Origin of the sequence: Pseudomonas sp. KK18, from assembly GCF_037094675.1 — a bacterium.
In the GTDB taxonomy this organism is placed as follows: domain Bacteria; phylum Pseudomonadota; class Gammaproteobacteria; order Pseudomonadales; family Pseudomonadaceae; genus Aquipseudomonas.
Window position 1 is genome coordinate 5,536,402 of record NZ_CP146605.1, and the last position, 57,671, is coordinate 5,594,072.

General features: G+C 58.1%; 53 protein-coding genes, 3 tRNA genes and 1 riboswitch (1 of these 57 running past the window's edge). Of the genes, 24 read left to right on the forward strand and 32 right to left on the reverse strand.

Annotated features, from left to right (window positions below; genetic code table 11):
- Positions 1-31 precede the first annotated feature (31 nt).
- The 8 genes from mgtE to ltaE form a co-directional block, all read right to left on the reverse strand.
- Positions 32-1,474, reverse strand: coding sequence for a magnesium transporter (gene mgtE, locus V6607_RS24920; RefSeq protein ID WP_003214265.1), 1,443 nt, complete (start codon positions 1,472-1,474; stop codon positions 32-34).
- Positions 1,475-1,813: 339 nt separating this feature from the next.
- A tRNA-Arg gene (locus V6607_RS24925) sits at positions 1,814-1,890 on the reverse strand.
- 72 nt (positions 1,891-1,962) lie between these two features.
- Positions 1,963-2,039: transfer RNA gene (locus tag V6607_RS24930), tRNA-Arg, on the reverse strand.
- Positions 2,040-2,148: 109 nt separating this feature from the next.
- Positions 2,149-2,239: transfer RNA gene (locus V6607_RS24935), tRNA-Ser, on the reverse strand.
- 62 nt (positions 2,240-2,301) lie between these two features.
- Complete coding sequence (gene csrA / locus V6607_RS24940) at positions 2,302-2,490, reverse strand: carbon storage regulator CsrA (protein ID WP_002554426.1); 189 nt, start codon at positions 2,488-2,490, stop codon at positions 2,302-2,304.
- Positions 2,491-2,676: 186 nt separating this feature from the next.
- Positions 2,677-3,918, reverse strand: coding sequence for an aspartate kinase (locus V6607_RS24945; RefSeq protein WP_003214308.1), 1,242 nt, complete (start codon positions 3,916-3,918; stop codon positions 2,677-2,679).
- 95 nt (positions 3,919-4,013) lie between these two features.
- A complete protein-coding gene (gene alaS, locus V6607_RS24950) occupies positions 4,014-6,632 on the reverse strand; it encodes an alanine--tRNA ligase (RefSeq protein ID WP_102369717.1) in 2,619 nt (872 codons plus the stop codon).
- Between the two features lie 146 nt (positions 6,633-6,778).
- Complete coding sequence (gene ltaE / locus V6607_RS24955) at positions 6,779-7,783, reverse strand: low-specificity L-threonine aldolase (RefSeq protein ID WP_102606409.1); 1,005 nt, start codon at positions 7,781-7,783, stop codon at positions 6,779-6,781.
- Between the two features lie 190 nt (positions 7,784-7,973).
- Positions 7,974-8,143, forward strand: a riboswitch (FMN riboswitch).
- Between the two features lie 111 nt (positions 8,144-8,254).
- Between ltaE and V6607_RS24960 the strand changes: the two genes are divergently transcribed.
- Positions 8,255-8,764: a 6,7-dimethyl-8-ribityllumazine synthase gene (locus V6607_RS24960; RefSeq protein WP_003214313.1), complete on the forward strand. Its 510-nt coding sequence runs from the start codon at positions 8,255-8,257 to the stop codon at positions 8,762-8,764.
- A gap of 130 nt (positions 8,765-8,894) precedes the next feature.
- Here the strand turns inward: V6607_RS24960 and astE are convergent, their stop codons facing one another.
- The 14 genes from astE to acs all read right to left on the reverse strand — a co-directional run bounded on the left by astE (position 8,895) and on the right by acs (position 25,102).
- Complete coding sequence (astE, locus tag V6607_RS24965; protein ID WP_003214315.1) at positions 8,895-9,899, reverse strand: succinylglutamate desuccinylase; 1,005 nt, start codon at positions 9,897-9,899, stop codon at positions 8,895-8,897.
- An 11-nt stretch (positions 9,900-9,910) separates the two neighbouring features.
- Positions 9,911-10,201: a hypothetical protein gene (locus V6607_RS24970; RefSeq protein WP_003214319.1), complete on the reverse strand. Its 291-nt coding sequence runs from the start codon at positions 10,199-10,201 to the stop codon at positions 9,911-9,913.
- Between the two features lie 23 nt (positions 10,202-10,224).
- Positions 10,225-11,571, reverse strand: coding sequence for an N-succinylarginine dihydrolase (gene astB / locus V6607_RS24975; RefSeq protein ID WP_102369720.1), 1,347 nt, complete (start codon positions 11,569-11,571; stop codon positions 10,225-10,227).
- 158 nt (positions 11,572-11,729) lie between these two features.
- Positions 11,730-13,199, reverse strand: a complete 1,470-nt coding sequence (astD, locus tag V6607_RS24980) for a succinylglutamate-semialdehyde dehydrogenase (protein WP_166742201.1) — start codon at positions 13,197-13,199, stop codon at positions 11,730-11,732.
- A complete protein-coding gene (gene astA, locus V6607_RS24985) occupies positions 13,196-14,221 on the reverse strand; it encodes an arginine N-succinyltransferase (protein WP_003214325.1) in 1,026 nt (341 codons plus the stop codon). The genes astD and astA overlap by 4 nt, the downstream gene beginning before the upstream one ends.
- A gap of 49 nt (positions 14,222-14,270) precedes the next feature.
- Complete coding sequence (gene aruF, locus V6607_RS24990) at positions 14,271-15,290, reverse strand: arginine/ornithine succinyltransferase subunit alpha (RefSeq protein WP_003214328.1); 1,020 nt, start codon at positions 15,288-15,290, stop codon at positions 14,271-14,273.
- A gap of 245 nt (positions 15,291-15,535) precedes the next feature.
- Complete coding sequence (locus V6607_RS24995; RefSeq protein WP_003214332.1) at positions 15,536-16,756, reverse strand: aspartate aminotransferase family protein; 1,221 nt, start codon at positions 16,754-16,756, stop codon at positions 15,536-15,538.
- Between the two features lie 310 nt (positions 16,757-17,066).
- A complete protein-coding gene (locus V6607_RS25000; RefSeq protein ID WP_003214334.1) occupies positions 17,067-18,047 on the reverse strand; it encodes a GlxA family transcriptional regulator in 981 nt (326 codons plus the stop codon).
- A 247-nt stretch (positions 18,048-18,294) separates the two neighbouring features.
- The gene (locus tag V6607_RS25005) at positions 18,295-19,059 is read right to left on the reverse strand and encodes an ATP-binding cassette domain-containing protein (protein WP_003214336.1); all 765 of its coding nucleotides are present in this window, start codon (positions 19,057-19,059) and stop codon (positions 18,295-18,297) included.
- Between the two features lie 27 nt (positions 19,060-19,086).
- Positions 19,087-20,199, reverse strand: coding sequence for a succinylglutamate desuccinylase/aspartoacylase family protein (locus V6607_RS25010; protein ID WP_134327170.1), 1,113 nt, complete (start codon positions 20,197-20,199; stop codon positions 19,087-19,089).
- Between the two features lies 1 nt (position 20,200).
- Complete coding sequence (locus V6607_RS25015; RefSeq protein WP_003214339.1) at positions 20,201-20,899, reverse strand: ABC transporter permease; 699 nt, start codon at positions 20,897-20,899, stop codon at positions 20,201-20,203.
- Positions 20,896-21,585, reverse strand: coding sequence for an ABC transporter permease (locus tag V6607_RS25020; RefSeq protein WP_003214341.1), 690 nt, complete (start codon positions 21,583-21,585; stop codon positions 20,896-20,898). Before V6607_RS25020 ends, V6607_RS25015 begins: the two co-directional genes overlap by 4 nt.
- Positions 21,586-21,676: 91 nt before the next feature.
- Positions 21,677-22,462 carry an ABC transporter substrate-binding protein gene (locus tag V6607_RS25025; protein ID WP_003214343.1) on the reverse strand — a complete coding sequence of 262 codons (786 nt, stop codon included), beginning with the start codon at positions 22,460-22,462 and terminating at the stop codon, positions 21,677-21,679.
- Positions 22,463-23,146: 684 nt separating this feature from the next.
- Entirely contained in the window at positions 23,147-25,102 is a 1,956-nt protein-coding gene (gene acs, locus V6607_RS25030; RefSeq protein WP_003214346.1) for an acetate--CoA ligase, read from the reverse strand.
- Positions 25,103-25,496: 394 nt separating this feature from the next.
- On the opposite strand from acs, the gene V6607_RS25035 reads away from it, so the two are divergent.
- From V6607_RS25035 to V6607_RS25080, 10 genes are all read left to right on the forward strand, one after another.
- The gene (locus tag V6607_RS25035) at positions 25,497-25,766 is read left to right on the forward strand and encodes a DUF2790 domain-containing protein (RefSeq protein ID WP_008435250.1); all 270 of its coding nucleotides are present in this window, start codon (positions 25,497-25,499) and stop codon (positions 25,764-25,766) included.
- Positions 25,767-25,900: 134 nt separating this feature from the next.
- Positions 25,901-26,764: an AraC family transcriptional regulator gene (locus tag V6607_RS25040; protein WP_008435249.1), complete on the forward strand. Its 864-nt coding sequence runs from the start codon at positions 25,901-25,903 to the stop codon at positions 26,762-26,764.
- Between the two features lie 128 nt (positions 26,765-26,892).
- Entirely contained in the window at positions 26,893-28,149 is a 1,257-nt protein-coding gene (locus V6607_RS25045) for a DUF1479 domain-containing protein (protein WP_134327171.1), read from the forward strand.
- A gap of 37 nt (positions 28,150-28,186) precedes the next feature.
- Entirely contained in the window at positions 28,187-29,470 is a 1,284-nt protein-coding gene (locus V6607_RS25050; RefSeq protein WP_134327172.1) for an ABC transporter substrate-binding protein, read from the forward strand.
- Between the two features lie 470 nt (positions 29,471-29,940).
- On the forward strand, positions 29,941-31,191 hold the full coding sequence (locus V6607_RS25055; protein ID WP_023659243.1) for a ribonucleotide-diphosphate reductase subunit beta: 1,251 nt from the start codon (positions 29,941-29,943) through the stop codon (positions 31,189-31,191).
- Between the two features lie 201 nt (positions 31,192-31,392).
- Positions 31,393-32,376 (forward strand): DNA cytosine methyltransferase, encoded by a 984-nt coding sequence (locus V6607_RS25060; RefSeq protein ID WP_134327173.1) that lies wholly within the window; start codon positions 31,393-31,395, stop codon positions 32,374-32,376.
- A gap of 103 nt (positions 32,377-32,479) precedes the next feature.
- On the forward strand, positions 32,480-34,591 hold the full coding sequence (locus V6607_RS25065) for an ATP-binding protein (protein ID WP_256662370.1): 2,112 nt from the start codon (positions 32,480-32,482) through the stop codon (positions 34,589-34,591).
- Positions 34,592-34,593: 2 nt separating this feature from the next.
- Complete coding sequence (locus V6607_RS25070) at positions 34,594-35,910, forward strand: hypothetical protein (protein WP_134327175.1); 1,317 nt, start codon at positions 34,594-34,596, stop codon at positions 35,908-35,910.
- A 907-nt stretch (positions 35,911-36,817) separates the two neighbouring features.
- Entirely contained in the window at positions 36,818-37,351 is a 534-nt protein-coding gene (locus tag V6607_RS25075; protein WP_338741353.1) for a Bro-N domain-containing protein, read from the forward strand.
- A gap of 275 nt (positions 37,352-37,626) precedes the next feature.
- Positions 37,627-38,268, forward strand: a complete 642-nt coding sequence (locus V6607_RS25080) for an HAD-IB family hydrolase (protein WP_087693117.1) — start codon at positions 37,627-37,629, stop codon at positions 38,266-38,268.
- 41 nt (positions 38,269-38,309) lie between these two features.
- Here V6607_RS25080 and V6607_RS25085 read toward each other — a convergent pair whose 3' ends face one another.
- From V6607_RS25085 to V6607_RS25095, 3 genes are all read right to left on the reverse strand, one after another.
- On the reverse strand, positions 38,310-38,714 hold the full coding sequence (locus V6607_RS25085) for a type II toxin-antitoxin system VapC family toxin (RefSeq protein ID WP_008432929.1): 405 nt from the start codon (positions 38,712-38,714) through the stop codon (positions 38,310-38,312).
- Complete coding sequence (locus V6607_RS25090; RefSeq protein WP_008432930.1) at positions 38,707-38,946, reverse strand: AbrB/MazE/SpoVT family DNA-binding domain-containing protein; 240 nt, start codon at positions 38,944-38,946, stop codon at positions 38,707-38,709. Before V6607_RS25090 ends, V6607_RS25085 begins: the two co-directional genes overlap by 8 nt.
- A 284-nt stretch (positions 38,947-39,230) precedes the next feature.
- Positions 39,231-40,190, reverse strand: a complete 960-nt coding sequence (locus V6607_RS25095) for a LysR family transcriptional regulator (RefSeq protein ID WP_102369727.1) — start codon at positions 40,188-40,190, stop codon at positions 39,231-39,233.
- Between the two features lie 262 nt (positions 40,191-40,452).
- On the opposite strand from V6607_RS25095, the gene argH reads away from it, so the two are divergent.
- From argH to V6607_RS25125, 6 genes are all read left to right on the forward strand, one after another.
- A complete protein-coding gene (argH, locus tag V6607_RS25100; RefSeq protein ID WP_134327176.1) occupies positions 40,453-41,880 on the forward strand; it encodes an argininosuccinate lyase in 1,428 nt (475 codons plus the stop codon).
- 138 nt (positions 41,881-42,018) lie between these two features.
- Positions 42,019-42,897: an amino acid ABC transporter permease gene (locus tag V6607_RS25105; RefSeq protein ID WP_003211504.1), complete on the forward strand. Its 879-nt coding sequence runs from the start codon at positions 42,019-42,021 to the stop codon at positions 42,895-42,897.
- A gap of 23 nt (positions 42,898-42,920) precedes the next feature.
- The gene (locus V6607_RS25110) at positions 42,921-43,685 is read left to right on the forward strand and encodes an amino acid ABC transporter ATP-binding protein (protein ID WP_003211502.1); all 765 of its coding nucleotides are present in this window, start codon (positions 42,921-42,923) and stop codon (positions 43,683-43,685) included.
- 25 nt (positions 43,686-43,710) lie between these two features.
- On the forward strand, positions 43,711-44,532 hold the full coding sequence (locus tag V6607_RS25115) for an ABC transporter substrate-binding protein (RefSeq protein ID WP_008432932.1): 822 nt from the start codon (positions 43,711-43,713) through the stop codon (positions 44,530-44,532).
- A 147-nt stretch (positions 44,533-44,679) separates the two neighbouring features.
- Entirely contained in the window at positions 44,680-45,849 is a 1,170-nt protein-coding gene (locus V6607_RS25120; protein ID WP_003211499.1) for an MFS transporter, read from the forward strand.
- A 64-nt stretch (positions 45,850-45,913) separates the two neighbouring features.
- Positions 45,914-46,864, forward strand: coding sequence for a hypothetical protein (locus tag V6607_RS25125; RefSeq protein ID WP_134327177.1), 951 nt, complete (start codon positions 45,914-45,916; stop codon positions 46,862-46,864).
- A 12-nt stretch (positions 46,865-46,876) separates the two neighbouring features.
- Here the strand turns inward: V6607_RS25125 and V6607_RS25130 are convergent, their stop codons facing one another.
- The 3 genes from V6607_RS25130 to V6607_RS25140 form a co-directional block, all read right to left on the reverse strand.
- Positions 46,877-47,533, reverse strand: a complete 657-nt coding sequence (locus tag V6607_RS25130; protein WP_134327178.1) for a hypothetical protein — start codon at positions 47,531-47,533, stop codon at positions 46,877-46,879.
- A 43-nt stretch (positions 47,534-47,576) separates the two neighbouring features.
- The gene (locus tag V6607_RS25135) at positions 47,577-47,939 is read right to left on the reverse strand and encodes a hypothetical protein (RefSeq protein WP_134327179.1); all 363 of its coding nucleotides are present in this window, start codon (positions 47,937-47,939) and stop codon (positions 47,577-47,579) included.
- Positions 47,940-48,017: 78 nt separating this feature from the next.
- Entirely contained in the window at positions 48,018-48,824 is an 807-nt protein-coding gene (locus V6607_RS25140; protein ID WP_134327180.1) for a sulfite exporter TauE/SafE family protein, read from the reverse strand.
- A 115-nt stretch (positions 48,825-48,939) separates the two neighbouring features.
- On the opposite strand from V6607_RS25140, the gene V6607_RS25145 reads away from it, so the two are divergent.
- The 4 genes from V6607_RS25145 (at position 48,940) to V6607_RS25160 (ending at position 50,857) form a co-directional block, all read left to right on the forward strand.
- Positions 48,940-49,710 carry a helix-turn-helix transcriptional regulator gene (locus V6607_RS25145; protein ID WP_134327181.1) on the forward strand — a complete coding sequence of 257 codons (771 nt, stop codon included), beginning with the start codon at positions 48,940-48,942 and terminating at the stop codon, positions 49,708-49,710.
- Positions 49,711-49,813: 103 nt separating this feature from the next.
- Complete coding sequence (locus V6607_RS25150) at positions 49,814-50,134, forward strand: helix-turn-helix transcriptional regulator (RefSeq protein ID WP_134327182.1); 321 nt, start codon at positions 49,814-49,816, stop codon at positions 50,132-50,134.
- A gap of 47 nt (positions 50,135-50,181) precedes the next feature.
- On the forward strand, positions 50,182-50,544 hold the full coding sequence (locus tag V6607_RS25155; protein WP_003211487.1) for a type II toxin-antitoxin system RelE/ParE family toxin: 363 nt from the start codon (positions 50,182-50,184) through the stop codon (positions 50,542-50,544).
- On the forward strand, positions 50,519-50,857 hold the full coding sequence (locus tag V6607_RS25160; RefSeq protein ID WP_134327183.1) for a helix-turn-helix transcriptional regulator: 339 nt from the start codon (positions 50,519-50,521) through the stop codon (positions 50,855-50,857). The genes V6607_RS25155 and V6607_RS25160 overlap by 26 nt, the downstream gene beginning before the upstream one ends.
- Before the next feature lie 28 nt (positions 50,858-50,885).
- Here the strand turns inward: V6607_RS25160 and V6607_RS25165 are convergent, their stop codons facing one another.
- Positions 50,886-51,824, reverse strand: coding sequence for a GlxA family transcriptional regulator (locus V6607_RS25165; RefSeq protein WP_008432938.1), 939 nt, complete (start codon positions 51,822-51,824; stop codon positions 50,886-50,888).
- 116 nt (positions 51,825-51,940) lie between these two features.
- Here V6607_RS25165 and V6607_RS25170 point away from each other — a divergent pair, with 116 nt between their 5' ends.
- The gene (locus V6607_RS25170; RefSeq protein WP_008432939.1) at positions 51,941-52,735 is read left to right on the forward strand and encodes an SDR family oxidoreductase; all 795 of its coding nucleotides are present in this window, start codon (positions 51,941-51,943) and stop codon (positions 52,733-52,735) included.
- 6 nt (positions 52,736-52,741) lie between these two features.
- On the opposite strand, the gene V6607_RS25175 is transcribed toward V6607_RS25170, so the two are convergent.
- The 3 genes from V6607_RS25175 to V6607_RS25185 form a co-directional block, all read right to left on the reverse strand.
- Positions 52,742-54,124: an amidase family protein gene (locus V6607_RS25175; protein WP_256351031.1), complete on the reverse strand. Its 1,383-nt coding sequence runs from the start codon at positions 54,122-54,124 to the stop codon at positions 52,742-52,744.
- 235 nt (positions 54,125-54,359) lie between these two features.
- On the reverse strand, positions 54,360-55,124 hold the full coding sequence (locus tag V6607_RS25180; RefSeq protein WP_134327184.1) for an amidase family protein: 765 nt from the start codon (positions 55,122-55,124) through the stop codon (positions 54,360-54,362).
- Between the two features lie 123 nt (positions 55,125-55,247).
- Positions 55,248-56,306: an MBL fold metallo-hydrolase gene (locus V6607_RS25185; protein ID WP_338741374.1), complete on the reverse strand. Its 1,059-nt coding sequence runs from the start codon at positions 56,304-56,306 to the stop codon at positions 55,248-55,250.
- 124 nt (positions 56,307-56,430) lie between these two features.
- Here V6607_RS25185 and V6607_RS25190 point away from each other — a divergent pair, with 124 nt between their 5' ends.
- Together V6607_RS25190 and V6607_RS25195 are read left to right on the forward strand one after the other, a co-directional pair.
- Positions 56,431-57,051: a TetR/AcrR family transcriptional regulator gene (locus tag V6607_RS25190; RefSeq protein WP_003211473.1), complete on the forward strand. Its 621-nt coding sequence runs from the start codon at positions 56,431-56,433 to the stop codon at positions 57,049-57,051.
- Between the two features lie 188 nt (positions 57,052-57,239).
- Positions 57,240-57,671 carry the beginning of a diguanylate cyclase gene (locus V6607_RS25195; protein WP_003211472.1) on the forward strand. 627 nt of this gene lie beyond the right edge of the window, so 432 of the gene's 1,059 nt are visible here — the first part of the coding sequence; its start codon is at positions 57,240-57,242; its stop codon lies off the right edge, out of view.

The following is a 57,671-nucleotide window of genomic DNA, read 5'->3' on the forward strand; positions in this document are numbered from 1 at the left end:
AGGGGCAAATGCCCCCGATCCATGGAAGGGATCAAAGCAGGAAGATGGTTGCCAGGCCCAGGAAGATGAAGAAGCCGCCACTGTCGGTCATGGCCGTGATCATCACACTGGCGCCCATCGCCGGGTCTCGTCCAAGGCGCACCAAGGTCATTGGAATCAGAACCCCCATCAACGCTGCCAGCAGCAGGTTAAGCGTCATGGCCGCCGTCATGACCACGCCGAGCGACCAGCTGCCATACAGCAGGTACGCCACGATACCGATGACACCGCCCCACACCAGGCCGTTGATCAGCGCGACCGCAAGCTCCTTGCGCATCAAACGCTTGCCATGCCCGGTCCCCACCTGATCCAGCGCCATGGCGCGGACGATCATGGTGATGGTCTGGTTACCCGAGTTACCGCCAATACCCGCCACAATCGGCATCAGTGCAGCCAGGGCCACGAGCTTCTCGATGGAGCCTTCAAACAGGCCGATCACCCGTGAAGCAATAAACGCGGTAATCAAATTCACCGCCAGCCAGGCCCAGCGGTTACGCAGGGACTTCCAGACCGACGCAAAAATATCCTCTTCTTCCCGCAGACCGGCCATGTTGAGGACTTCGCTTTCGCTCTCCTCACGAATCAGGTCGACCATTTCATCGATGGTCAGACGGCCGATCAGCTTGCCGTTCTTGTCGACCACCGGGGCCGAGATCAAGTCATAACGCTCAAACGCCTGGGCCGCGTCGTAAGCGTCTTCGTCCGGATGGAAACTCACCGGGTCACTGGCCATGACGTCCGCGACTTTTTTGTCCGGATCATTGACCAGCAGGCGCTTGATCGGCAGTACGCCCTTGAGGATCCCTTCGTAGTCGACCACGAACAGCTTGTCGGTGTGGCCTGGCAGCTCTTTCAACCGGCGCAGGTAGCGCAGAACCACTTCCAGGCTGACGTCTTCACGGATGGTGACCATCTCGAAGTCCATCAACGCACCGACCTGCTCCTCGTCGTAGGACAACGCCGAGCGCACACGCTCGCGCTGCTGGCCATCGAGGGTCTCCATCAGCTCATGGACGACGTCACGCGGCAGCTCGGAAGCCAGGTCAGCGAGTTCGTCGGCATCCATGTCCTTGGCGGCCGCCAGGAGCTCGTGATCGTCCATGTCGGCGATCAGCGTTTCACGGACCGAGTCGGATACTTCGAGGAGGATGTCGCCGTCGCGGTCAGCCTTGACCAACTGCCAAAGGGTCAGGCGGTCATTCAGCGGCAAGGCTTCGAGGATGTAGGCAACGTCGGCGGAGTGCAGGTCATCGAGCTTGCGTTGCAGCTCGACAAGGTTTTGCCGGTGGACCAGGTTCTCGACCCGGTCATTGTTCGCGCCTTCCTGGCGATGCGTCAGGTCTTCGACCACGCGCTGGCGCTGCAGCAGCTCGACGACTTGAGCCAGGCGATCCTGCAGGCTTTCTTGTGTTTTCTTTACTTCAACTTCGGTCATAGGCGAACTCCACTCCCAGCAGCGGGGCACGCCGGAAGGATCAATCAGTCAATTCATGATTGGTAAAACGGGGTACTGAGTAACTACTGGGTAAGTCCATGGAGGTGTTCCACAAGCCCCGGCGGGGCTGACGGGCGCAATGATACACCGGGCGGCCGCGTTTAACGTCAAAAAACTGGAAAGAACAAGCGCTTGCGACACAAAGCTGAGCATTGGCCACACATATGAACTGCGACGACGCAGCTTGAGAGGAAAACACATGGGCGGGAGAAAAAGGCGCCCCGGGAAATAAAAACCCCAGACGGCAAAAAGCCCGCACTAGGCGGGCTTTTTGTTGTTTGGTGCACTCGACAGGATTCGAACCTGTGACCGCTCGGTTCGTAGCCGAGTACTCTATCCAGCTGAGCTACGAGTGCAGATTGTGTTTTTAGACCAGATCACAACTGGTTGAAGCCAAGCTACCTGCATTGCTGCAACTAACTCTTAAATGGTGCACTCGACAGGATTCGAACCTGTGACCGCTCGGTTCGTAGCCGAGTACTCTATCCAGCTGAGCTACGAGTGCATTTGTTGCCGCGCATTATAGGCCGTTCAATCTCTATGTAAAGCTATTTTTTCGTTTAGTTTCAACAACTTAGCGAAAAAAACCAGATTGCAACGTACTAAGCAAATAATGGCGGAGAACGGGGGATTCGAACCCCCGACACCCTTTTGAGGTGTACTCCCTTAGCAGGGGAGCGCCTTCGGCCACTCGGCCAGCTCTCCGCAACACGGGGCGTATATTAACCAGCTTCATCCCCGTTTGCAAACATAAAAAACGATAAAAATTAATGGCTTGGTTCTTCGTCCTTCTCTTTCTTGATCCGCAGGTAGATTTCCTCGCGGTGGACAGCCACCTCTTTCGGAGCGTTAACCCCGATACGCACTTGATTGCCTTTGACGCCGAGCACGGTCACGGTGATTTCGCCATCACCAATAATCAGGCTTTCTGCGCATCGACGAGTCAGAATCAGCATACCTTTCTCCTCACGCATTTCATTTCGGGAACAACAGTCTGCAAAAAAAAGGCATTCGACCTACAACCAAATGGCCATAGCCCTACACGCCTAAGTATTGTCGAGCGCAGGTAAAAGAACAGGTCTTAACCACACACCCGGCAAAAAAATGAAAGGCGCGGATAACCGCGCCTTCCTGGCAACGCATCACTCGCCCTGTCGGGCCGGAGCGTCCAGCTCAAAAGCGGTATGCAGTGCGCGTACAGCCAGTTCCAGGTACTTCTCTTCGATCACCACCGACACCTTGATTTCCGATGTGGAGATCATCTGGATGTTGATGCTTTCCTTGGCCAGGGCTTCGAACATGCGGCTGGCAACGCCCGCATGGGAACGCATGCCCACACCCACGATCGACACCTTGGCAATCTTCGTATCGCCGACCACTTCACGGGCGCCGATTTCCTTCGCGGTGTTCTGCAGGATCCGCTCCGCCGCATCGTACTCGTTGCGGTGCACGGTGAAGGTGAAATCGGTGGTGTTATCGTGCGAGACGTTCTGCACGATCATGTCGACTTCGATGTTCGCGCCACTGATAGGGCCCAGGATCTTGAAAGCCACGCCCGGGGTGTCTGGCACGCCACGGATAGTCAGCTTGGCTTCATCACGGTTGAAAGCGATACCGGAAATGATCGGCTGTTCCATGGATTCCTCTTCATCAATAGTAATGAGGGTGCCCGGACCCTCCTTGAAGCTGTGCAGTACGCGCAGCGGAACGTTGTACTTGCCGGCGAACTCAACGGCACGGATCTGCAACACCTTGGAACCGAGACTGGCCATTTCCAGCATCTCTTCGAAGGTGATCTTGTCCAGGCGCTGAGCCACGGACACAACCCGCGGGTCAGTGGTGTAGACGCCATCCACATCGGTGTAGATCTGGCATTCGTCAGCCTTCAGGGCTGCCGCCAGAGCCACGCCAGTGGTGTCGGAACCGCCACGACCGAGGGTGGTGATGTTGCCGTGCTCGTCGACGCCCTGGAAACCGGCGACAACTACCACACGACCGGCTTTCAGGTCAGCGCGAATCTTCTGGTCATCAATCTGCAGGATGCGGGCTTTAGTGTGCGCGCTATCCGTAAGAATGCGGACCTGGTTGCCAGTGTAGGACACCGCCGGCACACCACGCTTGTTCAGCGCCATGGCCAGCAATGCGATGGTCACCTGCTCACCGGTGGAAATGATCACGTCCAGTTCACGGGGAACCGGTTGCTGATCGCCACTGATTTGCTTGGCCAGATCGATCAGGCGATTGGTCTCGCCGCTCATGGCCGACAGCACCACCACCAGGTCATCGCCGGCATCGCGGAATTTCTTAACCTTGTCGGCGACCTGCTCGATTCTTTCGACAGAACCGACCGAGGTGCCTCCAAATTTCTGTACGATCAAAGCCATTTCTAAGCCGCCTCAGCCCGTAAAGGGGCGCCTGTTATTCAATCAACCAGCACTGACTGAGCCCGCGACTAGACCACGGGCTCATTAACAGCGCCTTAAATACCTGCCTCGACAAACGGCACGGTCAGGGCCAGGGCCGCGTCCAGGGCGCCGGCGTCAACACCACCGCCTTGCGCCATGTCCGGACGACCACCGCCCTTCCCGCCCACTGCCGCGGCGGCTTGCTTCATCAAATCACCGGCCTTGAGTTGGCCAGTCAGGTCTTTGGTTACACCGGCAACCAGAACGACCTTTTCCTCATGGACACTGCCGAGCAGGATCACTGCGCGGCCGAGCTTGTTCTTCAACTGATCGACCAAGGCCAACAGCGCCTTGCCGTCCTGACCGTCCAGGCGTACGGCCAGCACTTTCACACCCTTGACGTCCAGGGCAGAAGCCGACAGATCGTCGCCCGCCGCGCTGGCCGCCTTGGCCTGCAACTGCTCCAGCTGTTTCTCCAGCTGACGGTTGCGCTCCAGTACGCCGGAGAGCTTGTCGATCAGGTTGTCGCGGCTGCCCTTGACCAGGCCGGCCGCTTCCTTGAGTTGTTCTTCTGCCGCATTGAGGTAGGCCAGGGCCGCAGCACCGGTGATCGCTTCAATACGACGTACGCCGGAAGCCACGCCGCCTTCGCTGATGATTTTCAGCAGGCCGATGTCGCCGGTACGGCTGGCGTGGATACCACCACACAGCTCCACCGAGAAGCTGCCGCCCATGCTCAATACGCGCACTTCGTCGCCGTACTTCTCGCCAAACAGCGCCATGGCGCCTTTCTTCCTGGCGCTCTCGATATCGGTTTCTTCGGTTTCCACCGGGGTGTTCTTGCGAATCTCGGCGTTGACGATGTCTTCCAGGGCCTTCAACTGCTCAGGCTTGATCGCCTCGAAATGACTGAAGTCAAAACGCAGGCGCTGGCTATCGACCAACGAACCCTTCTGTTGCACATGCTCACCCAGCACCTGACGCAACGCAGCGTGCAGCAAGTGAGTGGCAGAATGGTTCAAGGCAGTTGCATGCCGTACGTCGGCATCTACCTGAGTGTCCACCGGCGCGCCGACGGTCAGGTTGCCCAGCACCAGCACGCCGTGATGCAGGAACGCACCGCCGGTCTTGGTGGTGTCGCGCACTTCAAAACGACCGGAGGTGGAGCTCAGGAAACCACAGTCGCCAACCTGGCCACCGGATTCAGCGTAGAACGGGGTCTGGTCGAGGACCACAACGCCCTCGTCACCTTCGTTCAGCACGTCGACCGACTTGCCGTCCTTATAGATAGCCACGATCTTGGCCGAGCCAACGGTGGCCTCGTAACCAATGAACGAAGTCGCCACATCAACCTTTACCAGGGTGTTGTAGTCCAGGCCAAAGGAGCTGGCGGAACGGGCACGGACGCGCTGGGCTTCCATCTCACGCTCAAACCCGGCCTCGTCGATGGTCAGCTCGCGTTCGCGGGCGATGTCGGCGGTCAGGTCCATCGGGAAACCGTAGGTGTCGTACAGCTTGAACACGACGTCGCCCGGCACCACGGTGCCCTTGAGCTCGACCAGGTCCTGCTCGAGGATCTTCAGGCCGTGCTCCAGGGTCTTGGAGAACTGCTCTTCTTCAGCCTTGAGCACGCGCTCGATGTTGGCTTGCTGCTGCTTGAGTTCCGGGAAGGCATCGCCCATCTCGGCCACCAGCGCGGCAACGATCTTGTAGAAGAAGCTGCCGGTGGCGCCCAGCTTGTTACCGTGACGGCAGGCGCGACGGATGATGCGGCGCAGCACATAGCCACGGCCTTCGTTCGACGGCAGCACGCCATCGGCGATCAGGAAGCCGCAGGAACGGATGTGATCCGACACCACCTTGAGCGACGACTGGTTGTCGTTGGCACAGCCAATGGCCGCCGCCGAAGCGCTCAGCAGGTTGGTGAACAGGTCGATCTCGTAGTTGGAGTGAACGTGCTGCATCACCGCACTGATCCGCTCCAGGCCCATGCCGGTGTCCACCGACGGCGCTGGCAACGGATGCAACACGCCATCGGCGGTGCGGTTGAACTGCATGAACACGTTGTTCCAGATTTCGATGTAGCGGTCGCCGTCTTCTTCCGGCGAGCCCGGTGGGCCACCCCAGATGTCGGCGCCGTGATCGTAGAAAATCTCGGTGCACGGGCCGCACGGGCCGGTATCGCCCATGGTCCAGAAGTTGTCGGACGCGTAAGGCGCGCCCTTGTTGTCGCCGATGCGAATCATGCGCTCGACCGGCACCCCGATTTGCTGGGTCCAGATGTCGTAGGCTTCGTCATCGGTGGCGTAGACGGTCACCCAGAGTTTTTCCTTCGGCAGCTTCAGCACGCCGGTCAGGAAGGTCCAGGCAAAGGTGATCGCGTCTTTCTTGAAATAGTCGCCGAAGCTGAAGTTACCCAGCATCTCGAAGAATGTGTGGTGGCGGGCGGTGTAGCCCACGTTTTCCAGGTCGCTGTTCTTGCCGCCGGCGCGTACGCACTTCTGGCTGCTGGTGGCGCGGGTGTAGGCGCGCTTTTCCTGGCCCAGGAAGCAGTCCTTGAACTGGTTCATCCCCGCGTTGGTGAACAGCAGGGTTGGGTCATTGCCTGGGATCAAGGAGCTGGAGGCGACACGGGTGTGACCTTGCTCTTCGAAGAAGCGAAGGAAGGCTTCACGGATTTCTGCGCTTTTCATTAGGTTCTTCCACGGAGGCTGCGGCCAAAGGCCAGTGCTAAACGTCATCAGACGGAGCGACGGCAAAGGGCCGCATTATATCGGCCCTTTGCCCGTGGTACAGCGTGTTTATGTGATAGAAACAGTCAATTAGACGGTCTGCACTGTCATTTCCGGGAAAACTCGACAAATGTCGCGAGCACTTGCTCGATCTGCGCCCGGCTGACGTCCAGGTGCGTGACCATGCGCAGGCGCGGCGCCGCGCTCAACTTGATCCCGCGCTCGGCAGCAAACGCCTTCAAGGCCTGGGCTCGATCACCGATGTCGACGTAGACCATGTTGGTCTGCACCGGCTCCACCGTATAACCCGCCTTGCGCAGTTCATCCCCCAGCCATTGGGCATTGGCGTGGTCGTCGGCCAGGCGCTGCACCTGGTGATCCAGGGCGTACAGCCCCGCCGCCGCCAGCGAACCGGCCTGGCGCATGCCGCCACCGACCATCTTGCGCAAACGACGGGCCTTGGCGATCAACGCGGTGGAGCCGCACAGCACCGAGCCGATCGGCGCGCCCAGGCCCTTGGACAGGCACACCGACACCGAATCGAAGTGCTGGGCGATCTCCCGTGCATCCACACCCAGCTTGACCGCCGCGTTGTAGAGCCGCGCGCCGTCCAGGTGCAAGGCCAGTCCGTGTTCCCGGGTAAAGGCTCGCGCGGCCGCCAGGTATTCCAGCGGCAGGACCTTGCCCTGCATGGTGTTTTCCAGCGCCAGCAAGCGGGTGCGGGCGAAGTGGAAGTCGTCCGGCTTGATCGCCGCCAGCACGTGCTCCAGGTTCAGGGAACCGTCGGCCTGCACTTCCAGGGGTTGTGGCTGGATCGAGCCGAGAACCGCCGCGCCGCCGCCTTCGTATTTGTAGGTGTGGGCCTGCTGACCGACGATGTATTCCTCGCCACGCTCACAGTGCGCCATCAATGCCAGCAGGTTGCTCATGGTGCCGGTGGGCACGAACAACGCGGCGGCAAAACCCAGGCGCCTGGCCAGTTCGGCTTCCAGGCGATTGACGCTCGGGTCCTCGCCGTAGACGTCGTCGCCGCTGGCGGCAGTGGCCATCGCCTCGAGCATGCCAGGGGTCGGTTGGGTCACTGTGTCGCTGCGCAGGTCAATCACGTTCATCAAACTAGCCTCTAGCGGATTGGAGCGTTTCTTGTGTTAACGATTACTGCGGGCAAACCCGCGGAATATCAAGCCCCGTGCTTGCACAATCGAATACCAACCAAACAAACCGATATAGGTTATCGATAAACCAACCGTGCAGTTTCTGAAAAACCATGATAAAAACTCTCCGCCGCCAGGGTTCTGGCGGCAACGTTCTCAGGGCGGGGTGTAATTCCCCACCGGCGGTAATTGCACGCAACGTGCATAGCCCGCGAGCGCTTGGCGCCTCGAACTGCCTCGGCAGGACGGCGACAAGGTCAGCAGACCCGGTGTGATCCCGGGGCCGACGGTCATAGTCCGGATGAAGAGAGAACGGGATTGGCACCTAAGGGCCGCGCTGACGTCATGTTCACATGAGCCCGCTGTGCGTACCCTTAAATCCCATTCGATTCATAACGCCCTGTTTTTTTCTTAAACAGGAGTCAGAACATGCAACCCACCGCAATCGACAGCAAAAGCAAAAACCATCACGGCGAGCGCGTCGCGTTTATCCAGGCCTGCTGGCACAAGGATATTGTCGACCAATCCCGTAAAGGTTTCCTCGCCGAAATGATCGCCCAGGGCTACCAGGAATCGGACATCGATTTCTTCGAAGTCGGCGGCGCCTTTGAAATGCCCCTGCACGCCAAGCTGCTGGCCAAGTCCGGCCGTTATGCCGGTATCGTCGCGGCCGCCCTGGTGGTGGACGGCGGGATCTACCGTCACGAGTTCGTGGCCCAGTCCGTGGTCAGCGGCCTGATGCAGGTCCAGCTGGAAACCGAAGTGCCGGTGTTCTCGGTATCCCTGACCCCGCACCACTTCCACGCGGGCAGCGAGCACCATACGTTCTTCTATGAGCACTTCGTGCACAAGGGCCAGGAAGCGGCACGCACCTGCGCCGACACCCTGCACAAGGTTCGCGCACTGCGTCGCAATGAGCCACGGGCTCTCGCGGTTTAAGCAACACTGCAAAGCAAATGTGGGAGCGGGCTTGCTCGCGAAAGCGGAGTGTCAGTCAATACATGTCTGACTGATACACCGCCTTCGCGAGCAAGCCCGCTCCCACATTTGACCGAGTCGGTCTCGGGGTTCAGGCCAGGCCGGCATCCGTAGTCGGCACAATCAATATCCCCGCTCGCAAGCCATTCTTGACCTTCGGGTTCGGGAAGATGATGCGCGCGCCCTCCTCTTCGATTACCCAGCGGGTCTTGGCAATGTCCTCGGCCAGCAGATAACCCTTCTCCAACTCCGAAAAGTTTTCCACGTCCGCCGGCAAATGCAGGACGAAGGTATCGCTGTGCTTGATCACTTCCCGGGAGACGCTGAACAGCTGCAGGCCATCCAGGCTCTCGGTGGCCGGCTCGTTGCCCTCGATGATCTGCGTGAGGCGGGTTTCCAGGCGCGATACGTCCACGCCCTGGTTCTGCCCGAACGGCCGGGCCTTGCCCAACTCCAGGGTGAAGGACTCGGCCTCCAGCTGCTCATAGGTAAACGCCGTGAAGGTGATCGACGTCTTGTTCTGCAACAGCACCGCCTCCAGGCCGGCGGCTCGCAGGCGCGCCAGTTCACGACGTGAATGCTGGCGACCGTCCTTCCACGGGTACAGTGCGAACTGCTCGATCTTCGAGCCACGGATGGCGGTGTGCAGGTCGTAGTGCAAACGGCTACGCCCAGGCACGCTGAAGAAGGTGCGGGCCAACTGTTCAAGCTCGGCGGCGCGCATGGCTTCAGGGCCGATGTTTTGTTCATGACGGCCATTGAACAGCCGGTTGACGTCCAGTTCGAGGTAACGCTCGCCACGGCGCATGGCCTCGGGGTTGCCGAACAGGAACAGGATACGGGTACGGGGCTTGATCTCCCCACGGGCGATGCCCTGCAGCAAGCGGTCGGCCAATTCGATTGGCGCGGTTTCGTTGCCATGGATGCCGGACGACAGCAGCACGTCGCTGCCGTTGTCCCGCGCCTCAGGAGGCCGCACTTCCAGCGCGCCCTCACTGAGCCAGCGCAGTTGCACGCCGTCGACAGTCAGTTGAATTTTTTGCGCCGGTTCGCGACCGGCGAGGGTCAGTTCAAGCAGTTTGCCGAGGGCGAGCATACGCAGCTTCCTTAGTGGTTGCAGCCAGGACCGTGGACGTGATCGTCGTCATCACCTTCAACGTCGGCCGGTTCCATTTCCAGTTGCAGGCTCATCAGGTTGGTGGCCAATGGGCGCATCAGCAGGTTGGCGTATTCCGCGTCGCCTTCTTCCACGTCCACGCCGATCAGCAGTTGGCCACGGCCGTCGTGCTGGATCCAGATCTCCTTGCCCTGCCACACCACGGCGACGCGGGTGCAGGAGGTTTCCAGCTGGGTGCCGTCGGTGTCTTCAAGGATCAGTTTCAGGGTGTCGGTGGTCATAAATAGTTCTCAGCCGTGCGGCGTTAATTGATCTGGAAAGGATAAACCGAGCCCAGTTTAAGGATTTGCGTCAGTTCATCCAGTGCCGTCCGGCACTCAAGCAGCAATTGCGGGTCAGCCAGGTCGGTTTCCCGCAGGCTGTCGCGGTAGTGCTTGTCGACCCATTGGGTCAGCGTGTCGTACAACGGCGCTGTCATGATAACCCCTGGGTTGACCGCCGCCAGTTCGGTTTCATTCAAGGCTACACGCAAGCGCAGGCACGCCGGGCCACCGCCGTTCTGCATGCTTTGCTTGAGGTCGAAGACTTTGACTTCACGGATCAGCCCGCCGGAGGACGTCAGGCCTTGCAGGTACTGCCAGACACGCTCGTTGGCGCGGCATTCTTCCGGCACGATCAGCAGCATCGAACCGTCGGCGCGGGTCAGCAGCTGGCTGTTGAACAGGTAGGAACGCACCGCGTCTTCAACCCCCACCTGGGCCCGTGGCACGCAGATCGACTGGAAATTGCCGCCGAGCTTGCCGAGCTTGCCCTGCAATTCGCCGAGCATCTGATCGGTATTGAGGAACGCGTCCTCGTGATAGAACAGCACCTCGCCATTGCCCACCGCGATCACGTCGTTGTGGAACACGCCGGCATCGATCACCGCCGGGTTCTGCTGCGCGTAAACCACACCGTCGTCCCGCAGGCCATGCAGGCGCGCGACCGCCTGGGAGGCTTCGAGGGTCTGGCGCGCCGGGTATTTTTGCGGCGCCGGGTAGCGGGTGTCGAACGCGCTGCGGCCGAACACGAAAAACTCTACGCCCGCCTCGCCATAGTCACGGCAGAAACGCGTGTGGTTGGCCGCGCCTTCGTCACCGAACTGCGCCACCGCCGGTAATGCGGCGTGGTGGGCGAAGTGCTTCTGGTCAGCGAACATCGCCCCCAGCACGCGGCTGGTGGTCGGGTGTTCGATGCTGCGGTGGTATTTGCAGTTGAGGTTGGCGGCGGTGAAATGCACGCGGCCGTCAAAGGTGTCGGCGCTCGGGCTGACCGTCGCGGCATTGGCCACCCACATGCTCGACGCCGAGCAACTGGCAACCAGCAGCGGCATGGCTTGCTTGGCGGCCTGCTGGATGACTTGTGCGTCGGTGCCGGCAAAACCGAGGTTGCGCAAGGCGGCCACATCCGGACGTTCCTGGGGCGCCAGCACACCTTGCACAAAGCCCATTTCCATCAGGGCCTTCATCTTCGCCAAGCCTTGCAGCGCAGCTTCCTTCGGGTTGGAGGACTGCTGGCTGTTGCTTTGGGACGCGACGTTGCCGTAGGACAAGCCGCCGTAGTTATGGGTCGGCCCCACTAGACCGTCAAAATTGACTTCACAGGATTTCATCGGCGAGGCTCCACAAACATCTGTATTTTTATAGGCATCAAATTACTTGAACACACCACAAATCAAGTGTGGGAGCGGGCTTGCTCGCGAAAGCGGTGGTTCAGTCGCCTGAAATGTTGAATGACACACCGCCTTCGCGAGCAAGCCCGCTCCCACATTTAGATCAGCGTCACACCCGGGGTTAACGTCGCCGGTAGCACCAGGCTCGGGGTCTCAAGGGAGGCCACCGGGTACGCGCAATAGTCCGCCGCGTAATAGGCGCTGGCGCGATGGTTACCCGAAGCCCCTACCCCGCCAAATGGCGCGCTGCTCGCAGCACCCGTCAGCTGTTTGTTCCAGTTGACGATCCCGGCACGGCTTTCCAGCCAGAACTGCTGGTAACGCGCCTCGGAATCCGACAGCAACCCGGCCGCCAAGCCGTATTGAGTGTTGTTGGCCTCGGCAATCGCCGCCTCGAAATCAGCGTAGCGGATCACTTGCAGCAGTGGGCCGAACAGCTCTTCGTCAGCGCGTTCCGTAACCTCGGTCACATCGATAATCCCCGGCGTCAGCAACGCAGCCTGGGCCTGGGGTTGAGTCATTTCCAACAGCGCCACGGCGCCATTGGCCAACAGCAATTCCTGGGCATCCATCAACGCCTTGGCAGCACCGAGGGAAATCACCGAGCCCATGAACGGCGCCGGCGTTTGGTCAAATGCGCCGACTTCGATGGTCGAGCTCACCGCCACCAGGCGTGCGAGCAACGCATCGCCCCAGGCGCCTTCCGGCACCAGCAGGCGACGGGCACAGGTGCAACGCTGGCCAGCGGAGATAAACGCCGACTGGATAATGGTGTACACGGCCGCATCCACATCGGCCACTTCGTCCACCACCAGCGGGTTGTTGCCGCCCATTTCCAGCGCGAGGATCTTGTCCGGGCGCCCGGCGAATTGCTGGTGCAGATGGTTGCCGGTGCGGCTGGAGCCGGTGAAGAACAGACCGTCGATGCCCGGATTCGCCGCCAGGGCGATCCCGGTTTCCCGTGCGCCTTGCAGCAGGTTCAACACGCCCGCCGGCAGGCCGGCGTCGATCCAGCATTGCACGGTCAGCTCGGCGACTTTCGGGGTCAGTTCGCTCGGTTTGAACAGTACGGTGTTACCCGCCAGCAAGGCCGGTACGATGTGGCCGTTAGGCAGATGACCGGGGAAGTTGTAAGGGCCAAACACCGCCACCACACCGTGGGGCTTGTGGCGCAATACGGCAGTGGCGTCGCCCAACGGGCCGCTCTTTTCGCCGGTACGTTCGCGGTAGCTTTGCACCGAGATCGCGACCTTGTTGACCATGCTGGTGACTTCAGTCGCCGATTCCCACAATGGCTTGCCGGTTTCCTCACCGATGCAGCGGGCGAGTTCGTCGGCACGGCTTTTCAGGTTGGCGGCGAAGGCTTCCAGCACGCTCAGGCGTTCTTCCAGGGAACGCTTGGCCCAGGCTGGAAAGGCCTGGCGCGCGGCCTGAACGGCGGACTCGACCTGCTCGGTGGTAGCGCCATTACCCGACCACACCACCTGCTGGGTCACCGGGTTCAGCGACTCAAACACTTCACCCTGGCCAGCCAGCCATTCACCTGCGATGTATAGCGAATTCATTATTTCGACTCCCGGGCAGCGGACAACGGTACGGCACGCACTTGATCACCGGCGATCAGTTGCAGGCGCTTGGCGGTCTGTTGATCGACCACCAGGGTGCCCGCAGCCAACCGCGCCGGCGCGGCGGTGATACGGCAATCTTCACGTTTGCGGTTATGGATCAGGAACGGCGTGGCGTCGTCGCCCGGCGTACCAATCGCCAGCACCAGCGCTTCGCTGTCGCGCACGGCGCGGATCTTGGTGGTTTCACACTCCACCGCCGGGCCCGCGTCGAAGATGTCGACGTAGCCCTGGTAGCTGAAACCTTCGCTCTTGAGCATGCTCAGGGCCGGCTCGGTGTCGGTGTGGACCTTGCCGATCACGTTGCGCGCGTCTTCAGACAGGAAGCAGGTGTACAGCGGAAACTTCGGCATCAGCTCGGCGATAAACGCCTTGTTGCCCACGCCGGTGAGGTAGTCGGCCTGGCTGAATTCCATCTTGAAGAAGTGCCGGCCCAGGCTTTCCCAGAACGGCGAGCGCCCGGCTTCGTCGGACATGCCGCGCATCTCGGCGATGATCTTGTTGCCGAACAGCTGCGGGAATTCCGCGATAAACAGCATGCGCGCCTTGGCCAGCATACGGCCGTTAAGGCCGTTGCGGTAATCGGCGTGCAGGAACAACGAGCACAGCTCGGAGTTGCCGGTCAGGTCGTTGGCCAGAAACAGCGTCGGGATTTCACGGTAGATGTTCAGCTCCTGGGAGGCGCTGACCGTCAGGCCGACCCGGAAGTTGTACCAGGGCTCGCGCAGACCGACTGCACCGGCGATGGCGGAAATCCCCACCACGCGACCTTCGTCGTTTTCCAGCACGAACAGGTAGTCCGCATCACCGCGCCCGGCTTCGCCGCGAAAGGTCTTTTCAGCCCAGCCGACCCGATGGGTCAGGCGCTCTTCGTTGGCCGGCAAGGTGGTGAGGCCGGTGCCGGTGCTGCGCGCCAGATCAATCAGGGCCGGTAAATCGCTGCTGCGTACGGGACGAACGATCATGCTATCTCCTCAAACGGGCCGCCTTGCAAGCCACCCGCGAAACTCATTCTTAAACCGCTACCAGTCGAACGCTGGCACCTTCGCCGACGCCCAGGGCTTCGGCGGTTTCCAGGTCCAGGGTCACTGGCTTGCCCGGCGCGTAGTCCAGCTCCAGCATCACCGCGCGGTAATCCTGCAACTGGCCGTTGCTCACCAGGTACTGGCGGCCGACACCCTTGACCATCTCACCGATCTTCACCGGCACCACACGGCTCTGGGCGATCGAGCGAATGCCCGAGACGCGCGCATGCAGGGTTGGGCCGCCGTCGAAGATGTCGATGTAATGGTCGGTCTCGAAGCCTTCGCGCATCAGGATGTCGAAGGTGATCTGCGCCCGCGGGTGCACCTGGCCCATGGCTTCCTGGGCTTCGTCGGGCAACAGCGGCACGTAGATCGGATAGTGCGGCATCAGCTCGGCGAGGAAGGTCCGGCTCTTCAACCCGCACAGGCGCTCGGCAGCGGCGTAGTTGAGGTCGAAGAAGTTGCGGCCGATGGCGTCCCAGAACGGCGAATCACCGTTCTCGTCGCTGTAGCCCACAATCTCGGTGACCACCGAATCGGCGAAGCGCTCCGGGTGGCCGGCCACGAACAGCAGGCGGCCACGGGAGTTGAGCTCCGACCACGGCGAACCCACCAGCTCCGGCACCACGTAGAAGCTGGTCAGCAGGCTGTTGCCGGTGAGGTCATGGCACTGCGAGAGCACGTGGATCTTGTTGTGGATCTTCAGCTCGCGGGAAGCGTGCACGAAGGTCTCGTTACGGAAGCTGTAGAACGGTTCCGAGTAGCCGGCCGAGGCAACGATGGCCGAACAGCCCACCAGCTTGCCGGCGTCGGTGTCTTCCAGGACGAAGAAATAGCTTTCTTCACCGTTGAAGCTGACCTCGGCGGCGAAGGACGCTTCGCTCGCAGCGATCTTGTCGCTCAGGCGTTCGACATCATCCGGCAAGGAGGTGACACCAATCGGGCTGTCCGCAGCCAGACGCTGTACCTCGCCCAGATCAGCCATTTGCGCGGGGCGCATCACCAGCATGGTGTCACTCCTTAACTCGAAAAACTCACAGGAAAAAATGCCGGACACGATCTTGAAATCAGTGAGGTCAAGTGTGGGAGCGGGCTTGCTCGCGAAAGCGGTGTGTCATTCAACATTTCAGGTGACTGAGCCACTGCATTCGTGAGCAAGCCCGCTCCCACATTTGATCTTCACAGCTTCAACTAAAGAGTCCGGCATACAAAATTTGTGTTGGGCGCCCGACTCGCCGGGCACCCAACGGTCCATCAGGCTTGCGTCAGCTTTTTCACCGCACGTTCGAAGCGGTCCAGGCCTTCCTGGATATCGGCATCTTCCACCACCAGGCTCGGGGCGAAACGCACCACATCCGGGCCGGCTTGCAGGATCATCAAGCCTTCGCGCTCAGCGGCGTTGAAGATGTCCTTGGCCTTGCCTTTCCAGGCATCGCTCAGCACGCAACCGAGCAGCAGGCCCAGGCCACGCACTTCGGTGAAGATGCCGTATTGCTGGCCAATCTTCTCCAGACGGGAAACGAACAAGTCGTGCTTGGCGTTAACGCCGGCCAGCACTTCTGGCGTATTGATCACGTCGATCACCGCTTCCGCCACCGCGCACGCCAGCGGGTTGCCGCCGTAGGTGGTGCCGTGGGTGCCGACCACCAGGTGCTTGGCCAGGTCTTCGCGAGTCAGCATGGCGGCGATCGGGAAACCGCCGCCCAGGCTCTTGGCGCTGGTGAGGATGTCCGGCACGACGCCGTAATGCTGGTAGGCGAACAACTCGCCGCTGCGGCCCATGCCGGTTTGCACTTCGTCGAACACCAGCAGCGCGTTGTTCGCGTCGCACAGGTCGCGGGCACCTTGCAGGTACGACAGTTCTGCCGGCAGCACGCCGCCCTCGCCCTGGATCGGCTCCAGCACCACGGCGCAGGTCTTGTCCGAAACGGCGGCTTTCAGCGCCTCCAGATCGTTGTAAGGCACGTGGGTGATGCCGACGATCTTCGGACCGAAGCCGTCGGAGTACTTCGACTGGCCACCCACGTTCACGGTGAACAGGGTCCGGCCGTGGAAGCTGTTCAGCGCGGCGATGATTTCGTATTTCTCGGTGCCGAAGCGGTCGAACGCGACACGACGGGCCAACTTGAAGGCGGCCTCGTTGGCTTCGGCGCCGGAGTTGCAGAAGAACACACGCTCGGCAAACGTGGCGTCGATCAGCTTATGGGCCAGGCGCAGGGCCGGCTCATTGGTGAAGACGTTGGACACGTGCCACAGCTTGTTGGCCTGTTCGGTCAGTGCACCGACCAGCGCCGGGTGGGCGTGGCCCAATACGTTGACCGCGATGCCGCCGGCAAAGTCGATCAGCTCTCGGCCCGCCTGGTCCCATACGCGCGAACCTGCGCCACGCACGGGGATGAAAGCGGCAGGTGCGTAGTTGGGAACCATGACCTGGTCGAAATCGGCACGTTGCACCGGGGCTTGCTCAACGGACATCGGAGTCTCCTGAAGAGGAACGCCTGCCTGAAACTGGCGGGCGATGCAGGGATTGTAAGGACAGTTTTCAGCGCGGCCTTGCCGCCAAGCGACAACTTCTTATAGCGCCAACCCGCGATTTTCGCGGGTTTACGCCAATGCGACAAATAGCATCGCAATGGCGCAGTTTAAACCGCCCGGGCCGGTTTTGGGCGGTCGGTGAGGCACAACTATCCAATGCCGTCGCCGATGGCCGTTTTGGTCTGCTGTTGATCTCATCCGCGCACAGGAACAGCGCCATCGCCTGGAGATGCCGGCCGAGCACTGATGCCTAGCCGCGCTCGGACGGCACCGACGACAATTCGAACGGGCTGCTGCTGCGGCGCTGGTTGCGGTCTTCACGAGGGGTGGCGCCGAAGAAGTTGCGGTAGGCGCTGGAGAAGTGCGGCCCCGAGGAGAAGCCGCAGGACAGGCCGATCTGGATGATCGACTTGCTGGTTTGCATGAGCATCTGGCGGGCCTTGTTCAGGCGCAGTTCCAGGTAGTACTGGCTGGGGACGCGATTGAGGTATTGCTTGAAGATCCGCTCGAGCTGTCGTCGGGATACGCACACGTGCTGGGCGATTTCGTCGGTGGTCAGCGGTTCTTCAATGTTGGCTTCCATCAGCAACACGGCCTGGGTCAGCTTTGGATGGCTGGAGCCCAGGCGGTTTTGCAGCGGGATGCGCTGGCGCTCGCCGCCCTCACGGATGCGCTCTACCACCAGTTCTTCCGAGACTGCGCCGGCCAGTTCAGCGCCGTGGTCACGGGCCAGCACCGCCAGCAGCAGGTCGAGTACCGACATGCCACCGCAGGCGGTCAGGCGGTCACGGTCCCAGTCGAACAGATGGCTGGTGGCGATGACCTTGGGGAAACGCTCGGCGAAATCGTCCTGCCAGCGCCAGTGCACAGCGGCGCGGTAACCGTCGAGCAGACCGAGCTGGGCCAGCGGATACACACCGGCCGACAGGCCGCCGATCACACACCCGGCACGCACCAGTTGCTTGAGGGCGGTGCTGAGCTGGGAGGCGATGACGGTCGGTGGTTCATCCGCCAGCAGGAACAGCTTTTGAAAGCCTTCCAGCTTGCCGGCCCAGGGCTCACCCGGCAGTTGCCAGGCGCCGTCGATTGGCGGTTCGGCCTGCAAAAACGAGAGTTCGTACACCACGTCCGGATGCACCCGCTGAGCAACGCGCAAGGCCTCCTCAGCCAGCGCAAGCGTCAGTGCTTTAGTGCTGGGCCAAATCAGGAAACCAATTCGATGGGCAGTCATGGAGTGCTATCCGAAGCGAGTAACAGTAATGAAGACAAAGGCCAATGCTAGCCCGTAAACCAACACAAATCTCTAAAGCGGGTGAAGATCCAAATGTGGGAGCGGGCTTGCTCGCGAATGCGGTGGATCAGTCACCGGATGTATCAACTGATACACCGCTTTCGCGAGCAAGCCCGCTCCCACAGGGGATTGGGCAACCTCAGGATTGTGAAGCTTGCACTAATTCAGTGCATAAAAGCAGTTCTGTTTACTTCAAGCTGCCGGAAAGAAACTGCTGCAAACGCTCGGACTGTGGGTTGACCAGCACTTCGCGCGGGTTGCCACGCTCTTCGACGATGCCTTTGTGCAGGAACACCAGTTGGTTGGAGACTTCACGGGCAAAGCCCATTTCGTGGGTCACCACCACCATGGTCCGGCCTTCCTGGGCCAGGTCCTGCATCACCTTGAGCACTTCGCCCACCAGCTCCGGGTCAAGGGCCGAGGTGGGTTCGTCGAACAGCATCACCTCAGGCTCCATCGCCAGCGCACGGGCAATCGCCACGCGCTGCTGCTCGCCGCCGGACATGTGGCCAGGGAACGCATCCTTGCGATGGCCCACGCCGACTTTGGCCAGGTAGTGCTCGGCCTTTTCCCGGGCGTCTTTTTTCGACATGCCCAAGACGTGCACCGGTGCTTCCATGACGTTTTCCAGCGCGGTCATGTGGGACCACAGGTTGAAATGCTGGAACACCATCGACAGTCGCGAACGCATGCGTTGCAGCTGTTTCGGGTCCGCGGCCTTCATGGCGCCGTCCTTGTTGGCCACCAGTTTCAGCTCTTCGTTATTGAGCAGAATCTTGCCGGCGTGGGGCTGCTCCAGCAGGTTGATGCAGCGCAAAAAGGTACTTTTGCCCGAGCCACTGGACCCGATGATGCTGATCACATCACCGGCCGCGGCGGCCAGGGACACACCTTTGAGCACTTCATGACTGCCATAGCGTTTATGCAGGTCTTGGACTTCAAGTTTGTACATGCGGTCGGTTCTCACAAAAACAGTTGGTCAGTCGTTGAGCAAGCGCCCGTGCCGCAGCGCTTCGCGCCCCGCCACCTTGGCCAGCCAGAAACCCGCTTGGGCATAACGTAGCCGTTCAACGGCAAACAGCACCCCAGGCGTGCCCGCGCAAACAATGCTCACGCGGTCGGACAAGGGATCGATCACTTCAAATATCGGGTCGCCGGCTTCGACTACGTCACCGGCTTTACGCAGGTAGCTGATCACGCCGGCGTGGGGCGCGAACAACAACTCGGTGCCTTCGAAAGGCAGGCCTTCACAGGGTTCGTGCTGCGGCGCGGGCCATTCACCACGGATCAGGCCTTGCTCGGCGAGGAACGCCAGGATGCCTTCAGCGTGGAAAATCGCTTCGTCACGGCCAGTATCGGCCTGGCCACCCAGCTCCAGAGTCGTCGCCAGGCACGCCAGGGGAATCTGCGCCTCGGGGAACGCCCGGGCCAGCCGCAGCCACGGTAGCGAGCAGGCTTCGTCAAACGAACTGCCGCCGGAATCTTCCGCCAGCAGGCCGACCTTCACATTCAGGTGCGCCGACAGCGAACGCCACTGCGGCCAGTGTTGCGGCAGCGCGTACATGTGCAACGCGGCTTCGGCGTCGCAATGCAGGTCGAGGACCACGTCGGCGGTGCAGGCATGGCTCAGCAACACCCGCTGCATGCCTTGCAACTGGCTGCTCGGCGCCGGCAACGCATTGAGCGCATCGCTCATGGCCTGGCGGATCAAGCGCACATTGGCGTGAGGATCATCCCCCAGCTTGCCGTTGAGCAACTCGGTAACCGGCTCGCTCAACTCAACGAAGTCGCGGTTGAAATTCTTGCCGCTGCCGATCTCGAAACGGCCCTGGTGACTGCCTTGCAGCAGTTGCCCCAGGCCCATCGGATTGGCGACGGGAACCAGCTCGATCACGCCGTTGAGGGCGCCTTGATGTTCCAGTTCCGTCAGGCGCTTTTTCAGCTCCCAGGCGGCGCGCATGCCGGGCAATTCATCCGCGTGCAGGCTGGCCTGGATATAAGCCTTGCGCTCGCCGCTACCGAAACGAAACACCGTCAGCTGGCGTTCGCAGCCCAGGTGACCCCAGGGCAACAGGTGATCGATACGTTCCATATCAATGCTTCCGTGGAGCCAGGTAGCTCAGCCAGCGGCCTTCGGCCAACTTGAACAGGCGCACCAGGATAAAGGTCAGGCACAGGTAGAACGCACCCGCCGTGATATAGGCTTCGAACGGCAAGTAGTACTGGGCGTTCACCGTGCGCGCGGCACCGGTGATGTCGATCAGGGTGACGATGGAGGCAAGGCTCGTGGTCTGGAGCATCATGATCACTTCGTTGCTGTATTGCGGCAGCGCCCGGCGCAGGGCCGATGGCAGCAGGATCCGGCGATACAGCTTGTAGCGCGACATGCCCATGGCCTTGGCTGCCTCGATCTCGCCGTGGGGCGTGGCCTTGAGGCTGCCGGCGATGATCTCGGCGGTGTAGGCGCTGGTGTTCACGGCAAACGCCAGGCAGGCGCAGAAGGTCGCGCTGGACAGCAGTGGCCACAGGAAGCTTTCGCGCACCACTTCGAACTGGGCCAGGCCGTAGTAGATCAAGAACAGCTGCACCAGCATCGGCGTGCCGCGAATCACATAGGTGTAGAGCCAGGCAACACCGTTGACGATCGGCTGCTTGGACACGCGCATCAGGCCCAGGGGCAAGGCCGCGAGCAAACCGAAGAACAGCGAAATGGCCAGCAGTTTCAGGGTGGTCAGCAAGCCGCCGAGGTACAGCGGCATGGCCTCCCAGATGACGTTGTAGTCGAAGATCATAGATCAGCCGCCTTTACGCCTACCGAGTAGCGCTTCTCAAGATGACGCAGGGCCAGCAACGACACGCTGGTGATCACCAGGTACATCGCCGCCACTGCGAGGAAGAAGGTAAAAGGTTCGCGGGTGGCGTCTGCCGCCTGCTTGGCCTTGAACATCATGTCTTGCAGGCCCACCACCGAAATCAATGCGGTAGCCTTGGTCAGTACCAGCCAGTTGTTGGTAAACCCGGGGATCGCCAGCCGAATCATCTGCGGCACCATCACCCGGAAAAACACCTGGAACGGGCTCATGCCATACGCCAGGCCGGCTTCGGCCTGGCCCTTGGGAATGGCCATGAAGGCGCCACGGAAGGTTTCCGAAAGGTAGGCGCCAAAGATGAAACCCAGGGTGCCGATACCGGCGGCCAAGGGGTTCAAGTCAATGTAGTCGTTGTAGCCGAGCAACGGCGCAACGCGGTTAAGCAGGTCCTGACCGCCGTAGAAAATCAGCAGGATCAGCACCAGGTCGGGGATCCCGCGGATCACCGTGGAGTACAGGTCGCCCAGCCAGGCCAACCAGCGCACCGGCGAGAGGCGCAACGCGACCCCGATCAGACCCAGAACAATGGCCAAGGCCATGGACGACAAGGCGAGCTGAAGCGTCAACCATGCGCCATCGAGGATGACAGCCCCGTAGCCTTTCAACATGATTCAGGTCCTCGAAAAGGGGGATGAAAAAATGGCGCAAACTTCAGAGATCCTGGTGCTTGCGCCATTCTGGACAGACAGCTGCGACGGTTTACTTGGCTTCTGGGCCGTAAATGTCGAAGTTGAAGTACTTGTCCTGGATTGCCTTGTACTTGCCGTTGGCACGGATCGCAGCGATTGCAGCGTTGATGCGGTCCAGGTTTTCCTTGTCGCCTTTACGTACCGCGATGCCGATACCGTCGCCGAAGTACTTGGCGTCAGTGAAGGCCGGGCCGGTGAACGCGTAGCCTTTACCGGCTGGCGTGTCGAGGAAGCCTTCCTGCAACAGGGTGGCGTCGGCTACGGTGCCATCAAGGCGACCGGCTTCTACGTCCAGGTAAATTTCGTTCTGCGAGCTGTAAGGAACAATGGTGGCGCCTTTGGGAGCCAGCACTTCCTTGGCGAAACGGTCGTGGATCGAACCGCGCTGCACGCCGATTTTCTTGCCTTTCAATTCATCCAGGCTGTCGCTGACGGCAGTGCCTTCCTTCAATACCAGGCGAGCTGGGGTCAGGTAGTAGCGGTTGGTGAAGTCCACGGACTTCTTGCGATCGTCGGTGATGGACATCGAGGACAGGATGGCGTCGATCTTGCGCACTTTCAGCGCCGGGATCAGGCCGTCGAATTCCTGCTCGACCCAGGTGCACTTGACCTGCATCTGCTCACACAGGGCGTTGCCGATGTCGTAGTCAAAACCGACGATGCTGCCGTCCGGTGCCTTGGAGGCAAACGGAGGGTAAGCCGCTTCAATACCAATCTTCAGTGGCTTGCCTTCGGCGAAAGCCTGCATGGACAGCACGGACAGCGCCAGGGCGCCCAACAGCACGAGTTTCTTCATCTTGGGACTCCATCGGTATAGGGCAAAACAGCAGTATGAGCCAGGGCCCACGATGCGAATGAGTGAAACCGAATAGCGGTGCTGCGTCCTGCGCCAGTTCAGCATCGGCGACGACGAGCGAGTGATCGGCATTCTAACGACAGGCCGGAAGCCGATATTTCCTCAATGCGACAACAATTTACAGAAGCACCGAGAAAGCGGTTCCAGCACATTGACAGCCTCTTGATTTTATGCAGAGGCAAAAGATATTAAACCTGTTAACGCTGCAAGTTGCGGGCCTATTATTCGCAAACCCTTCTAGCACGGCAAGTGTAGCGTTGGATCTAATTTTTCAGGGCGTCTAAGACGCGGGTTTTCGGGGCAACGGCGTAGCACTTTGCCTCATGTTTGGGCGTGGGGTTACACATTTGCTAGGTTCGGTAACATTCAGAAACTTCCTACAACACAATCCGATATTTATTGGCCTTGTGTAAGTCGCGCCACTGAATGACCAATCTTGGAATGCAATCAAAATGTGGGAGCGGGCTTGCTCGCGAAGGCGGTGTGTCAGTGGGTGATGTGCTGGCTGACACGCCGCCTTCGCGAGCAAGCCCGCTCCCACAGGGGTTATAGGTCGCCTGTCCGATCGCACAAAAAAGCCCCACCCGGCCTACGCCGAATGGGGCTTCGTCCCACAAACCCGCCTTAAGCGACGTTCATGGTCTTGTGCGTCTCGATCAAATGCGCCACCACGCTTGGATCCGCCAGGGTGGAGATATCGCCCAACCCGTCGTATTCAGCGGTGGCAATCTTGCGCAGGATCCGGCGCATGATTTTCCCCGAACGGGTCTTCGGCAAGCCCGGTGCCCACTGGATCACATCCGGTGAAGCAATCGGCCCGATCTCTTTACGCACCCAGTTTTTCAACTCCAGGCGCAACGCTTCATTCGGCTCTTCGCCGTTTTTCAGCGTGACATACACATAGATGCCCTGGCCCTTGATGTCATGAGGCACCCCCACCACCGCCGCTTCCGCGACTTTCGGGTGCGCAACCATGGCGCTCTCAATCTCGGCGGTGCCCATGCGGTGGCCGGAGACGTTCAGCACGTCATCCACCCGCCCGGTGATCCAGTAGTAGCCATCCTCGTCACGGCGCGCACCGTCACCGGTGAAGTACATGCCACGGAAGGTCTTGAAGTAGGTGTCCACAAACCGGTCATGGTCGCCATACAGCGTACGTGCCTGGCCCGGCCACGAATCCAGGATCACCAGGTTACCCTCGGCCACGCCTTCAATCAGGTTGCCGAGGTTGTCCACCAGCGCCGGTACCACCCCAAAGAATGGGCGCGCCGCCGAACCCGGCTTGAGGGCATGGGCGCCCGGCAGCGGGCTCATCATGTTGCCGCCGGTCTCGGTCTGCCACCAGGTGTCCACGATCGGGCAACGGGATTGACCGACGTTCTTGTAGTACCAGTCCCACGCTTCCGGGTTAATCGGCTCACCCACCGAACCCAGCAGGCGCAAGCTGCTGCCATCGGCGCCTTCGCAGGCGGCGGTGCCGGAAGCCATCATGGCGCGGATCGCGGTCGGTGCGGTGTAGAGGATGTTCACTTTGTGCTTGTCGACGATCTTCGCCACCCGGGTGATGTCCGGATAGTTCGGCACGCCTTCGAACATCAGCGTGGTCGCGCCGTTGGCCAGTGGGCCATAGACGATATAGGTGTGGCCGGTGACCCAGCCGACGTCGGCGGTGCACCAGTAAATTTCGCCCGGGCGGTAGTCAAACACGCGCTCGTGGGTCAGGGCTGCGTACAACAGGTAGCCGCCGGTGGTGTGCTGCACGCCCTTCGGCTTGCCGGTGGAGCCGGAGGTGTAAAGGATGAACAGCGCTTCTTCGGCGCCCATCTCTTTCGGCGCACACACGGTGCCCGCCACTTTCATCAGGTCTTCGTACCAGATGTCGCGATGCTGGTTCCACTTGATGTTGCCACCGGTGCGCTTGCACACGATGACTTTCTGGATGCTGCTGGTTTCCGGGTTGGTCAGGGCGTCGTCGACGTTGGCCTTCAGGGAAATCTTCTTGCCGGCACGAATGCCTTCGTCGGCGGTGATCACCACCTTGGATTTGCAGTCGATGATCCGACCGGCCAGGGCCTCTGGCGAGAACCCGCCAAACACCACCGAGTGAATCGCACCAATCCGGGCACAGGCCAGCATGGCGACCGCGGCTTCGGGAATCATCGGCATATAGATAGTCACCACGTCGCCGCGGTGCACATCCTGGCCGCGCAGGGCGTTGGCGAACTTGCAGACTTCTTCATGCAGCTCGCGGTAGGTGATGGTGCGGCTTTCGGCAGGGTCGTCGCCCTCCCAGATGATTGCTGGCTGGTCGCCACGCTCGGCGAGGTGGCGGTCCAGGCAGTTGTAGGAAACGTTGAGGGTGCCGTCGGCAAACCATTTGATGTCGACATGGTGATCGTCGAAGGAGGTCTGCTTCACCGTGGTGAAAGGCTTGATCCAGTCAAGGCGCTTGGCTTGCTCGCGCCAGAAACCGTCGGGGTTGACCACCGACTGCTGGTACATGGCCTTGTAGGTCGCCTCATCGGTCAGCGTATTGGCTGCTACTTCGGGGCGAACGGGGTACAGAGAAGCCGCACTCATCTTTCTTACCTCGGTGACATAGTTGTTGTTGTATGACCCTGTTGTAGCCGGGCCGGACCTATAGAACCATTCGACGATGGTAGTAACAAGCCCCTACAAATTGCCCACCTATCCCCTGGCAGCGCTCTGGCCCGCGGCCCGTGGCGCTTTGCAGGTTTCTGAAAAAACCTTCATTTCGCGATTGTTACAAAAACCACCAATAGTGTTTATCAAAAGCACGGGTATATGAATATAACTCGGACGCCTAAAATCAACCTCGCCATCAAGGCACTGTGATTAACAACGTAACAGCCCCCACGAAGGCAACGTTAATCCGAACTTCCCAATCAAGTTACACACGTGGCCTCACAAGGGCCCCGTGACCCCTTTCGACCGCCAAAAGGTAAATAGTCAAATGAAAGCGTTATTAGTTATGGCCCTTAGCAGCTTGTGCGCCACCGCCGCCCTGGCCGACGAAGCCCCGACTGACGTAGCCAGCCAGAGCACCCCGATTGTTGAGGATTACACTTACAGCACCCATCTGGACGTCGCCAAAGTAGTGTCCATGAGTGAAGTCCCGGATGTATGCAAAGTTGTACCGGTAAAAATGGAATATGAAGACTCACAAGGTCAGCGTCATATTCTTCAATATCAGGTCATGGGTAACGGTTGCTCTAACGGATAATAACTTCGTTAGTTTGAACTGAACCTGATCTTATTCGCCGCAAGAAATCGTTCTTGCGGCAAAGAGCGCTCCCCCCTCGAATCGAATGCTACGATTGTGGCGCCGCCACCTCACCTGCAAGGCAGGATGCATTCATGCGAGCCAGTTTCGAAAAAATCCCCACCGAGGCGAACACCTCCTGGACCCTGCTGAACAGGCGTCTACCGGAGGCGATTCCGTTTGAATGGCATCACCATCCCGAATACGAACTGACCCTCACCCTCAACAGCCGCGGGCACCGCTATATCAGCAACGATGTGGCGCTGTACGATGACGGCGACCTGGTGCTGGTGGGCCCGAACGTGCCCCATAGCTGGTCTTCCGCCGAGCTGATCGACCCCGCCAAACCGCACATTGCCCTGGTCATCTGGTTTTCCGAGGCCTGGGCGGACTCGCTGGTGCAACTGTTTCCGGAGATGGGGTCGACGCGTGCGCTATTGGCTGCAGCGCGACAGGCGTTGAGTTTCAGTGATGCTACGTCCCGGGCGCTGCGCCCGGTGATCGAAGCAATGGTCGAGCAAGACGCTTCCCAGCGACTGATCTCGTTGCTCAGCGTGCTCAACACATTGTCCCGGGATATCGCCGCGCAGCGCATCGCGACGGAAAACGCCGCCCCTCACATCGTTGAAGACGCGCGCATCCGCCGCGTTCTGGACTACCTGCACGGCCACTATGCGCAACCTGTCGGCATTCCCGAGCTGGCGCAAATGGCCTGCGTCAGCGTTTCAGCCTTCCATCGCATGTTCCGCAAACACACACGCTGCACGGCGCTGGACTACATCGTCCGGCTACGCATCGGACATGCTTGCGCTTTATTGATGCGGGGCAACCTGGCGGTCAGCGCGATTTCCGAACAGGTCGGCTATGCCTCCCAGGCGTTGTTCAATCGGCAGTTCAAGGCGCACAAGGGCATGACGCCGTCACAGTTTCGGCTTCAACACGGGCATCACTTTCAATAAGCCGATTCTTCTATACGCCTCGAAACAAACGCCATAATCGTACTACTCAACGCTCCAAATCAGGCTGCCGCCCAAGCAGGCCGGGGTGATTCCATACCTGTATGCACAACAACAAGACAGGTCACCCCATGAGCAACTACCACACCTTCGAATGTGCCGAGCTGCCGGACGACTACAAGCGCAGCATCGTCGCCATGAAAAAGGCCCTGCGCGCGCAGATCGGCGACGTGCCTGGGCTGTTCGCCGAGGTCAGCGAGTTCATCAGGGCTGAAATCGCCTCGATCAAGGCCCAGCAGTCTGCCTGGCCCGAACTCGACTTTGAAACCATCGCCACCGGCCAGGTCACCGAAGCACAACGAGCCCTCATCAAGCGCCGGGGCTGCCTGGTGATCCGCAACCACTTCCCCAGGGAACAGGTGCTGGCGTGGGACAAGAGCCTGCTGGACTACCTCGACCACAACCTTTTCGACGAGGTGTATCGCGGCCCGGCTGACAACTTCTTCGGCAACCTCGAAGCCTCACGCCCGGAAATATTCCCCATCTATTGGTCCGACGCCCAGATGCAACTGCGCCAACACCAGCGCATGGGCGCCGCACAGTCGTTCCTGAACCGCCTGTGGACCTACAACTCCCAAGGCCGGCAATGGTTCGACCCAGACATCAATGCGCTGTACCCCGACCGCGTCCGCCGCCGCCCACCCGGCACCACCTCCAAAGGGCTTGGCCCGCACACCGACTCGGGCGCCCTGGAACGCTGGCTGCACCCGGCCTACCTCAAGGTGTTCGACAAGATCTACCGCAACGACTTCAAGTCCTACGACCCCTGGGACGCCGCCCATCGCACCGAAGTCGATGAATACGCCTACAAGGACACGGTGAAATGCTCGGCCTTCCGCACCTTCCAGGGCTGGACCGCACTGTGCGACATGCAGGCCGACCAGGGCGTGCTGCATACCTTGCCGATCCCCAAAGCCATGGCCTACATGCTGCTGCGCCCATTGCTGGACGATGTCCCCGAGGATGAGCTGTGCGGCGTCGCGCCGGGCAAGGTGCTGCCAGTTTCAGAGAAATGGCACCCGCTGCTGGTCCAGGGCATGACCCCGATTCCGGACGTACAGGCCGGCGATTCGGTGTGGTGGCACTGCGACGTGATCCACAGCGTCGCCCCCGTCGAAAACCAACAGGGCTGGGGCAACGTGATGTACGTGCCCGCCGCGCCCATGTGCCCGAAAAACCTGCGGTACGCCAAGGATGTGCTCAGGGCGTTCGAGCAAGGGGTTTCGCCGGATGACTTTGCCCGGGAGGACTACGAGAAAGAGTGGAAAGACCGCTTCATGACGCCGCAACTGAACACCCTCGGCCGCAAAGGGCTGGGGCTGGAATAAGCACCGCTCCCCAAAACAACAAAAAGGGTTATCCCACATGAAAATCCCCCATCGCCTTGCCGTTGCCATCTCCCTCGCCAGCCTTTGCACGTTCGCCGCTCACGCAGCCGACAGCAAAGGCACTGTTGAAGTCGTCCACTACTGGACCTCGGGCGGGGAAGCCAAGTCTGTGCAGGTGCTGCAACAACTGATCGAGAAAGACGGCTTCACCTGGCAAAACAGTGCCGTGGCCGGCGGCGGTGGCGCTGCTGCCATGACCGTCCTCAAGAGCCGCGCCGTCTCCGGCAACCCGCCCTCTGCCGCGCAGATCAAAGCTCCGGACATTCAGGAGTGGGGCAAGCTGGGCCTGCTGACCAGCGTCGACGACGTCGCCAAGGCCAATCACTGGGACAGCCTGCTGCCCGAAAGCATTGCGCAACTGATGAAATTCGACGGCCACTACGTCGCCGTACCGCTCAACATCCACCGCATCAACTGGTTATGGATCAACCCCGAGGTGCTCAAGAAAGCCGGCGTGTCCAAAGCCCCGGCCACCCTGGAAGAACTCTACGCCGCCGGCGACAAACTCAAGGCCGCCGGCTATATCGCCATCGCCCACGGCGGCCAACCCTGGCAGGACACCACCGTATTTGAAGGCCTGGTGCTCAGCATCCTGGGCGCCGATGGCTTCCAGAAAGCCTTTATCGACAACGACGAAGCCACCTTCACCGGCCCCAAAATGACCGAAGTCTTTGTCGCGCTGCGCAAGTTGAAGACCTACATGGACCCCAATGGCGCAGGTCAGGACTGGAACATGGAAACCGCCAAAGTCATCAATGGCCAGGCCGGCATGCAAATCATGGGGGACTGGGCCAAGAGTGAGTGGACCGCGGCGGGTAAAAAAGCCGGGGCCGATTATGAATGCGTGCCCTTCCCCGGCTCACAAGGCATTTATAGCTACACCATCGACTCACTGGCCATGTTCAAACCGTCCAGTAAAAATGATACGCCGAGCAACAACGCGGCTCGCGACGACCTGGCCAAGATCGCCCTGGAGCCGCAATTCCAGAGCGTGTTCAACCAGAACAAAGGCTCCATCCCGGTGATCAAGGGCCTGGACATGAGCCAGTTCGACAGCTGTGCCCAGGCTTCCGCCAAGGACTTCGCCGAAGCCGAGAACGCCGGCACGCTGGAGCCGAGCATGGCCTTCAACATGTCCACGTCCCAGGCGGTGCAAGGGGCGGTGTTTGATGTGGTCAGCAACTTCATGAGCAATAAAGACGCGGACCCCGCCAAGGCTGGCAAGCAGATGTTTGCCAGCATCAAAGCCGCAGCCCAGTAACCCCCCGCGACCCGTTCTTGCGCCAAACGGCGCAAGAACTTCCAGACCGAATCTGCCCCAGTTCGGCGCGCTGAAACAAACGCCTACCGCCCGTCAAAAAAATCCAAGCCAGGCAAAGCCTTGTAAACCCGGACCTTGGCTGCAAACACCACCATTTTGGCCGCTCACCGAGACCATCCGCCGCAACACAAAGTCGAATTTTTCCCTATAATGCGCGGGTAAATCGGGCCTGCAATATCCCTTTACATGGGGACGAAGAGCCAGACCTGAGGCCCCCGCTGGAGCCAGTAAGCATTGCTCCGCCCCTCAAGCCTCAAGCAGAACACCCGTAACCCTGATTCCGTTTAATGCGTGCGCTAGCTGCAACAAACGATTCCTTAAGATCCACCGCGGCCTTTGGGCCGTGTGAACACCCAACCATCCGGTTTCACACGGGCACCTTAGAGCCCTCACGCAGGAGACGACACGTCATGCTGAGCTGGGACGAGTTCGACAAAGAAGAAGACGGCGAAGTAGTTGCCAAAGGCGCCAACGCCGGCCACGCCACCGAAGCCAACATGGACCGCCTCGACGGCGCCGGCGCTGCTGCCGCCATCGAAGCCCGCGCCGTCACCGCCGCTGACTCCGCCGCCATCGTGCGCGCCAAGGCCGCCCTCGACAAACTCGACGTCGCCGAAGGCCTCGCCGAACTCGAAGGCTCCGCCGCCCGCGTCGCCGTAGACGAAAAGCGCATGATCAACTGCCGCGCCGACCTCAACCAACTCGTACCTTTCAAGTACGACTGGGCCTGGCAGAAATACCTCGACGGCTGCGCCAACCACTGGATGCCGCAAGAGGTCAACATGACCGCCGACATCGCCCTGTGGAAAAACCCGGAAGGCCTGACCGACGACGAGCGTCGCATCGTGATGCGCAACCTCGGCTTCTTCTCCACTGCGGATTCGTTGGTCGCCAACAACCTGGTACTGGCCGTGTACCGCCTGATCACCAACCCGGAGTGCCGCCAGTACATCCTGCGCCAGGCCTTCGAAGAAGCGATCCACACCCACGCCTACCAGTACTGCATCGAATCGCTGGCCATGGATGAAGGCGAGATCTTCAACATGTACCACGAGATTCCATCGGTCGCCAAAAAGGCTGCCTGGGGCTTGAAGTACACCCGTTCGATCTCCGATCCGAAGTTCGAAACCGGTACCGTTGAGACTGACAAAGAGCTGCTGCGCAACCTGGTCGCGTACTACTGCGTCCTGGAAGGCATCTTCTTCTACTGCGGCTTTACCCAGATTTTGTCCATGGGCCGTCGCAACAAAATGACCGGCGTGGCCGAGCAGTTCCAGTACATCCTGCGGGATGAGTCGATGCACCTGAACTTCGGTATCGATGTGATCAACCAGATCAAAATCGAAAACCCGCACTTGTGGGATGCTGAAATGAAGGAAGAAGCGACCCAGATGATCCTGCAAGGGACTCAGTTGGAGATCGAATACGCGCGTGACACCATGCCGCGTGGGGTGTTGGGCATGAATGCGGCGATGATGGAGGACTACCTCAAGTTCATCGCTAACCGTCGTTTGTCGCAGATTGGGTTGAAGGAAGAGTATCCAGGGACGACTAACCCGTTCCCGTGGATGAGCGAGATCATGGACTTGAAGAAAGAGAAGAATTTCTTTGAGACTCGGGTTATTGAGTATCAGACTGGTGGCGCGTTGAGCTGGGATTGAGTAGCAAAGAAATCGTCCCGAGGATCTAGGCGGTGTAATCAAAAAGCCCTGATGTATTCAGGGCTTTTTATTAGGCGAAAATAGTTTGAGAAAAACACAACGTCAGTGGCGATCCATAACCTATGATCCGCAATTAACTTTAAGACTTGTATAGCTTCAGGAAACAAGTAACCTGGCTAAAACAATGAGACGGATTTTCAGATGAGCTCGATACGTGCTTTTGACATGTTTTGCGGGGCTGGTGGCGCAAGCCTCGGTGCGAGGGAGGCAGGAGCAACGATCGTTGGTGGCGTTGACCTATGGAGCCCAGCAGTGGCCTCCTTTAGAAGAAATTTTCCAGAAGCTCATGTATTTGAAAAAGATTTACGTGATCTCACACCTGAAAGCGTTTTAAGTACAACAGGAAAAATTGATTTATTAATATCTTCTCCTGAATGTACCCACCATACTTGCGCAAGGGGAAGCAAGCCGAGATCCGAAGAAAGTAAAGATACCGCCTTTCAAGTAATTCGTTATGCAGAAGTTTTAAAACCTCGCTGGATAACGCTAGAAAACGTTGTTCATATGAAACCTTGGGCACGCTATGACGAGCTAAAATCAGAACTAGCCAGACTTAACTACAAGGTGCGCGAGCAAGTAATTGACGCTTCTTACTTCGGAGTGGCACAACGAAGAAAACGTCTTTTTATGATTGCAGACTTATATAACGAACCTGAAATTATTCTGCCTCACGACTCGCCTACGAAAAATGTATGGAGCATCTTAGACCGCAGCGGTAAATACTCGATGACACCTCTAAGGATTCCTCGCAGGGCGAAAGGCACCCTCGAAAGGGCAGATAGAGCTATCAAGGAGTTGGGACCCAATGAGTCATTTCTGATCGTTTACTACGGAAATGACGGTAGTGGTGGATGGCAGCGCATGGACGTCCCGTTACGAACAGTGACCACCGTTGATCGCTTTGCTTTCGTGACGCCCACTGAGGCCGGGCACATGATGAGAATGCTCCAGCCAGACGAGCTGCGACAAGCAATGGGCTTTCCTGCCCACTATAAATTCCCAGACGTCTCCAGACGGGAAAGGGTCAAACTCATGGGAAATGCTGTTTGCTCGCCGGTCATGGAGGCCATAGTGAAATCACTTAGCAAGCAGCTTGACAGCGGCCACGTGGACGATGCAGCCTGATTCCATATTGCCACAACAGGGATGTTCAAATGCCTCGCAATTTCATAGCGCCTATGAGCAGTTCGGATAAAAAATTACTAACTCCAGCCTTCGGTGACATCTGGTGACCAGTTCCGAAAGAGAATATCAGCAGTCCTTCCGCCCTCGCGCCCGGATTTTACAGTTACTGGGTGACGAGCTAATTGGAAGTCCTAGGCTTGCAGTTTTTGAATTAGTGAAAAACGCATACGATGCTGATGCGAATGAAGTGACTATTATCCTTGACCTTTCAGATCAGGCGACTCCAAAAATCGTTGTGGAAGACGACGGCGAAGGAATGTCACTTAAAACAATCCAGGAAATCTGGCTGGTGCCAGGTAATGATCACCGTAAAGAACAACGTGAAAAAAAAATCAGAACAAAGAAACATCTTCGCCTCCCTTTGGGCGAAAAGGGATTAGGTCGTTTTGCGGTTCATAAACTCGGAGAGAAAATCAAAGTAACCACGCGAGCAAAGAACGAACTGGAGTGCGTCGTCGAGATCGACTGGGCTGAATTAATTAGGAAACCTTTTCTTGATGACGCCCCGATAACTATCAAAGAGCGCACACCTGAGGTTTTCTTGGGAAATTCGACGGGCACACTCGTTGAAATATCAGAATTAAGAAATAAAGCGTGGACACGTAGGGAGGTCCGAAGTTTACACAAGCAAATAATGTCCATCTGCTCTCCTTTCGAAGCACCAGAATCTTTTATAGCTGAAATGCTGGTGCCCGGGCATGAAGCTTGGATCAAAGACCTCTTAGATCCACAATCAATTTTAGATAGAGCACCATGGCACTATAAATTCGATATAGCTACTAATGGTGAAATATCTTGGGAATACACGTTCAAACCCGTCCCAGGGGTTAAACTTGAAGGTCGCCACGTCACAAAGCTAAAAAGCGGCTTGCTTCTCCCCAAAGAAGGTGGCAACAAAAGGCTACTTGCAGATTCAAGCTATTTAGCTGGCATAGGCGAGCTAAGCGGCGAATTTTATGTATATGACCGAGATCGTGAAATCCTTAAGTTAATGTCTGACGTGCAGATGCTAACGGAGTACCTAGACGAAAATGGCGGCATACGGATATACCGGGACGGCATCAGAGTCTATAACTATGGCGAACAGGGCGTTGACTGGCTAGGACTTGATCTGCGCAGGGTAAATCGGCCAACTCGAAAAATAAGCAACAATCTAATAATTGGCGTCGTTCACTTATCGCTAGAAAGCTCTGCCAATCTTATTGAAAAAACAAGCCGAGAGGGATTCGTCGACAACGAATCATTAGAACGACTTAAGAGCTTAGTACTTTCTGGTTTAGCTATTTTCGAGACAGAGAGAGACCTTGATAGAGACAGAATCAGAAAAATAATTCAACAAAGTGCTGATCCCGTTGCAGCGAACATACAGCGTCCGCTAGAAGCATTAAAGAGCGCGATGCGTAAGCATGGAGTATTGGAAACGTTTGAGCCGTACATCCGGAAGCTAGAAGACGATTATCAATCCATGCAGGAAACACTACTTTCCGCTGGGATGTCCGGATTAAATCTAGCCGTGATTTTTCATGAAGTTGAACGTGGAGTAAGAACTCTTCACCGCGCAATTGAAGACGGCGCCGATATAAAAAACGCAGCGTTGCAGGCAAGAGACCTCACTAAGTTGCTAGACGGTTTCTCGAGTCTCCTCAGACGCGACGATCAGAAACCGCATGATGCAAGAAAGCTCATCATTCGCGCTAGAGATTTAAGTTTATCTCGGCTTCGCTTCCATCAGACGCAACTTATATGCCCATTCCTTGAAAAAGAGACAAACGGATTTAGCTCACTCTTTTCTTTCGGACTAGTTCTGAATGCATTAATAAACGTGATTGATAATGCTTTGTATTGGATGCAAGTTAGATGGCCCGAAACAACAGAGAAAAGTAGAAAAATATATATTGGCATATCTGACGATTTCGAATTTGGCCCCGCAATAATCATTGCAGACAATGGACCAGGCTTTCAGGATGATCCGGAGAACATGGTACGTCCGTTTTTCACCCGCAGGCCAGCGGGAATGGGCCTTGGGCTTTACTATGCGAATTTAGCCATGGAACTAAATGGTGGGCTTCTTGCTTTCCCTGAAAAAGGCGAAGTTGAGTTGCCTGAGGGTATTGATGGTGCAGTTGTCGCTCTTATTTTCAAGGAAGTAAAATAAAAATGCTGCCAACTCCACGCGTTATAGCCATCGATGACAAACAACTTGAACTAGACGCACTGACAATATGCCTTGCCAAAATTGGCGTTTCTTGCCTTGGAATAAAGTACAACGTCGAAAGCGGCATCACCGGATGCTTCCCGGATGTGAGGGTGATATTTTTTGACTTACATTTGCTTGGAGACGCAATCGGCTCAAAAAACTCCCATTTCAATCAGATATTAAACTGCTTAGAACAAATTGCTCCCAAAGGCCCTTACGTAATAATAGTATGGAGTCAACAGGCTCATGAAGTTGACGAAAATGAAGAGGGCGGCTCTTTAGAATCATATCTATCAGAGCGACTTAAAGAAGACATTCCGCGGCCTTATGGAGTTCTAAAACTTAATAAAGCAGAACATATAGAGAAAAGCGAAGCCGGACTTCTTATTTCAAACCCGGACAACCTCAAAATTACGATTGAGAAGCTTCTTGCTGGCCACGCTCAAACAAAAGCATTACTTACGTGGGAAAAAAATATATTAGCAGCAGCCTCAAGTACTGTCTCTCAGGTCATTGAGCTTTCAGGGGGGCGTCCAGAGCAGCTTAAAGGCGTAATGGCATCACTCGCTATTGCTGCTGTAGGGCGAAGAAATGTGGATCAGGACAGATCTTACGCGCTGAACGAAGTCCTGCTCCCCATTCTTTCTGACCGACTAGCACTCTCCGAAGACGGAGACCAAGACAACGACATATGGAATAACGCATTCTCCGTTAAAGATGCGGAAGATATTGATGCAATTCAGCGCTCAAAAATCAACAGATTTATTAATATATCCGAGTCCATATACAATATAACACCCAAAGATAGGGGTGCTATAATCGGACTTGAGCAAGTCGAAGGCGATATTGACAACTACCTAAAAGATCTTTTCGGATTAGCGGTCGGCGAGATAATTACAAGATGTTTCGCACTAAAGAGTCTCAAAGAGCTTAAGGATTCTAGGTGGATCTTACTACAAGGGCAAGCAGCTTGTGACTACGCGCAGCGAAAACCGCAAACGCTAACTTACTTTCTAGGCTTAGAAGTTTGTCCATCCGCAATTAGGGATCCAAAAAACGGAGATAAGCCACTCCCCGATTCCCTATGGCAATCTCCGGACTTCCTAATAGACGGAGAAACCAAAAAACTCCTATTCAACTCTGGTGCCATGATAGTTCTCCCTCATAGTAAAATCGATGCTGCAAAAGTATTTTACCGAATGAGGGAGCAGATATTGAATGACCTCCTATTTAAACTTAGAGGACATCAATCCAGACCAGGGATAATTTATCTATAACCTCCCGAAAAAGTAAGCATGTCAAAAAGACATGCTTACTACCCCTTACAAACAACCATATGACTTATAGACACCCACTACATAAACCAAATACAACAACACAAGCCGTATATAAAACTCCAACCCTGAGTATCGTAAACGGCCCGAGATCATATCAACTATCAAAGGTAAAAAGATACTTAGCCTGAGGTGCTAGTTCATTCGGTATTTTATGAAGCTAGCTTCGTTATCGTCTGCATAAGAAAGACCTTCCGGAAACATCAGATTTGGCATTCCCGAAGCATCGTTTGTCTCTATTAATCCAAATAGTGCTTTTGACATAGGCATCCCGGCTGCAAATACGCGTATCCCCCTAAAAGCAGATTGCATTTTGGTTACCAAAACTCGCAAAAACTGTCGAGGGGAGATGGGGGCGTGGGGCATTAGGATGACGCGTATCGCGTCATCTGGAAATCCCAGAGAAAAACAAAAACGCCTTGCAGCCTGAAATCTAAAATATCGTTAGATGCGATATTGATAACGAGCTTGTCACCACCGAAATGGAATGAATAATCTTGAGGGCTTGACCGCCTCCAACTGCCCACCTACCCTCTCAACTCGGCGCCTAAGAAACGCTTCAACCAGAGCGGTCCTCCGCACCCGACAGCCATGCGGCTTTTTTTCGCCAGCGGTTTCTCTACGCTTGTGAAAAAATCCCCGTTATGTCGGGAGTGGGCGAATACAAGACCCGAAAGGGAAATATGTCCGGCCCGTCTCTGGTGGGTTTCTTAGCTCCCGACACCCATAACGCATGCCCTAAGAAAGCAACCAGAGGTAACGGAAATGCCTGGATACTTTGCGGTCCCTGCGAAGAACGTTAGCTGTACCTACACAATCTCTCAAACACGCTCCGGCTCGGAGGTGTTTCATGCATGAACCCTTCCTGCCTACTGTCTTCACCCGCCATAACCTGCACCTGCACGCTCTACTCCTTGAGAACCAGCCATGGTTCTGTGCTCGAGATCTCGGCCGTCTGATGGGGTTGTACCTGGATGATCGCAAGGTCAGCAAGCTCGATGAGGATCAGCGCCAAACTTTGGAAATTCGATATCACGGCCAGCCTGAAAATATGCTGATGCTCAGTGAGTCCGGCGTGTATGCGTTGCTGGTGTATCACTACACACCTGGGCATCGCCTGCTGCGGGAATGGTTGACTCATCAAGTGGTTCCGACTTTGCGCGATGGGCATCAATCAAGGTCCGCAGACCGTCCGATGTTGAGCTTGCTGGATTGGCCTGAAATGTCGTTGAGCCTTCTGCATTGGCAAGACGAAGGCTGGATCCGACTGCGGGATATGCCCTATCTGTTGCTCAACAGGACTCGTCGCCGAGCGCCAGTGAGCAGAACATGGTTGCAGAAGGTGGCTGAGTACTTCCATTCTTCGGGCCACTCCGTAGGCTGAAATCTCAAGGATGATCCATCCGTGCAGATACGCGGATGGATCATCAACCGCGCATTCTTAATTCGCTCTGTAACATTGCCGGATTCCTTACGACGTTCATTCCGATGCCTGACCGGGTAAACTCTCTCGATCATTGCCAGAAGAAGAATAAGAGCGTTGCCCCTAGCCAATCTTAAATGCATAACCGTTTTTTACCTGAACCCAGCCATTGGGTGCCAGTCACAACGTTATGAGAACCCGCTCCACATGATCAAGGACCACCCGTGAACCCAGACATGCTCGAATCCGGCCCCTTGGATGCCAAAGTACTCTCCGTCTTTGACTTCGACGGCACCCTGACCCACCACGACAGCTTCGTGCCGTTCCTGAAGTTCGCCTTTGGTAAAGGCGAGTTCGTGCGCAGGATGGTGAAGCTGGCAGTGCCTGGCGCGCAGTTTCTGTTGCGCGTCATCAGCCGTGATGAGCTCAAGGCGCAGTTGATCCGCACCTTTATGACCGGCGTGGATAAGGCGTGGGTTCAGCAGAAAGCTGAAGCGTACTGCCAGGCCTATTGGAACAAGTTGATGCGGCCAACCGGGCTGCAATCGGTGGCCGATGAGGTGAAGTCCGGGGCCGTGGTGACGCTGTGTTCGGCATCGCCAGCGTTGGTATTGCAGCCGTTTGCGGATCGGCTTGGGATCAAGTTGATAGGCACTGAGCTTGAGGTGGTTGACGGAGTATTGACGGGCAAGCTCACCGGGAATAATTGCCGGTGTGAGAATAAGGTGCTTCGGCTTGAGGCGGTTTATGGGGATCTGGGGGAGTATCGGCTCAGGGCCTGGGGTGATACGCGCGGGGATCGGGAGTTGTTGGCGGCGGCGCAGGATGCGCATTTTCGGCATTTTCATGCGAAGAAGAAACGAATCAAGCAACGCTGAATCGCCTGGACGACCTATCTGTGTGCGCTGGATTGACTGCCTTAGGCGGCGATCCAGTTTTCCACGATCAAGCCATTCACTCGCTTGAACTCACCTTCGTTGTTAGTCACCAAGACCAATCCTGAGCTTCTGGCGTGGCCCGCGATGTGCAGGTCATTTACGCCGATTGGAGTGCCCTTCTTTTCGAGATCGGAGCGGATCGAGCCGTAGTGAAAAGCGGCCTTGTCATCGTAGTGAATGACGTCAAGCCGGGAGATGAAGTCCTCCACCGCCCGAGTATTTCTCTCAACAAACTGGCTTTTTTCGGCCCCGTGCATCAGTTCCGCAAGGGTGATCGAAGAGATCACCATACGACCTACATTCGCATTGAATTTTTCCAGTATTTCCATAGGCCGACGCTTGATGATGTAGATCACGATGTTCGTATCAAGCATGTACTTAATCATCAAAGGACTCTCGCTCTTGCTGGGTTTGGTCGGCGCGCTCCTCCATAAAATCATCAGATACCGATTCGCTTGCAAGGAAAAAGCTGTCCCAAGTGTTTTCAACCGGCGAAATAATCAGTTCGCGCCCCACGGCACGCACCTCTACAGTTTTCACCCCAGCGGGAAAACGCATATCAGCAGGGATGCGGATATTTTGTGTACGGTTATTGGTGAAGATCGTTCCAGTAGACATAAGGAACACCTCTCTAGGCATGGGAAGACAGGTAAGAATGATAGTTTGCAGATGCTCTATTGCATAGCTCTATAGCAGCTACCCGACAAGCGTAGCCGAACAGGTAGCTGTTGGTGGCGGCGCAGGAGGCGCATTTTCATGCGAAGAAGAAGTTGGGCAAGTTGCGGCGGTGATGCGGGTGGATAGGGTCTGCGGGTAGACCGAGTTGATCCCATCACAGACTCGCTGGGGCTCGACAGCTCCCACAGGGGGTCTCTGTAGGTTCTAAGGGTGGTGTGAGTTCGTTAGATTGGCGCTTTGAGGTCCACGCCGAGTGCCGTTGCGAAGGCTTTGACCAGCGGGCTTCGTGGGGCGTTGTGGCGCAGGATAAGGTTGAACGGTGTGCTCAGGTGGATCTGCTCCGGGCATAACACGCGCAGGCGCCCCTCCCTCACCAGCGGCGCGGCATAGTGTTCGGGGAGGAAGCCCAGGAAGCGGCCCGTGAGGATGAGGATGGCCACGGCTTCAACCTGTGAGGCCGAGGCGGACTGGCTGTCGTAGCTGACGAAGTTGGCCTTGTCGCTGTGGATCGCGTAACGATGGTTGACCACTTCATGCTGGCGCAACACATCTGCGTTGATGTCACTCGCTTCAAACAGCGGATGCCCGACGGCGCAGTACGCGTGGGACTTTTCTTCGTACAGCGGGAAATAATCGAATTCTTCCCGCCGCTGGTACACCGGGACGATGCCGACAATCAGCCGCCCTTCCACCACGCCCCGTTCAACTTCGTCCAGTTGCGAGGCATGTAGGCGTAATCTTATTTTTGGCGACTCTGTATGTAATCTTCCCAGCGCGTTAATCAACGGTGAATTAACGTCGGAGACGGTGTTATCAATAACGCCCACACTAAGGTCGCCGATCAGTTCGTTCTGTGCCGAACTAAGCTTGTCCCTGAAACTGTCTACCGAGGCAAATAATTCAATGGACGCTTGATAGACTAATTTGCCTTCTTCGGTCAGGCCAAACCCTTCCCGCCCTCGCGTACACAGGCGCATGCCGATGCGAATTTCCAGGTCGGAAATCTGCTTGCTGATCGCCGCCAGGCCCACATTCAGCTCGTTCTGCGCCGCGCTGAAGCCGCCCGCTTCGACCACAGCCTTGAACACCCGCAGCAATTTGAAGTCCAGGCCGCTGAGTTGCAGGGGCGGTCTTGTGCCGGGTTTTGGCGGTATGTTTCCAGAATTGGAAAGTGGGGTTTCCATAATACGTGTTGACCTCAAGTGCCATATTCAACAGGCTTTGACCTACTCCATGAACATCGCCGGGCGGCAATAATGAACATACTTAACCGCCCTTGGCAACCTTGAATATAGCGGGTTGAACAGCTTTTACCGGCTGATTTAACGCCCATAAAAACCTGACACTACGATCAGGACTTTTCGTTTTGCTACTGCCCTCCGAATCCATAAGGCCAAGCCACGTCCATCGGGCTTGTCACTTCTAAAAACAAGCGTGAGGAACACCATGTCTCAGCCCATCGATCGCCTCTGGGGTGCTCGTTTCAAGTCCGGCCCGTCCGCTGCTTTGGCGGCGCTGTCCCGTTGCCCCGAGCGCTATTTTCGCCTGACGCCCTACGACCTGGCTGGCTCCCGGGCCCATGCCCGTGAGTTGCAGCGCGCCGGGTTGCTGGATGAGTCGGAAACCTTGCGCACCCTGGAAGCGCTGGACCGCATCGGTGAGGACTTTGCCGCTGGCCGCCTGCACCCGACGCTGGATGACGAGGATGTGCACACCTTCATCGAGCGGGTGTTGACCGAGCGTTTGGGCGCCCTGGGCGGCAAGTTGCGCGCCGGGCGTTCGCGCAATGACCAGACGGCCAACGATTTGCGCCTGTTCCTGCGGGACCACGCGCGCACCATCACCACCGAGGTGCTGGGGTTGCAGCAGGCGCTGGTGGACCAAGCCGAGCAGCATATCGAGAGCATCTGCCCGGGTTTCACCCACTTGCAGCAGGCGCAGCCGATTGTGTTCGCCCATCACTTGCTGGCTCATGCGCAGTCAATGCTGCGGGACGTGCAGCGCCTGGTGGATTGGGATGCGCGTACGGCGTTGTCGCCGCTGGGTGCTGCAGCGATGGCGGGCTCGGCAATTGCTCGCCAGCCGGAGCATTCGGCCAAGGAGATGGGTTACACCGGGCCGTGCGAAAACTCTATCGATGCTGTAGCCAGTCGTGACCACGTGGCGGAGTTTCTGTTTGTGGCGGGCATGCTCGGGGTGAATATTTCGCGGCTGTCGGAGGAGTTTTGCCTGTGGTCGTCGCGGCAGTTTCGCTGGGTGCAGTTGGACGATGCCTACGCCACCGGTAGCTCGATCATGCCGCAGAAGAAGAACCCGGACATTGCCGAATTGGCGCGGGGTAAAGCGGGGCGCTTGATTGGCAACCTGACCGGGTTGATGTCCACGCTCAAGTCCTTGCCGCTGTCGTACAACCGCGATTTGAGTGAAGACAAGCACAGTGTGTTGGACAGCGTGGATACCTTGCTGTTGGTGCTGCCGGCGATGGCCGGGATGGTCGCGACGATGAAGGTGCAGGTGGAAGAGCTGCGGCGTCAGGCGCCGATGGGTTTCACATTGGCAACTGAGGTGGCGGATTGGCTGGCCACTCGTGGTGTGCCGTTCAAGGAGGCCCATGAGATTACCGGTGCCTTGGTGCAGGCCTGTGAGAAGCATGAAATTGAATTGTGGGAAGCCTCGCCGGCGTTGTTGGCAGAGGTGGATACGCGGCTGACGCCGCAAGTGCGTGAGTGCCTGACCCTGGAAGCGGCGATTGCGGCGCGCAGTGGTTGGGGCGGTACGGCGCCGGATCGGGTGCGGGAGCAGATTGGGCGGTTGAAGGTGGCCCTGGCTGCGCAACAGAAGTGGGCAGAAAACTACACCGGCTTTCGAATTTAAAGATCGTTTCCACGCTCTGCGTGGGAATGCCTCTTGTGATGCTCCGCGTCACGCTTTGGGGACGCAGAGCATCCCTTGCTGCATTCCCACGCAGAGCGTGGGAATGATCAGTGTATTCAGTTGTTTTGGAGAGTCACCATGAAACAAACCCCGGCAGAGCGCTTGCAAGCCGAGCGCCAGCAGACCGAGAATCAGTTCGATATCACCCAGTACGAGCATGTGCCGCGTCGCTATTACGGGCGGATGTTTTTTGCCACGTTGATCGTGATCGCACTGGCTGCCTTGCTGCGTGCATTCGCCAACGGCCAGATCGAATGGTCCTACATCGGTCAGTTCCTCACGTCCGAGGCGATCATCTGGGGCCTGGTGAACACCATCATCATGTCGATCCTGGCCATGGCGCTGGGGGTGGTGATCGGGGTGATCACGGCGATCATGCGCATGTCGGCCAACCCGATCCTGCGTTACGTGGCCATCACCTACACCTGGCTGTTCCGGGGTACGCCGCTGATTCTGCAACTGCTGTTGTGGTTCAACCTGGCGCTGATTTTCCCGGTGATCGCGATTCCCGGCCTGTTCAGCATCGATACCGTGGACCTGATGACGCCGTTCGTGGCCGCCCTCCTCGGCCTGAGCATCAACCAGGGTGCCTACACCGCTGAAGTGGTGCGCGCCGGCCTGTTGTCGGTGGACACCGGCCAGTACGAAGCCGCCAAGTCGATCGGCATGCCGAGCCTTCAGGCGCTGCGTAGGGTGATTCTGCCCCAGGCGATGCGGGTGATCATTCCGCCTGTAGGCAACGAGTTCATCAGCATGGTGAAAATGACCAGCCTGGCGAGTGTGATCCAGTACTCGGAGCTGCTGCACAACGCGCAAAACATCTACTACGCCAACGCCCGGGTCATGGAGCTGCTGATTGTTGCAGGCATCTGGTACCTGGCGGTGGTGACTGTTCTTTCATTCGGTCAGAGCCGCCTCGAGCGTCGTTTTGCCCGCGGCGCCGGCAAGCGCTCGTAAGCCCTGACTGAGGAGATTTGCCCATGAGAAGCATCGTCAAGGCCGTGAACCTGAACAAGTATTACGACCAGTATCACGCGTTGCAGGACATCAACCTGGAAGTCGAACAAGGCGAAGTGCTGTGCATCATCGGCCCGTCCGGTTCCGGCAAAAGTACCCTGCTGCGCTGCGTCAATCAGCTGGAAAAAATCGACAAGGGCGGCCTGTGGGTTGACGGCGAACTGGTGGGTTACCGGGTCGTCGGCAACAAGCTGCACGAATTAAATGAATCACAGATCGCCCGTCAGCGGTTGGCCACCGGCATGGTGTTTCAGCGCTTCAATCTGTTCCCGCACATGACCGTGTTGCAGAACATCATCGAGGGCCCGTGCCAGGTGCTCAAGCGCTCGCCCAAGGAAGCCACCGAGGACGCGTTGGAGTTGCTGGCCCGCGTCGGCCTGGCGGACAAGCGCAATGCCTACCCGGTGGAGTTGTCCGGCGGCCAGCAACAACGTGTGGCAATTGCCCGTGCGCTGGCGATGCGCCCCAAGCTGATGTTGTTTGACGAACCCACGTCAGCCCTCGACCCGGAGCTGGTAGGAGAAGTGCTGTCGGTGATGCGCGATTTGGCCACCACCGGCATGACCATGATTGTGGTCACCCATGAGTTGGGCTTCGCCCGCGAAGTGTCCAACCGCATGGTGTTTATGGATGCCGGCCAGATTGTGGAAGCCGGCAGCCCGGAAGAAATTCTAATAAGCCCACAAAACCCGCGTACCCAAAGCTTTATTTCTGCCGTTCGCACTTAACTAAAAAACTAACGAGAACGCCCCCATGAAAAATCTGTTTCTTCCAAGTTTGCTCGTAGGCCTGATGGCCTCCACTTCGGTTTTGGCGGCATTGCCGGCAGCGATCAAGGACAAGGGTGAGATCAGCGCGGCCATCGTGCCGAACTACCCGCCGATGGATTTCAAGGACACCGCCACCAACAAGCTCACCGGCCTGGACTTTGACCTGGGCAACGCCCTGGCCGAGCGTTTGGGGGTGAAGATCAAGTGGCAGGAAACCGGCTTCGAACAAATGCTCAGCGGCCTGACCACCAAGCGCGTGGACATTGTGCTGTCGGGCATGAGCGACACTGCCGAGCGTCAGAAGGCGGTGACCTTTATTGACTACTTCACCAGCGGCCCGCAGCTGTACACCCTGGCCAAGCGTGAAGACCTCAAGGAATTGACTGACCTGTGCGGTAAAAAAGTCGGCACCAGCCGACGTACCACCTGGCCATCGGAAATTGCCGCGTGGAGCAAGGAAAACTGCGAAAAGGCCGGTAAGCCAGCCATCGTGGTGATTGGCACCGAGGGTTCGGCGGATGCCCGGGCGCAATTGCAGCAGAACCGTCTGGATGCGGCGATGCAGGGCAGTGAAACCATTCCTTACCTGATGTCGCTGGACAAGGGTAAGTACAAGCCGGTGGGCCTGGCGATTTCCAAGCAGTTCACCGGGCTTGGGATCGAGAAGAGCAATACCGAGTTGGTCACGGCGATCAGTGAGGCGTTGCAGGGCATGATTGATGACGGGACGTACGGCAAGATTCTGAAGAAGTGGGATCTGGAGCAGGGTGCGGTGGAAAAAATCAGCATCAATGCCGGCCAGTAACTCGATCTAAATGTGGGAGCGGGCTTGCTCGCGAATGCGGTGGATCAGCCGGTACAGTTGGCACTGACACACCGCATTCGCGAGCAAGCCCGCTCCCACACTGGATCTTCATCGCCTTGAAAAAAGAATAAGGACATCCGCCCCACCGTGGCCACGTACTCCCTGGTAATCCGCCGCCTGATGATCTGCTCGGTGACCATCGTCGTCAGCCGCGCCATGACCAGCCCATTGCTCGCCCTGTTGCTGAGCACCCGCCTGGGCCTCAACCAGCAAGATATCGGCTTGCTGATGGGCATCGCCGTGTTCATCGCCACCCTGCTGGGCCTCTATGGTGGCTACATCATCGACCGCCTGGAAAAGCGCAAGCTGCTGATACTGGCGATGCTTTCCAGCTCCATCGGTTTTTTGTTGCTGACCTTTGCCAGCAACCTGTACCTGACCACCCTGACCCTGGTGATCACCGAAGCCGCTTCGGCGCTGTTCCTGATCGGCTCCAAGGCGATCATCAGCGAGAACCTGCCGGTGGGCCAGCGGGCCAAGGTGTTTTCCCTGCGCTACACCCTGACCAATGTCGGCTACGCCACCGGCCCGATGCTCGGCGTGGTGATTGCCGGGCAGATGCCCCTGGCACCGTTCCTGATCGCCAGCGCGATTGCCTTTGGCAGCCTGTTCCTGATGATCGGCATCCCACCGACCCAGCGCGACGACAGCAACAAACCCTTAAGTTTTCTCAGCACCCTGAGGACCCTGCGCAGCGATCGCACCTTGATCCTGTTCACCAGCGGCAGCCTGTTGAGCACCATTGTCCATGGGCGCTACACCCTGTATCTGTCGCAGTTCCTGCTGGTGGCCTACAAGCCGGAGAACGCGCTGAAAATTCTCTCTGCGGTGCTGGCGTGCAACGCCATTACGGTGATCCTGATGCAGTACCAGATCGGCCGCTTCCTCAAGCGCGAACAACTGCGCTACTGGATCGTGCTCGGCACCTCGCTGTTTATTGCCGGGTTGATCGGCTTCAGCATGGCGGACGGCTTGGTGTCGTGGTGTGTCGCGATGTTTGTGTTCACCCTCGGGGAGATGATCATCTACCCCTCCGAATTCCTGTTTATCGACACCATCGCCCCGGACGCCCTGCGCGGCAGTTATTACGGCGCACAAAACCTGGCGGCATTTGGCGGCGCCTTGAGCCCGGTGATCTGCGGCTACCTGCTGATCAATGCATCGCCCGCCTCGATGTTCTATGTACTCAGCGGGCTGACGGCGGTGGGAGGCACCTTGTGTTTCCTGAGTGGCCGGCGTGTGGTGGTCCGTGCGTAATTTCTACTGATATTTGCTCGATATCCCGCTATTAATAGCGAAATCTCTCACGGACCCGAGCCCCATGAAATTCGACACGGCCTACAGCCTGAGTCTCGACGACAAGCTGTCGATCTATGACGTGCGCGACCTGAATTTCGACGAAACCGCCGCCTTCGATTCCGACAAGGACAGTTTCCTGTGCCCCAACGATGAATGCCGGGCAGCGTTCCAAGCGGGCAATGTGTTGGGCACCTTCAACGCAAAAAACGTCAATTACCTGCGCACGCCCCACTTCAAGAACATCCCCAGTACCCGGCATATCGAGGGCTGCCGTTACGCCAGCCGCCATGCCGGAAAAGGTGAAGCAGAGGATGGGCCGGAGGAAAATTTCCCGTCGGAATTTGTCCTGACGCGACGCCAGTACGAACGCAAAACCCCGGTCATCGGTGCTGAGGGTGGCACCGCACAAGAGCCGCCGAAAACGCCGGCAACCCGCAACGCCTTGTCTCACAGCTCAAGCGACACCACCCCGGACAAGACCAGCGTCTTTGCCCACCCAGTGGAATGCTACGTGTCCAATATCGGCGACAAGGACAAGCTGAAAAGCATGCCCTTGAAGATCGGCGAGCACACCGCGACCTACTGGACGTTTTTCAAGAAGATCGAATACCTGCAGGACAACAAAGGCCTGATCTACTGGGGCAGGATTAAGGAGATCAAGGACTACACCAGCAGCTTTCGCATCGACTTCGAAAAGAAGGCCTGGCTCGACAAAAAGCCCTATTCCATCAACGTTTACCTGAGCAAAAAACTGATCGAGAACTACCGCAAGCGCAAGGCGTTCCTGGAGCAGATCAAGGCCGCGGTGGACAGTGATCGAGCGCTGTATTGCTTCTTCTACGGGGTAACGCCGGAGCTGAAACAGGTGCCAAGCAAGAAAAACCCCGAGCAGACGTTCGGGGTGTTCAGTGCCAATATCGAGAACCTGGATCACCTGATTATTCGCGAGGCGCCGGGGTTGGGAGAACGGTAATGCGATTCCAGGTCAGGCCCTTCGGCTGAATAAACGGTACTTTTCACGTGCAAGTGCGGCGCCCGCAGGGTCCAAGCCGCCTACCGTGACCAACCAGTGAATCAGCATTTCCTCATCCGGTAAATGAAGCCCCTTCACATCTTTCAAGCTTCGAGGCGTATGGTTGATTCGAGCGTCGTAATGCAGAGCGCTCCAAGGCATTGCAACAAGATCCACGCCTTCTGCGTCCATCTCAAAACTCCGCAATATTTCGTTGATTTGAGTCTGCGCACTCCGATCACCCCGCTGCTGTAGAGAGTACGACTCGACCAAATTGACGAATTGCTGCTCAGGCACAGACGGATCAACCAAATCCAAAACATCAGACTTCAAGGCGAGATCCAAAACACCACTCATCCACCGATTAATAAAGGTGCGCACGAAGCCATCGGCGTCGGCTTTTTTCATATCAAAAAACAGCATGCAATAGCGGGTTTTCAGATGTATCGCCAACAGCACATGTTTACGTTGCACCGTCGCGGCATGGACCAGCCACTGATGAGGGTCGGCGTACAGGTCATCGCCCTGGCGCTCTTGTGTCGGCAGTTTTTGAACCGGGGTAATTTTTTTGCCTTTGTGAACCCGGCTAAAAAAATTACCAGCCGCCTGCGTACAATTAAAACTAAGCATCAAGATATTTCCTGAATATTCTGACTGAAGTCTAAGACAAGACTCAGTCGCCTTGTACGTGTGCAGCAACCCACTCGATTTCGTAACGCTGCCTGACCGCGTAGCCGATAGCGCTCAATGTCTCTTCGCTTAATACCGACAACTCTGAATCACTCAACAAATCATGCCTGATCATTTGCGCAAGGCTCTCGCGGGCTTTCGAACGACTGTGGAGATCAAACATTCGGACGACATCGTTATCGCGATCCCTGGTGAGGCTATACAGCGTCCTGTACCGAGCCTCGGCAGAAAGCGTTTCGCGCTCGCTGATGGTCTTTGCATCAGCCAGTACGCCTAGGTAAAAGCGTTCAAGCGCCAATGCCCTGAGGACTTTGAACTTCTGCCAATCGCTTTCGGAAATGGACATGACATTCCCCCGGTCACTTTCTTTTGAATAGAGAAGTAACCCTAGCCTGCGGCTAAAAGAACGCAAAATCCACTTGCGTCAGACCAGCATGCTCACCATCACCACGCCCAACAACCCGATATACACCCGCGCATGCAGTGCATCCGGGATGCGACCGATCCACGGCGTGGCCAGGCGAATGCCCAGCAGCGAGCCCAGGGTGAGGATGGCGAACGCCAGCAAATCGACATAGCCGACATACCACGTGCCCAATTGCACCTTGGCGAATCCCGCCATGAGCATGTAGGTAAATGTACCGGCCAGCGCCACCGGCACGCTCAGCGGATTAGCCATGGACGTGGACTGGGACATGCTCAAGCCACAACGGCGCAACAGCGGCACGGTCATCACGCTGCCGCCCACCCCCAGGAAGGTCGCGATCAGGCCAATGGCGATGCCGCCGCCCGTCACTTCCGCGCCGCTCAGGCGTCGTGGCTGGAGCCTGTCGTCCTGGCTGAGAAAGCCCCTGCGCAACAGGCAATCGACAATGGTGATGGCCAGGTAGGCGATAAAGGCGTACCGCATGAAATCACCGCTGGCGAACATTGCAGCCCCTGCGCCCAGCACGGCGCCGACCCCGATGTACCCGCCCAACGGCCACAGGTAATGGCGAATCAGATTACCTTTGCGCTGGTGTTTTCCGGTGGCAAGCAGCGCGTTGACGATCATCACGCAGGTGGAGGTGGCGACCGCGATATGCATCGCTGATCCACTCACGCCCGCGTCGTGGCTGAGCTTGAGCATGCCGTACAGCAACGGCACCACCACGAACCCGCCACCGAAGCCGAACAGCACAGCGGTCACGCCGGTTATACAGCCGAACAGTGCCAGTAATAGATAGAACATCGGGAATCGCCTTCAGTATCAGGGAGAGCTGTCGACGATAGAGATTCAAGGCTTGGCCCGCTTGCGCATGTCGGCCAATAATATGCGAGATATTGCCACTTCCGGAATCAGCTCCATGCGCAACGTTTCCATCGCTCAGCTCGACCTGACCCCGCGAACGGTCGTGGCAATCGGCACCGACTATCCCCACGGCTATCTGCTCAAGCGCCACAGCCATCGCCGCGGCCAGTTGCTGTATGGCGCCACCGGGGTGATGCAAGTCAGCACCCAGCAAGGCAACTGGGTTGTGCCGCCCCAGCGCGCGGTGTGGATTCCGGCCCAAGTGCCCCATGAAGTGCTGATGCTCGGCGTGTCGACGCGCAGCCTGTATATCGAACCGCACGCCGTCACCGACTTGGGCACCGACTGCCACGTCATCAACGTTTCACCCCTGATGCGACAGTTGCTGATGGAGGCGGTGGAGCTGCCGCTGGAATACGACGAGGCCGGGCGCGACGGTGCGCTGGTCAGCCTGCTGTTGTATGAACTGGCACGTGCCACGCACTTGCCCCTGCATATCCCGCTGCCGGAGGACCCTCGCCTGCTTGCTCTGTGCCTGACGTTTCTGCAGCGGCCGGACGTGCACCAGTCACCGGTTCAATGGGCGCAACAATCGCACCTGAGCCTGCGCACCTTCAGCCGGCATTTCCGCCAACAAACCGGCCTGAGCTTCGTGCAGTGGCGCCAGCGAGCCTGTGTTGTGCAGGCCTTGGCGCGGTTGGCCAGCGGTGAAAGCGTCACCCGGATCGCCCTGGACCTGGGCTATGAAAACCCGGCGGCATTTTCCAGCATGTTCCGCCGGGTGCTTGGGCAGTCACCGAGCACCTACCTGGAAGGGGCGAAATAGAGCGGCGGCAGCGCTATCGGAAAATCCAGTTGATGAGCGGTCAAAACAACTGTACAAAAACACAGTATAGTTTGCCCTCCCCCGTCGAACCTGGAGAAAGTCCATGTCCTCTCTGGCAATGAGCAGCACTGTAGAACAGCAGATCGTCCTTCATCAATTCACCCCACGGCACAGCGTCCAGGCCCGCCTGATGCTGGGCTGGAGCCGGGAAGACCTGGCCCGGGAAGCGGATGTGGAAGTGGACGCCCTTCAACGTTTTGAAAGCCATGGCGATGTGGACGATGAAGTCCGCCTGAGTGTGGCGTTTCGCCTGGAGGCTGAAGGGTTGGTGTTTTTCCCGGGCTTTGCGCCGGGTTGGGGGATGAATGTGCGGGGCTCTTTGCCACTGTCGTCAGAGCATTCAGTGCTTGAAACGGTTGAGTAAGATTTCTCTTCGCGCTGACGCTTATCCCTATTTAGGTATATCCTCTCATGAGTTCATGGAAGCCACTCCTCTGGGTGGGCGGTAGCAAGAAAGATCTGCAGCAAATGCCTGGGCCTGTTCAAGATGTGTTTGGCTTTGCGCTCCACCTCGCCCAAGGAGGAGGCAAGCACTCACAGACCAAGGCATTGAAAGGGTTTGGCGGTAACGCGGTACTTGAGGTGGTGGAGGATTTCGACAGCAACACTTATCGTGGTGTGTATACCGTCCGTTTCGACTCAGCTGTTTATGTCCTTCATTGCTTCCAGAAAAAGTCGACGAAAGGCATCGCTACAGCACAGCACGACATACAACTGATCAAACAGCGACTCAAGGCGGCGCAGGATCATGCACAAGCATCACAACGCGATTGAGATCGAAGAAAGCACCGGCAATGTCTATGAAGACATCGGGCAGCCCGACGCCAGTGAAATGCAGGTCAAGGCACAGCTGGCGACGAAGATTGGTGAGATTCTCAAGGCACGTAGCCTCACTCAGGCACAAGCCTCCGTCATTCTCGGTTTATCCCAACCCAAGGTGTCTGAAATGCTGCGTGGCAGGTTTCGGGGTATCAGTGAAGCCAAAATGCTTGAGTGTTTGTCGCGCCTGGGGCGCGATGTGCAAATCGTTATTACGGCTGCGCCAGCTTCAGGTACTCAAGGACGTATTGAAGTGCTATTCGCCTGAGTTGCCCTAGGTTCTGGCTCCCGCAAGTTCACGCCTGCAACTGCAACGCCCGACGGATCATTTGTGGCGGTTGGCCAAACGCTCGCAGGAAGGCTCGACGCATGCGCTCCGGGTCACCGAAGCCCGTCTCTCGGGCGACGACGTCGATGGAGTGGCTGCCGGATTCGAGCATCAACCTCGCCGCTTCAATGCGCAGGTGTTCTACCGCCTTGGCCGGCGATTGCCCGGTTTCGGCGCGGAACAGTCGGCTGAACTGACGCGGGCTGAGGTGTGCCGCTTGCGCCAGTTGTTCTACCGAGAGGTCCTCGTGCAAGTGCCCTTTGGCCCACGCCAGGGCGGTTTGTACGCGGTCGGACTTTGGGTCCAGTTCCAGCAACGCCGAGAACTGCGACTGGCCACCGGCACGGCGATGGTAAACCACCAGTTTTTTCGCCACGTCGCGGGCCACTTCCACGCCCAAATCGTGCTCGACCAGGGCCAGGGCCAGGTCGATGCAGGCGGTCATCCCGGCAGAGGTCCAGAGCGGGCCATCGACGGTGAAGATCCGGTCTTCCTCCAGCTTCACGTTGGGGTAGCGCTGGCGAAACGTCATGGCGTGGTACCAGTGGGTGGTTGCCTTGCGCCCTTCCAACAGGCCGGCCGCTGCCAGGTGGAACGAACCGGTGCAGGCCGATGTAACCCGGCGCGACGCCGTCAACGACGCTTGCAGGTACTCCACCATGCCAGGAGTGGGCTCAAGTAGTTCGTTGTCCCCCAGCACCAGGATCGTGTCGTAGACCTGCTGCCCGAACGCCAGGCTATCAATGGCAAAGCCCATGGAGCTTTTTATCGGCCCGCCATGCTCCGACAACAAGTCCACGCGGTAGAACGGTCGCCCCACCACGAAGTTGGCAAACTCGAACACGCTGCTGGTGGACAGGCTGAGCACCTGGAAACCGGGAAAAAGCAGGATACCGACGGACACCATGGCCAAACCTCATGTCTCTAAAGGAGGGATATACGACATTGCAGCCACCACATTACACCCATAATCTTGGTTCCAACAAGGCCGCCCCCCTCCCCGGCCCATTTGGAGCAACTGCCATGTCGCAACACAAAGGTTATGCCCTGATTACCGGTGCCTCGTCAGGAATTGGTGCGGTGTATGCCGACCGCCTGGCCCGTGCCGGCTACGATCTGATTCTGGTGGCCCGCAACCAGCAACGTCTGGAGCAGTTGGCAACACGCTTGAAAGCCAATACCCAGCGTGACGTGCAGGTGATAGCGGCCGATCTCAATCTGCCAGCCGACTTGGCGCGAATCGCCCGGATCGCGCACGAAGACAGCCGTATCAGCCTGCTGGTGAATAACGCCGGTGTGGGCGCCACGGCTTCGCTGCTGGAGTCGGATGCCGACAAAATGGACGCGATGATTCTGCTGAACGTACTGGCGCTGACCCGCCTGGCCAAAGCCGCGGCAACCAACTTCGTCGCCCAGGGCCGTGGCACGATTATCAACATCGGCTCGATTGTCGCTCTCGCTCCCAAAGTGCTGAACGGCGTGTATGGCGGTACCAAAGCGTTCGTGCAGGCGTTCAGCGAATCGCTGCAGCATGAGCTGAGTGACAAGGGCGTAGTGGTCCAGGTAGTGCTGCCAGGCGCTACCGCCACGGAGTTCTGGGACATCGCCGGCCTGCCTGTGAACAACCTGCCGGAAGCCATGGTGATGACCACCGAGAACCTGGTGGACGCCGCCCTGGCAGGCCTTGCCCAGGGTGAAGCCGTGACGATTCCGTCCCTGCCGGACAGCGCCGATTGGGACACCTACGAAAGCGCACGGCTGGCCCTAGGCCCGAACCTGTCGCACCGTGAACCCGCCGCTCGTTATGGGTTGAAGTAATCCGGACTAGCGCAGGCCGGGTGTAAACGCAGGCTTCCTGATTGCATGGGAGGCCTGCTCATACCCGTAGGCGACCGACAGCAACGTGGCTTCGCTCAAATTTGCCCCATAAAAGTGAACGGCCGTTGGCATCCCTTCGTCGTCCATTCCTGATGGCATGGAGATACCGGGATAACCGGCCACTGCCGAGTAGTAGTAACTGTACGAGTGAAAATTGGACACTATTGCATCAAGCTTATGCTCGGCCAGCGGCTTATCGATGGTGCTTTTGAAAATCGGGCCGATGGCAGCCCATAACTCATTGCGCGCCTCATCACTGATATCCATCCCGTTGATCATGGTGAGCATCTGTTGATCCGGCACACCCGGACCGCTGTTGCGCTCGTTGAATTCAATCAGCTCAGCCAGCGACTTCACCGGCAAGCCTGCCCGTCCGGCCAGGTAGGCTTCAAGCTGGTGTTTAACGTCCGATAACAACGCGTCGTTATATTGTTCATGGGTTTCGTACGGGACGCCCTCACCCAGTTGACCCACGGGTACCAATGTCGCGCCCTTGCCCCGCAGCAACGTAATGGCATCCTCGAAGTGCTGCCTGTCGGCTATTTTCGCCGGGTCGTTGGCATCTTCTGCAGATAACTCAGGCAACGGCGTATAGCCGATGCGCTTGCCCACCAAGGCGTCAGGCTTGATTCCCTGGGTGTAGCGGTTGGTATCCGTCATCGCATCCAGTGCTTGCGCCGCATCACGCACGTTACGGGTGAAGGTGCCCACCGTGTCCTGGCGGGAACTGGTCATCACCCCTTCAGTGCTCACTAACCCTTCGGTCGGTTTGAAACCAATAACACCGTTGTAAGCCGCCGGCGTAATGATTGAACCATTGGTTTCGACCCCCAATGCCAAGGGCACAATCCCTTGTGCAACGGCTACCGCAGAGCCCGTACTCGATCCCGCCGCCTGGCCATCCAGCCGATGCGGGTTGAGGGTCAAGCCGCCCCTGGAGCTCCAGCCATCAACCGGCGCCTCAGAGCGAAAATTGGACAATTCGCTCATGTTGGTTTTTCCAATAATCACAACGCCAGCCTTCAGCAGGTTGTCCACCACCTTGGCGTTCCTTGAAGCGGGCCTGCCCACCAGCGCCATGGAGCCACCGCTGGTCTGCATCTTGTCGCCGGTTTCGAACACATCCTTGAGCGCTATCGGAACGCCATGCAAAGGCCCGCGCACTTTGCCTTCGGCCCGTTCCAGATCCAGCGCACGGGCTTTCACACGAGCGTCAGGATTGATTTCAATGAACGCATTGCCGCCCTGCAAGCCCTTGTCCATGTTGGCGATCAGCTTCAGCGAATCCCTCACCACCGAATCGGAACTGGCCCCATTGGGCCGGGTCATGGCCGCCGCCAAATCGTCGGCACTCCTGTAGGCCTGTGGCGGGTTCACCACTGCATCGAAAAGCCCCGCTGCCCATCCCGCGCCCAAACCTGGTCCGATCATAAATACTCCCCGCCTGCCTGAATGTTGGGAATACCGTTCGATATCCCTGCCTCAGTCTAAGAAGCGAAATACTCGATGACTCGGGGGCAACTCTTACCGCGGCGTACGATCACTCTCCCCATGGCGTAGGCCCTTAAAGCCGCCCTAGAACCTGCTGACAACCTCGCACCAACGCCGCCAGACGATCTCTGGACCAGTGCGCACCATAGAACCAGACGACCCTCGACACCCCGTCGACGTCGGTGCCCGCGGGCACGCTGAAGCGTGGGTTATCGGCAGTCGCTGCTTTGTGGAAAGCAACACCTTGCGCATCCGCCACCACCCCATCCAGGCGGTTTTCCGTGACCCGGTCGTTAATCTCATTACCGGGGTCCAGGGTGAAGTGACGTGTGTCATCGGTCACCCGCGCCGTCACAGGCACCAATTGCGCACCGGCTGCACGCAGTACGTCCAGTACCCGGGAAAAGTGCGAGCTGTGTTTGGCGGGTTTGCGCACATCACCGGTAACGTACTCGCTGGCAAAACCAATACGGCTGCCAGCCAAGGGCGGTGTGTTGATCAGATGACCCGGATCAGCGACGGGTGGAATCTCCACCATCACCCGCCCCTCAGGGTCGACACCGCTGAGGGCAATCAGTGATAACGCGGGATCGCGCACGCTGTGCATCATGGGACCAGGGAGGTCGAGCCTGGGGCCGTAACCGCCCGTGGAGCCAAACTCCAGGCCGCCCTGGCGAGTGGCCGAATTGACGATCGTACCGGCCGCATGACTGCCAAACACAACACCCTGGCTGGCAGTGGGGGCGCAAGGCTGGGGAGTACAACTGTCCCCCGACCCTGAAGGCTTGAACAGGCAGCGCACGCCCGGCCCCGTGACCTTCCTACTCTTATCGTCCATACACTCCCACGCCCCGGAATAAAGTTTCGAGGCGTGATTGCATCCCTTCAGCGAGGTGGATGTCTGTCGGAAATGGCTGGTTTTGGCTCGTTCAAAATCCCTGAGCGCGCGATCAGACGGTGATTATCCGCTGACATGCGCTTCACTGCCCTGATGCTCGACGTCCAGCCACCAGGCCTGCCCGCGCTCCGGCTGGTTGAGCATGAACGCCAGCCCCATCGCCGGTGTGGTGATCGACACGTTACGCTCCCATGCCAGTGCCATGATGCGGTCGAAGGGTTCGTGCCATGCATGAAACGCCAGGTCGAACGTGCCGTTATGGATCGGCAGCAGCCAGCGGCCCTTCAAGTCGATGTGCGCCTGCAGGGTTTCTTCCGGTTGCATGTGCACGTGGGGCCAGTCGACGTTGTAGGCACCCGTCTCCATCAGGGTCAGGTCAAACGGGCCGTACTGCTCGCCGATACGCTTGAAGCCCTCGAAATAGCCGGTATCACCGCTGAAGAAAATTCGCCGTGAGCCGTCGATCATCACCCACGAACACCACAGCGTCTGGTTGCCATCGAACAGGCCGCGCCCGGAAAAGTGCTGGGCCGGCGTGGACACAAAACGAATCCCGTCCACTTCAGTACCCTGCCACCAATCCAGCTGCCGCACCTTGCTGGCATCCACGCCCCACTTGACCAGCGTATCGCCCACACCCAGCGGCGCGAGGAAATAGCGGGCCTTGTCCGCCAGTTGCACCACCGCCTTGTGGTCCAGATGGTCGTAGTGGTTGTGGGAAAGAATCACCGCCTCGATCGGCGGCAGGTCCTCAAGGCTGATCGGCGGCTGATGGAAACGCTTGGGGCCCGCCCAACTGAACGGCGAAGCACGCTCGGCGAACACCGGGTCGGTCAGCCAGAACTTGCCGCGCATTTTCAGCAGCACGGTGGAATGGCCGAGGCGGAAAACGCTATGGTCCGGGGCGGCAAACAGTTGCTCGCGAGTCAGCGGCTGCACCGGGATCTCACCCACCGGGCGCGTGCTGCGGGGCTTCTGGAAGAGCATCTTCCACATGATGCCCAGGGTCTTGCCCAAGCCGCCATGCTGGATGGGCTTCTGATTGGTGAAGTGACCTTGATGCTGTTCGGAAGACTTGGGCGCTGTAGAAGAACTGTCGAGACGGGTTGAGATCGTGGCCATTACCGAGGAACTCCTGCAGACTGCTCTAAAAATTACACTGCACAGTGTAGTTTCTAGATTGCAACAAAACCGGGAGCAAGTAAACTACCGAGTGTAAGTTTCCCTTCAGAGCCGAACTCCCACCATGACTGTACCCCTGCGCCTCACCGACCGTAAACGCGAAGCCATCGTGGCAGCCGCCATTGCCGAGTTTCGTGACAACGGGTTCGAGGTCACCAGCATGGACAAGATTGCGGCCACGGCGGGGGTTTCCAAGCGCACGGTGTACAACCATTTCCCGAGCAAGGAAGAGCTGTTCGCCGAGATCCTGCATCAACTGTGGGCCAGCAGTGTTGCGCAACTGGACGTCAGCTACGCCAGCGACCGCCCGCTGCGGGAGCAACTGCGCGGGTTGCTGCAGGCCAAGATGACGATGATGTCGGACGCCAACTTCCTCGACCTGGCCCGGGTCGCGATTGCCGCCACCATCCACTCGCCGGAACGTGCCCAGGACATGGTCAACCGCCTGAGCAAGCGTGAAGAAGGCTTCACCCAATGGGTGCGCGCCGCCCAGGAAGACGGCCGGCTGAGCTGCACCGACCCATGCTTCGCCGCCCACCAGGTGCAAAGCCTGCTCAAGGCCTTTGCCTTCTGGCCACAGATCACCCTCGGCCAGCCGACCCTGGACGCCGACGCCCAAGCGAACGTCATCGAGTCAGCCATCGACCTGTTCCTCGCAGGCTATGAGGTCGTGCCGCAGCACTGACCTGTTGCAGGAACGACATCCAAGGTCGTTTTTATCTGATTCGCCGCGTGTCCTTTGCAAATGGCCTGGAAGGACACTGATTATTCCCACGCGAATAACTGACAATATTCACACGTATTATCCGACCAGTGGTTTTCCCGATCACGTGTGCCGTCGTACCTGCAAAAAAAGAATCGACCCAGGAATCTATGGAAAACCAACGAGGCAAAGGGCTGTCATTTGCCAGACGTATCTACAGGCCAAGGATCATCGGCCTGGGCATCGGCTGCATCAGCGTCATCGCCGCGCTCTACCCACTGCAAATGCCAGGCTGGGTCTGGGCGTTGCTGCTGTTCAATGGTTTTGGCTGGGCGCACCTGGCCTATCAACTTTCGACCCGCTCCGATTTCCCCTACAAGGCGGAACGGCGAAACCTGCTCTACGACTCACTGCTCGGCGGGTTCTGGGCGGCGACTACACAATTCACGCCACTGACGGCCGTGACCATCCTGTCGATGATGACCATGAACAACGTCGCCGCCGGCGGCAAACGCCTGTTCCTCCACGGCATCGTGGCGCAACTGGCAGGCATCGGCGTGTCCTGGCTGCTGTTTGGCATCCACTTCAATCCCGACGTCAGC

Bases quoted from the DNA above. Each gene is read 5' to 3' on its own strand.
- V6607_RS25055 (WP_023659243.1), top strand. From the start codon at position 29,941: ATGCTGAGCTGGGACGAGTTCGACAAAGAAGAAGACGGCGAAGTAGTT.
- V6607_RS25045 (WP_134327171.1), top strand. From the start codon at position 26,893: ATGAGCAACTACCACACCTTCGAATGTGCCGAGCTGCCGGACGACTAC.
- V6607_RS25135 (WP_134327179.1), bottom strand. From the start codon at position 47,939: ATGTCCATTTCCGAAAGCGATTGGCAGAAGTTCAAAGTCCTCAGGGCA.
- V6607_RS25025 (WP_003214343.1), bottom strand. From the start codon at position 22,462: ATGAAGAAACTCGTGCTGTTGGGCGCCCTGGCGCTGTCCGTGCTGTCC.
- V6607_RS24960 (WP_003214313.1), top strand. From the start codon at position 8,255: ATGCAACCCACCGCAATCGACAGCAAAAGCAAAAACCATCACGGCGAG.
- V6607_RS25125 (WP_134327177.1), top strand. From the start codon at position 45,914: ATGAAATTCGACACGGCCTACAGCCTGAGTCTCGACGACAAGCTGTCG.
- V6607_RS25155 (WP_003211487.1), top strand. From the start codon at position 50,182: ATGAGTTCATGGAAGCCACTCCTCTGGGTGGGCGGTAGCAAGAAAGAT.
- V6607_RS24945 (WP_003214308.1), bottom strand. From the start codon at position 3,918: ATGGCTTTGATCGTACAGAAATTTGGAGGCACCTCGGTCGGTTCTGTC.
- V6607_RS25070 (WP_134327175.1), top strand. From the start codon at position 34,594: ATGCTGCCAACTCCACGCGTTATAGCCATCGATGACAAACAACTTGAA.
- aruF (WP_003214328.1), bottom strand. From the start codon at position 15,290: ATGCTGGTGATGCGCCCCGCGCAAATGGCTGATCTGGGCGAGGTACAG.
- V6607_RS25185 (WP_338741374.1), bottom strand. From the start codon at position 56,306: ATGGCCACGATCTCAACCCGTCTCGACAGTTCTTCTACAGCGCCCAAG.
- V6607_RS25080 (WP_087693117.1), top strand. From the start codon at position 37,627: ATGCTCGAATCCGGCCCCTTGGATGCCAAAGTACTCTCCGTCTTTGAC.
- V6607_RS25145 (WP_134327181.1), top strand. From the start codon at position 48,940: ATGCGCAACGTTTCCATCGCTCAGCTCGACCTGACCCCGCGAACGGTC.
- astB (WP_102369720.1), bottom strand. From the start codon at position 11,571: ATGAAATCCTGTGAAGTCAATTTTGACGGTCTAGTGGGGCCGACCCAT.
- V6607_RS25050 (WP_134327172.1), top strand. From the start codon at position 28,187: ATGAAAATCCCCCATCGCCTTGCCGTTGCCATCTCCCTCGCCAGCCTT.
- V6607_RS25115 (WP_008432932.1), top strand. From the start codon at position 43,711: ATGAAAAATCTGTTTCTTCCAAGTTTGCTCGTAGGCCTGATGGCCTCC.
- V6607_RS25010 (WP_134327170.1), bottom strand. From the start codon at position 20,199: ATGGAACGTATCGATCACCTGTTGCCCTGGGGTCACCTGGGCTGCGAA.
- acs (WP_003214346.1), bottom strand. From the start codon at position 25,102: ATGAGTGCGGCTTCTCTGTACCCCGTTCGCCCCGAAGTAGCAGCCAAT.
- V6607_RS24970 (WP_003214319.1), bottom strand. From the start codon at position 10,201: ATGACCACCGACACCCTGAAACTGATCCTTGAAGACACCGACGGCACC.
- V6607_RS24995 (WP_003214332.1), bottom strand. From the start codon at position 16,756: ATGTCCGTTGAGCAAGCCCCGGTGCAACGTGCCGATTTCGACCAGGTC.
- V6607_RS25095 (WP_102369727.1), bottom strand. From the start codon at position 40,190: ATGGAAACCCCACTTTCCAATTCTGGAAACATACCGCCAAAACCCGGC.
- V6607_RS25180 (WP_134327184.1), bottom strand. From the start codon at position 55,124: ATGGACGATAAGAGTAGGAAGGTCACGGGGCCGGGCGTGCGCTGCCTG.
- V6607_RS25075 (WP_338741353.1), top strand. From the start codon at position 36,818: ATGCATGAACCCTTCCTGCCTACTGTCTTCACCCGCCATAACCTGCAC.
- astE (WP_003214315.1), bottom strand. From the start codon at position 9,899: ATGCTCGCCCTCGGCAAACTGCTTGAACTGACCCTCGCCGGTCGCGAA.
- alaS (WP_102369717.1), bottom strand. From the start codon at position 6,632: ATGAAAAGCGCAGAAATCCGTGAAGCCTTCCTTCGCTTCTTCGAAGAG.
- V6607_RS25020 (WP_003214341.1), bottom strand. From the start codon at position 21,585: ATGTTGAAAGGCTACGGGGCTGTCATCCTCGATGGCGCATGGTTGACG.
- V6607_RS25090 (WP_008432930.1), bottom strand. From the start codon at position 38,946: ATGTCTACTGGAACGATCTTCACCAATAACCGTACACAAAATATCCGC.
- V6607_RS25035 (WP_008435250.1), top strand. From the start codon at position 25,497: ATGAAAGCGTTATTAGTTATGGCCCTTAGCAGCTTGTGCGCCACCGCC.
- mgtE (WP_003214265.1), bottom strand. From the start codon at position 1,474: ATGACCGAAGTTGAAGTAAAGAAAACACAAGAAAGCCTGCAGGATCGC.
- V6607_RS25170 (WP_008432939.1), top strand. From the start codon at position 51,941: ATGTCGCAACACAAAGGTTATGCCCTGATTACCGGTGCCTCGTCAGGA.
- V6607_RS25085 (WP_008432929.1), bottom strand. From the start codon at position 38,714: ATGATTAAGTACATGCTTGATACGAACATCGTGATCTACATCATCAAG.
- V6607_RS25130 (WP_134327178.1), bottom strand. From the start codon at position 47,533: ATGCTTAGTTTTAATTGTACGCAGGCGGCTGGTAATTTTTTTAGCCGG.
- V6607_RS25110 (WP_003211502.1), top strand. From the start codon at position 42,921: ATGAGAAGCATCGTCAAGGCCGTGAACCTGAACAAGTATTACGACCAG.
- ltaE (WP_102606409.1), bottom strand. From the start codon at position 7,783: ATGAACGTGATTGACCTGCGCAGCGACACAGTGACCCAACCGACCCCT.
- V6607_RS25190 (WP_003211473.1), top strand. From the start codon at position 56,431: ATGACTGTACCCCTGCGCCTCACCGACCGTAAACGCGAAGCCATCGTG.
- V6607_RS25150 (WP_134327182.1), top strand. From the start codon at position 49,814: ATGTCCTCTCTGGCAATGAGCAGCACTGTAGAACAGCAGATCGTCCTT.
- V6607_RS25160 (WP_134327183.1), top strand. From the start codon at position 50,519: ATGCACAAGCATCACAACGCGATTGAGATCGAAGAAAGCACCGGCAAT.
- argH (WP_134327176.1), top strand. From the start codon at position 40,453: ATGTCTCAGCCCATCGATCGCCTCTGGGGTGCTCGTTTCAAGTCCGGC.
- V6607_RS25005 (WP_003214336.1), bottom strand. From the start codon at position 19,059: ATGTACAAACTTGAAGTCCAAGACCTGCATAAACGCTATGGCAGTCAT.
- V6607_RS25175 (WP_256351031.1), bottom strand. From the start codon at position 54,124: ATGACCCGGCCCAATGGGGCCAGTTCCGATTCGGTGGTGAGGGATTCG.
- V6607_RS25040 (WP_008435249.1), top strand. From the start codon at position 25,901: ATGCGAGCCAGTTTCGAAAAAATCCCCACCGAGGCGAACACCTCCTGG.
- csrA (WP_002554426.1), bottom strand. From the start codon at position 2,490: ATGCTGATTCTGACTCGTCGATGCGCAGAAAGCCTGATTATTGGTGAT.
- V6607_RS25000 (WP_003214334.1), bottom strand. From the start codon at position 18,047: ATGACTGCCCATCGAATTGGTTTCCTGATTTGGCCCAGCACTAAAGCA.
- V6607_RS25105 (WP_003211504.1), top strand. From the start codon at position 42,019: ATGAAACAAACCCCGGCAGAGCGCTTGCAAGCCGAGCGCCAGCAGACC.
- V6607_RS25060 (WP_134327173.1), top strand. From the start codon at position 31,393: ATGAGCTCGATACGTGCTTTTGACATGTTTTGCGGGGCTGGTGGCGCA.
- V6607_RS25015 (WP_003214339.1), bottom strand. From the start codon at position 20,899: ATGATCTTCGACTACAACGTCATCTGGGAGGCCATGCCGCTGTACCTC.
- V6607_RS25140 (WP_134327180.1), bottom strand. From the start codon at position 48,824: ATGTTCTATCTATTACTGGCACTGTTCGGCTGTATAACCGGCGTGACC.
- astA (WP_003214325.1), bottom strand. From the start codon at position 14,221: ATGATCGTTCGTCCCGTACGCAGCAGCGATTTACCGGCCCTGATTGAT.
- V6607_RS25165 (WP_008432938.1), bottom strand. From the start codon at position 51,824: ATGGTGTCCGTCGGTATCCTGCTTTTTCCCGGTTTCCAGGTGCTCAGC.